54 protein-coding genes, 2 tRNA genes and 2 pseudogenes are annotated in these 57244 nt (G+C 55.4%); 9 read left to right on the forward strand and 49 right to left on the reverse strand.

Annotated elements, in window-relative coordinates; genetic code table 11:
- Positions 1–402: 402 nt before the first annotated feature.
- The 11 genes from NFS31_RS11835 to NFS31_RS11885 form a co-directional block, all read right to left on the reverse strand.
- Complete coding sequence (locus NFS31_RS11835) at positions 403–1092, reverse strand: transcription termination/antitermination NusG family protein (protein ID WP_251495201.1); 690 nt, start codon at positions 1090–1092, stop codon at positions 403–405.
- A gap of 451 nt (positions 1093–1543) precedes the next feature.
- The gene (locus NFS31_RS11840; RefSeq protein ID WP_251495203.1) at positions 1544–2065 is read right to left on the reverse strand and encodes a transcription termination/antitermination NusG family protein; all 522 of its coding nucleotides are present in this window, start codon (positions 2063–2065) and stop codon (positions 1544–1546) included.
- A gap of 635 nt (positions 2066–2700) precedes the next feature.
- Positions 2701–2952, reverse strand: coding sequence for a hypothetical protein (locus tag NFS31_RS27085; protein WP_331482601.1), 252 nt, complete (start codon positions 2950–2952; stop codon positions 2701–2703).
- Between the two features lie 465 nt (positions 2953–3417).
- Positions 3418–7500 (reverse strand): NACHT domain-containing protein, encoded by a 4083-nt coding sequence (locus NFS31_RS11850; protein WP_251495205.1) that lies wholly within the window; start codon positions 7498–7500, stop codon positions 3418–3420.
- A gap of 135 nt (positions 7501–7635) precedes the next feature.
- Complete coding sequence (locus tag NFS31_RS11855; protein WP_251495207.1) at positions 7636–7971, reverse strand: hypothetical protein; 336 nt, start codon at positions 7969–7971, stop codon at positions 7636–7638.
- The gene (locus NFS31_RS11860) at positions 7971–8306 is read right to left on the reverse strand and encodes a hypothetical protein (RefSeq protein WP_251495208.1); all 336 of its coding nucleotides are present in this window, start codon (positions 8304–8306) and stop codon (positions 7971–7973) included. The genes NFS31_RS11855 and NFS31_RS11860 overlap by 1 nt, the downstream gene beginning before the upstream one ends.
- A 177-nt stretch (positions 8307–8483) precedes the next feature.
- Positions 8484–9896, reverse strand: coding sequence for an oxaloacetate decarboxylase subunit alpha (locus tag NFS31_RS11865; protein WP_251495210.1), 1413 nt, complete (start codon positions 9894–9896; stop codon positions 8484–8486).
- A 36-nt stretch (positions 9897–9932) separates the two neighbouring features.
- Positions 9933–11084: a sodium ion-translocating decarboxylase subunit beta gene (locus tag NFS31_RS11870; protein ID WP_251495212.1), complete on the reverse strand. Its 1152-nt coding sequence runs from the start codon at positions 11082–11084 to the stop codon at positions 9933–9935.
- A gap of 48 nt (positions 11085–11132) precedes the next feature.
- Complete coding sequence (locus tag NFS31_RS11875; protein ID WP_251495215.1) at positions 11133–11555, reverse strand: biotin/lipoyl-containing protein; 423 nt, start codon at positions 11553–11555, stop codon at positions 11133–11135.
- 21 nt (positions 11556–11576) lie between these two features.
- Entirely contained in the window at positions 11577–12455 is an 879-nt protein-coding gene (locus NFS31_RS11880) for an OadG family protein (protein WP_251495218.1), read from the reverse strand.
- A 19-nt stretch (positions 12456–12474) separates the two neighbouring features.
- The gene (locus NFS31_RS11885) at positions 12475–13923 is read right to left on the reverse strand and encodes an acyl-CoA carboxylase subunit beta (protein ID WP_251495221.1); all 1449 of its coding nucleotides are present in this window, start codon (positions 13921–13923) and stop codon (positions 12475–12477) included.
- Positions 13924–14295: 372 nt separating this feature from the next.
- On the opposite strand from NFS31_RS11885, the gene NFS31_RS11890 reads away from it, so the two are divergent.
- The 3 genes from NFS31_RS11890 to NFS31_RS11900 are packed head-to-tail and all read left to right on the forward strand — an operon-like array spanning position 14296 to position 15352.
- Positions 14296–14478 carry a spore coat associated protein CotJA gene (locus tag NFS31_RS11890; RefSeq protein ID WP_251495224.1) on the forward strand — a complete coding sequence of 61 codons (183 nt, stop codon included), beginning with the start codon at positions 14296–14298 and terminating at the stop codon, positions 14476–14478.
- Positions 14475–14741: a spore coat protein CotJB gene (locus tag NFS31_RS11895; RefSeq protein ID WP_251495227.1), complete on the forward strand. Its 267-nt coding sequence runs from the start codon at positions 14475–14477 to the stop codon at positions 14739–14741. The genes NFS31_RS11890 and NFS31_RS11895 overlap by 4 nt, the downstream gene beginning before the upstream one ends.
- Complete coding sequence (locus NFS31_RS11900; protein ID WP_251495229.1) at positions 14741–15352, forward strand: manganese catalase family protein; 612 nt, start codon at positions 14741–14743, stop codon at positions 15350–15352. The genes NFS31_RS11895 and NFS31_RS11900 overlap by 1 nt, the downstream gene beginning before the upstream one ends.
- Before the next feature lie 140 nt (positions 15353–15492).
- Here NFS31_RS11900 and NFS31_RS11905 read toward each other — a convergent pair whose 3' ends face one another.
- From NFS31_RS11905 to NFS31_RS11980, 16 genes are all read right to left on the reverse strand, one after another.
- Entirely contained in the window at positions 15493–17463 is a 1971-nt protein-coding gene (locus NFS31_RS11905; RefSeq protein ID WP_251495232.1) for a methyl-accepting chemotaxis protein, read from the reverse strand.
- A gap of 269 nt (positions 17464–17732) precedes the next feature.
- The gene (locus NFS31_RS11910) at positions 17733–18137 is read right to left on the reverse strand and encodes a type II toxin-antitoxin system VapC family toxin (RefSeq protein WP_251495235.1); all 405 of its coding nucleotides are present in this window, start codon (positions 18135–18137) and stop codon (positions 17733–17735) included.
- A 2-nt stretch (positions 18138–18139) separates the two neighbouring features.
- Positions 18140–18409, reverse strand: coding sequence for a type II toxin-antitoxin system RelB/DinJ family antitoxin (locus NFS31_RS11915; RefSeq protein ID WP_251495238.1), 270 nt, complete (start codon positions 18407–18409; stop codon positions 18140–18142).
- 555 nt (positions 18410–18964) lie between these two features.
- Positions 18965–19675, reverse strand: coding sequence for a Bax inhibitor-1/YccA family protein (locus NFS31_RS11920; protein WP_251495241.1), 711 nt, complete (start codon positions 19673–19675; stop codon positions 18965–18967).
- Between the two features lie 160 nt (positions 19676–19835).
- Positions 19836–21254, reverse strand: a complete 1419-nt coding sequence (locus NFS31_RS11925; RefSeq protein ID WP_251495244.1) for an MATE family efflux transporter — start codon at positions 21252–21254, stop codon at positions 19836–19838.
- A gap of 42 nt (positions 21255–21296) precedes the next feature.
- Complete coding sequence (locus NFS31_RS11930; protein WP_251495246.1) at positions 21297–22592, reverse strand: peptidoglycan-binding protein; 1296 nt, start codon at positions 22590–22592, stop codon at positions 21297–21299.
- Between the two features lie 218 nt (positions 22593–22810).
- A complete protein-coding gene (locus NFS31_RS11935) occupies positions 22811–24622 on the reverse strand; it encodes an aminopeptidase P family protein (protein ID WP_251495249.1) in 1812 nt (603 codons plus the stop codon).
- Entirely contained in the window at positions 24623–26047 is a 1425-nt protein-coding gene (gene lpdA / locus NFS31_RS11940; RefSeq protein WP_251495252.1) for a dihydrolipoyl dehydrogenase, read from the reverse strand.
- 110 nt (positions 26048–26157) lie between these two features.
- The gene (gene asnA, locus NFS31_RS11945) at positions 26158–27168 is read right to left on the reverse strand and encodes an aspartate--ammonia ligase (protein ID WP_251495255.1); all 1011 of its coding nucleotides are present in this window, start codon (positions 27166–27168) and stop codon (positions 26158–26160) included.
- A 268-nt stretch (positions 27169–27436) separates the two neighbouring features.
- On the reverse strand, positions 27437–28453 hold the full coding sequence (locus NFS31_RS11950) for a LacI family DNA-binding transcriptional regulator (protein ID WP_251495258.1): 1017 nt from the start codon (positions 28451–28453) through the stop codon (positions 27437–27439).
- A 105-nt stretch (positions 28454–28558) separates the two neighbouring features.
- Complete coding sequence (locus tag NFS31_RS11955) at positions 28559–29575, reverse strand: Fic family protein (protein ID WP_251495261.1); 1017 nt, start codon at positions 29573–29575, stop codon at positions 28559–28561.
- Positions 29576–29685: 110 nt separating this feature from the next.
- Positions 29686–32316 carry a pyruvate, phosphate dikinase gene (gene ppdK / locus NFS31_RS11960; RefSeq protein ID WP_251495264.1) on the reverse strand — a complete coding sequence of 877 codons (2631 nt, stop codon included), beginning with the start codon at positions 32314–32316 and terminating at the stop codon, positions 29686–29688.
- A gap of 167 nt (positions 32317–32483) precedes the next feature.
- On the reverse strand, positions 32484–33017 hold the full coding sequence (locus NFS31_RS11965) for a Holliday junction resolvase RecU (RefSeq protein WP_251495267.1): 534 nt from the start codon (positions 33015–33017) through the stop codon (positions 32484–32486).
- 107 nt (positions 33018–33124) lie between these two features.
- Positions 33125–34666 carry a cardiolipin synthase gene (gene cls / locus NFS31_RS11970; protein ID WP_251495270.1) on the reverse strand — a complete coding sequence of 514 codons (1542 nt, stop codon included), beginning with the start codon at positions 34664–34666 and terminating at the stop codon, positions 33125–33127.
- 98 nt (positions 34667–34764) lie between these two features.
- A complete protein-coding gene (locus NFS31_RS11975; protein ID WP_251495273.1) occupies positions 34765–36048 on the reverse strand; it encodes an O-acetylhomoserine aminocarboxypropyltransferase/cysteine synthase family protein in 1284 nt (427 codons plus the stop codon).
- 115 nt (positions 36049–36163) lie between these two features.
- A tRNA-Pro gene (locus NFS31_RS11980) sits at positions 36164–36237 on the reverse strand.
- Positions 36238–36361: 124 nt separating this feature from the next.
- Here NFS31_RS11980 and NFS31_RS11985 point away from each other — a divergent pair.
- A tRNA-Gly gene (locus NFS31_RS11985) sits at positions 36362–36432 on the forward strand.
- Positions 36433–36538: 106 nt separating this feature from the next.
- Here the strand turns inward: NFS31_RS11985 and NFS31_RS11990 are convergent.
- Positions 36539–37255 (reverse strand): hypothetical protein, encoded by a 717-nt coding sequence (locus tag NFS31_RS11990; protein ID WP_251495276.1) that lies wholly within the window; start codon positions 37253–37255, stop codon positions 36539–36541.
- Positions 37256–37314: 59 nt separating this feature from the next.
- Positions 37315–37737 (reverse strand): annotated as a pseudogene (locus NFS31_RS11995) (manganese catalase family protein); the annotation flags it as partial.
- A gap of 205 nt (positions 37738–37942) precedes the next feature.
- Here NFS31_RS11995 and NFS31_RS27680 point away from each other — a divergent pair.
- The 4 genes from NFS31_RS27680 (at position 37943) to NFS31_RS12010 (ending at position 40506) form a co-directional block, all read left to right on the forward strand.
- Positions 37943–38275: a DUF6783 domain-containing protein gene (locus tag NFS31_RS27680; RefSeq protein ID WP_416389458.1), complete on the forward strand. Its 333-nt coding sequence runs from the start codon at positions 37943–37945 to the stop codon at positions 38273–38275.
- Positions 38272–38670 (forward strand): bacteriohemerythrin, encoded by a 399-nt coding sequence (locus NFS31_RS12000; RefSeq protein WP_251495279.1) that lies wholly within the window; start codon positions 38272–38274, stop codon positions 38668–38670. Before NFS31_RS27680 ends, NFS31_RS12000 begins: the two co-directional genes overlap by 4 nt.
- Positions 38671–38737: 67 nt before the next feature.
- A complete protein-coding gene (locus tag NFS31_RS12005) occupies positions 38738–38926 on the forward strand; it encodes a hypothetical protein (protein ID WP_251495282.1) in 189 nt (62 codons plus the stop codon).
- Positions 38923–40506 (forward strand): recombinase family protein, encoded by a 1584-nt coding sequence (locus tag NFS31_RS12010; RefSeq protein WP_251495285.1) that lies wholly within the window; start codon positions 38923–38925, stop codon positions 40504–40506. The genes NFS31_RS12005 and NFS31_RS12010 overlap by 4 nt, the downstream gene beginning before the upstream one ends.
- A gap of 34 nt (positions 40507–40540) precedes the next feature.
- Here the strand turns inward: NFS31_RS12010 and NFS31_RS12015 are convergent.
- The 6 genes and pseudogenes from NFS31_RS12015 to NFS31_RS27685 form a co-directional block, all read right to left on the reverse strand.
- A pseudogene (locus NFS31_RS12015) lies at positions 40541–40735 on the reverse strand (manganese catalase family protein); the annotation flags it as partial.
- Positions 40736–40738: 3 nt separating this feature from the next.
- Positions 40739–40987 carry a spore coat protein CotJB gene (locus NFS31_RS12020; RefSeq protein ID WP_251495288.1) on the reverse strand — a complete coding sequence of 83 codons (249 nt, stop codon included), beginning with the start codon at positions 40985–40987 and terminating at the stop codon, positions 40739–40741.
- Complete coding sequence (locus NFS31_RS12025; protein ID WP_251495291.1) at positions 40987–41640, reverse strand: spore coat associated protein CotJA; 654 nt, start codon at positions 41638–41640, stop codon at positions 40987–40989. The genes NFS31_RS12020 and NFS31_RS12025 overlap by 1 nt, the downstream gene beginning before the upstream one ends.
- A 155-nt stretch (positions 41641–41795) precedes the next feature.
- Positions 41796–42218 carry a CBS domain-containing protein gene (locus tag NFS31_RS12030; protein ID WP_251495293.1) on the reverse strand — a complete coding sequence of 141 codons (423 nt, stop codon included), beginning with the start codon at positions 42216–42218 and terminating at the stop codon, positions 41796–41798.
- Positions 42219–42282: 64 nt separating this feature from the next.
- Complete coding sequence (locus NFS31_RS12035) at positions 42283–42879, reverse strand: lactate utilization protein (protein ID WP_251495295.1); 597 nt, start codon at positions 42877–42879, stop codon at positions 42283–42285.
- Entirely contained in the window at positions 42861–43157 is a 297-nt protein-coding gene (locus NFS31_RS27685; RefSeq protein ID WP_416389459.1) for a DUF6783 domain-containing protein, read from the reverse strand. Before NFS31_RS27685 ends, NFS31_RS12035 begins: the two co-directional genes overlap by 19 nt.
- Between NFS31_RS27685 and NFS31_RS27690 the strand changes: the two genes are divergently transcribed.
- Positions 43101–43283: a DUF6783 domain-containing protein gene (locus NFS31_RS27690; RefSeq protein ID WP_334303084.1), complete on the forward strand. Its 183-nt coding sequence runs from the start codon at positions 43101–43103 to the stop codon at positions 43281–43283. The two genes, NFS31_RS27685 and NFS31_RS27690, sit on opposite strands and share 57 nt — an antisense overlap.
- Here the strand turns inward: NFS31_RS27690 and NFS31_RS12040 are convergent.
- The 14 genes from NFS31_RS12040 to NFS31_RS12105 form a co-directional block, all read right to left on the reverse strand.
- A complete protein-coding gene (locus NFS31_RS12040; protein ID WP_251495298.1) occupies positions 43263–43943 on the reverse strand; it encodes an MgtC/SapB family protein in 681 nt (226 codons plus the stop codon). The genes NFS31_RS27690 and NFS31_RS12040 overlap by 21 nt on opposite strands.
- 3 nt (positions 43944–43946) lie before the next feature.
- Entirely contained in the window at positions 43947–44606 is a 660-nt protein-coding gene (locus tag NFS31_RS12045; RefSeq protein ID WP_251495300.1) for a 5-formyltetrahydrofolate cyclo-ligase, read from the reverse strand.
- Complete coding sequence (locus NFS31_RS12050; protein WP_331482605.1) at positions 44584–44811, reverse strand: DUF896 domain-containing protein; 228 nt, start codon at positions 44809–44811, stop codon at positions 44584–44586. Before NFS31_RS12050 ends, NFS31_RS12045 begins: the two co-directional genes overlap by 23 nt.
- A 93-nt stretch (positions 44812–44904) precedes the next feature.
- Positions 44905–46518, reverse strand: a complete 1614-nt coding sequence (locus NFS31_RS12055) for an NAD(P)/FAD-dependent oxidoreductase (protein ID WP_251495302.1) — start codon at positions 46516–46518, stop codon at positions 44905–44907.
- Between the two features lie 18 nt (positions 46519–46536).
- Positions 46537–47070: a Uma2 family endonuclease gene (locus NFS31_RS12060; protein WP_251495304.1), complete on the reverse strand. Its 534-nt coding sequence runs from the start codon at positions 47068–47070 to the stop codon at positions 46537–46539.
- Entirely contained in the window at positions 47067–48320 is a 1254-nt protein-coding gene (locus tag NFS31_RS12065) for a BaiN/RdsA family NAD(P)/FAD-dependent oxidoreductase (protein ID WP_251495306.1), read from the reverse strand. The genes NFS31_RS12060 and NFS31_RS12065 overlap by 4 nt, the downstream gene beginning before the upstream one ends.
- 80 nt (positions 48321–48400) lie before the next feature.
- Positions 48401–48781, reverse strand: coding sequence for a hypothetical protein (locus NFS31_RS12070; RefSeq protein WP_251495308.1), 381 nt, complete (start codon positions 48779–48781; stop codon positions 48401–48403).
- A 173-nt stretch (positions 48782–48954) separates the two neighbouring features.
- Positions 48955–50877 (reverse strand): putative polysaccharide biosynthesis protein, encoded by a 1923-nt coding sequence (locus tag NFS31_RS12075; protein WP_251495310.1) that lies wholly within the window; start codon positions 50875–50877, stop codon positions 48955–48957.
- Positions 50861–52015: a DUF3048 domain-containing protein gene (locus NFS31_RS12080; RefSeq protein WP_251495313.1), complete on the reverse strand. Its 1155-nt coding sequence runs from the start codon at positions 52013–52015 to the stop codon at positions 50861–50863. Before NFS31_RS12080 ends, NFS31_RS12075 begins: the two co-directional genes overlap by 17 nt.
- Positions 52012–52509, reverse strand: a complete 498-nt coding sequence (ybeY, locus tag NFS31_RS12085) for an rRNA maturation RNase YbeY (RefSeq protein WP_251495317.1) — start codon at positions 52507–52509, stop codon at positions 52012–52014. The genes NFS31_RS12080 and ybeY overlap by 4 nt, the downstream gene beginning before the upstream one ends.
- On the reverse strand, positions 52506–53537 hold the full coding sequence (locus tag NFS31_RS12090; RefSeq protein WP_251495320.1) for a PhoH family protein: 1032 nt from the start codon (positions 53535–53537) through the stop codon (positions 52506–52508). Before NFS31_RS12090 ends, ybeY begins: the two co-directional genes overlap by 4 nt.
- 17 nt (positions 53538–53554) lie before the next feature.
- Complete coding sequence (locus tag NFS31_RS12095) at positions 53555–54766, reverse strand: sporulation protein YqfD (RefSeq protein WP_251495323.1); 1212 nt, start codon at positions 54764–54766, stop codon at positions 53555–53557.
- Complete coding sequence (locus NFS31_RS12100; protein WP_331482606.1) at positions 54763–55050, reverse strand: YabP/YqfC family sporulation protein; 288 nt, start codon at positions 55048–55050, stop codon at positions 54763–54765. The genes NFS31_RS12095 and NFS31_RS12100 overlap by 4 nt, the downstream gene beginning before the upstream one ends.
- Positions 55051–55141: 91 nt before the next feature.
- Entirely contained in the window at positions 55142–57076 is a 1935-nt protein-coding gene (locus NFS31_RS12105; RefSeq protein ID WP_251495329.1) for a DUF6020 family protein, read from the reverse strand.
- Between the last annotated feature and the right edge of the window lie 168 nt (positions 57077–57244).

A 57244-nucleotide genomic window follows, 5' to 3' on the forward strand; every position in this document is an offset into this window, starting at 1 on the left:
AACGGCCGGATGCCTTTAAACCGCGGATCGGAGCTCAAACCGCGCCCCCCTGCCTTCCTGTTTATATCCATGTTCATTTCCCCCTTTTTCCTTCGGTGTGCCTGTACTCCCGGATTCCCGCCACGCCTGCCTTTGCGGCCGATATTTCGCGGGATGTACACAAAATCAGGCCCGGCGAGGTTCCGGGAATGCATTTCGTTCCAACCCATTTTCATTCCAACCCGTTTTCATTCCAGCCTGTTTTCATTCCAGCCTGTTTTCATTCCAGCCTGTTTTCATTCCAGCCTGTTTTCATTCCAGCCTGTTTTCATTCCAGCCTGTTTTCAGATAAAATTCCCAACAAAAAAGAGCCCGTCTGTCCCGGCTCCCCTGTGTTTTCGCGCAATCCGTGCTTTTTGCCTGTTATATGATATGCCCCTGATCCTTTTTTAAACGGATCCCAAGCATCAGTGTCCTCTCCTTCCCAAGGAGGCGGATGTCTGCGACCGCATACCGTTTGTGAAGGACCGCCCGGATTTTTCCCCCGCCTGCCTGCCCGGATTTTGCGGGCTTCCCGTCTGTCTGTTCTGTTCCTTTTATTTCGTTTATTTCTTCTATTTCCTTTTTCAATTCTGTGAAATCTTTCAGCTCGGTAAGCGGCCCTTTTCCAAAGGTCACTGTGCCGTCTTCCTCCACCGACGCTTCGGTGAGCCTCACCACCCACCTCTGCCCTGCCTCCCGGTTCTCCGGATTCCCGCGGCTTCCCTGCTTTCCCTTCCCCTCTTTTTCGTTCCCCATCCCGCAAAGCCGCTCCAGGAGCCGCCGTTCCTCTTCCTCCACGGCTGTAAATTCAAACGCGCCGTTTCCAAGGATTTTTGAAAATTTCGGCACCTGCTTTAACCCCTGGAATATGCGCCCCGGATCGTCTGTTTCCATAAATACATACCCCGGGAAGAGCGGGCATACCTTAAGCCGCCACGTCCCTCCCAGCCGTTTCAGCCATTCCGCCCGGATCACGAAACAATCCCGGTAACCTTTTCCTGCCAGAACCGCATGGATCCCTGCTACCAGCTCCTCCTCTTTCCCGGTTGTCGTCTGAATCACATACCACATCGTATCCTCCTGTGTCACAGCCAGTATGGCGATTGCCTGAATGGCCTGGTTGGCGTTTCTTTCCGCCGGGGAGCTTTTTTTATGCCCTGCCCCAGCGTATATTATCTCCGGCCTCTTTACAGACACCTTTACATAAAAAAACGCAGGCTCCGCCATCCCCGCAGAATTTCTGTCCCCAGGGCCGCCGCCTTTTTGGATTCCGGCAGATTTTTCCTTCCCAGGGCGTATTTTATCCCATGGGCAGTCCCCGGCACCGGGCCGGCCTGCCCCCCGGATCGTTGCCTCCACGGGAATCAGCCATGCTTAAGTACATAAACCCGCCGACTATCCAAAAATCCATATGCAGATACAGCCAGCCTGCATGCCTCCATAGCTGTACAGCCTGTCTTATACCGTTGTGTCTGTATTGTATTGTTATACTTCGGTTATATCTCCCGGGCCCTTTTCCCCGTCACACGGAAAGCGCTTCTTCGTCCAGCCCGATCCCGGCCCAGATAACCGCCTTCCGGCGCGCCAGCGAAACCTCGATCTGCGCAAACCTGCGGTGCCAGTCGAGCCGCAGGAGACGCTTTTCCCGCCCCTTTAAGGGGCCCCGCGTGATACAGTCCCTCCCGGCCTCCCGATCCCGGTAGCCGTACGATACGGGAAGGACATGCCGCGCCCCGCAGAGTTCGCGCAGGGAGGCTTCCTCCTCCTCATAAACCGGAATCATATACCCCGGTTCCGCCAATATGTGGAAGACTTCCCGGTACTGATCCAGCTCTTCCAGCAACATGTCCGGCCTGGCGCTCTGCAAAAAGACGTAGCCGGGGAACATGTCCCGTTCCACCCGCCTCCACGCCCCGTCCGAACGCCAGAAGCGCTCGCAGCGGAATACAAAGGCATCTTCCAGCGCCTCATGGGATAACTGCCTGCGGCAGGCGTCGAGCATCCGCTCTTCCCGCCCGCGCCGGCATTCCAGCACATACCACATAGAAACCTCCCGGATTTCGTAGAATAACGTAATCTACGAAAGGGAACTGTGTCAAAATTTGTACAATTATCTGATTTATTTTTTGATAAGTATTAATTAAGAAATTCACAAAGAATATTTATAGAATTTTAAAACATTTTTGAGAGAAACTGCTATTGAAATCAGGGGAAAACCGTAGTATAATGAATGATATTTCTTAGATTACGTTATTCTACGAAGCGCCTGTGATATGGTTTGCTGTATTTATTCCCATATTTCGGAACTGTGCATAAAAGACAGCCGTTCATGTTATCGAAACTGTTATCAGAAAATCCAGACCTACAAATCTTCTAACATAAGTCCGATTTCATTATCTTTTAAAATCCCGGACGATCATATAAGCCATTCAAAAGATTCCGGCAGATATAATGCCGCATCTTCTTTTACCTCTATCAGACGCATCACCCTGTCCATTTCGGGGCCAAATGCAGCGCCATCCGCGATCACAAGAATACTTTCATTTTGATTCGTATTCAGACAGTGAAATATATTCGATTTCCCATTTGCCGCATCACATTTCAGATGATGCTCCTTACATACAGAAGCGAAAAACTGATAACCTGAGTTGCTGTCTTCTGTAAGTATCCTGTCTGGTTTTATTTCACGCTTCGCTCATCAGTCCCGTAAATCCTGTAAAATTCACGGTAACTCTGTCTCAGCGTCCCGTATTTTCCGGAAGTCCGGATCCCATATATCTCATCCACACTATAGGGCAGCGAAGGGAGGCTTTCCCTGGATATAATCACATAATAATCATCGGTTTTCTGAATCTCCCTGGCAAAATCATCGGATCGGACAAACTCATTTCCCTCATCAATAAACACGATACTGTCCCGCATGCCGGACAACTGCTCCCTCCACAACGCAGAGCCCACAAGCCCTTATAAATACTGGATTCTTTGATGTTTCCAGAGGGCAAAAATCTACCATGGAGCAAAGTTCAAAGACACAAAATTAATTACACACTCACAGCTCTTCTAAAATATTTAGATTGTTGATCCAGCCAGGCAGAGCGTTCTGACTTATGACATGGAGCAGGCCGCTGCGCCGGTCATTTATTCCTTTGCCGATACAGTCAAAGCAACTGTTTTTGATGATCTGGCAATTAATTTTTCCAAACTGAAATAGCAAAGCCTTACATTCGCTTCAACAATCACCATAAAACTATAAATAAATATCCGGATCATAAGAGGAGAGCCGCCTCTCCCCTTATTTTACACAAATCCCCCTCGGGTACAGCATTGCGTAAATGACGGTAAATTCAGCGCCCTTTATTTATGAAACACTGTACTGGAGCGTATTTGAAACATGCCCTAAACCATATACCTCTTCACCTCATCCACTGACCATTTCCGCTGAACGCTCTGCCTGTAGCTTCCTTCCGCCTCCGTCATCCAGTGCCTCAACTGCGCCTTCTTATAAAATTCCGGCTCCTCCTTCATCCGCTCCCCAAGCATAGCCTTTACCGCCTCATATCCACGCGCTCCGCTCCCCGCTATCCTGGAGCATGCGAGCCCCAATACACGGGCAAGCCCTCCAAACTCCGCATCCTCAAAATCCGGCTGACACCACAGCTCAACCAGTTGAAACACCTCCTCCCACAATTCCTCCTTCCGGATCGCCGCAATGCCGTTCAAAAGCCCGTTGCCTGTCAAATCCTTTTCGATTCTCCGCCTCTCTTCCAGCATTTCGCGGTAAGCCCTCAATCCCCGCTTATCCTGCAATTGGATCAGGTATTTATAACAAACCTCCCTGGCGTCCTCCTTCCTCTGCGCATACTCCCAGAGCAAATCCGCAAGCCCCTCCGGCTCATACTCCGCTGTCTTGGAAACCGTATCCACAAACAGCCTGCCGTCCAGGAAGGGAAGGATCGCCTGGCACGTTTCCTCCGCCCCAATAACCCGATAAAAATATTCAATTGCCCTTCTCCTCACCCATTCCGACCGCGAATCATCCACCGCAATTTCCCGTATGCGCTCCGCGCATTCACGGATCCTGAACTCCTTGCAATACCGCAGGTGCAGGCTCAGGTCATCCCCTTTCAGCGCATGATGGAGCATGTTCTCCCGCACAAGAACGATTAACTCCTCTTTGGTAAAATACCGTTCCAGCAGCGTCCGTATCCGCTCTTCCTCCAGAAACCATGCGCAGGCCAGTATCCCTTCCGCCCTTTGTTTCTCCATTGGGAAATCAAATGCCCACGCAAAATAGAGAATCCTCTGCGCCCGCCGCTCCGTGATCCGGCGCGTCTCATCCGTCTCCCATCTGACTGCCCGGGAAAGATCCACATCGGTTATATTTCTGTCAAAATACGCCCTGGCCGCCGCCCCGATCGCAGCGGGAACATCCGTTTTTTCATTTTCATGCGCATAAAGCCAGTCGAGCAGCAGATATCCCTGAACATCCTCCCACTCCCGCTCCACGCACATTTTCCACTCCTGCACCGTCCCCGCGCCGCTGCGGCGTACATAGTCAAACCGTATATCCATTAAATCATATCGGTTCTGATCCTCCTCAATATGTCCTTCCTCCAGATCCTTCTCCGTCAGATCTTCCTTCCCGTATAAACCGATCAGCTCGTCCAGCAGAGAAAGGTACATCTCCTTACACGTGATCGCGCTCTGATACTTCGCTTTTCCCTGCCTTAAAAGCGCATTATAATCAATCCATGGCCTGTCCTCTAGCTGAATGCCCGTCTTTTCACTGTATAATGCCCTCAGCTCGCGAAACACCTCATTGTCCCTGCCCATAAAATACAGGCATTCCCTTATCTGCGCATCCTCCAGCCCCCCGTTTTTATACCGTTCAAGCGCCCATCCGGCGGCCGCGCCATCCATCAGCCGCCTTATGTAAATCCAGGAGCGCCGGCCCTCTGCGATACGCTTCAGTTCATACTCACATAACGCGGCCCTCTGCCCCGCAGACGAAAAATAATTTAAAACCACATCCTCCAGCTTGTGCAGGCCGCGGGAAGAGACTGCCTCATAAAACGCTGCCAGCAGGTTCCATTCATCGCCTGTAAACCGCTCCTCCCTGTCCGTAAATCCTGAAAAAATATGTTCCACCACCTGATCTATGTGATAGATATGGAAATACTCCCTGTGCTCTGTCAATACCCGGAGGATCTCCAGGGACGCGGACGGTTCCTCCACCTCCATCAGCGCATAGTGAAGCTCAAATGATTCATTCCCCAATCTCCCTTTACCGCCGCAGACATATCCCAGCCCGCCGGTCAAAAAACCGATATACGCATCCGCCTTTCCCATGACCTGTATGCTTCGGTACAATGCATAGCGGACCTCCGCGGAATCCGTATCCTGAAAAATGGCCATCAACGTTTCCAGCCCGTCCTCCCCCATCAAATCCAGTTCCAGAAGCGCAAGGATCGCGCGCTCATGCGCATACGCCTCTTCCTGCGGGCTGCGGCATACCTCCATCAGCGTATCCCGCGCCTCGTCATCCCGTCCGAACAGATTCGGGCAGTAGCTCAGCGCAAGAATCGCATTCTGCATTGCGATGACATCCGCGGGGTTCCTGATTTCCTCAAGAAACATCCCGATTTCCAGATAATTCACGCCAAACCGCATCAAGTCTCCGGGCCTGTAGCGCTGCATGGTGATCCATTCATAACCGCTCTTTAGCCGCTCCCACTCCCTGCGCAGGATCTTAGAACGCCTGGAGGCCGGAATCCGGTTTATGTCCACATCCAAAAATAAGGTAAAATCCTCTTCCAGGAGCCATTCCCCGATCTCTGTATGATCCGTCAAAAGTAAATAGGACAGCACATGATGCCAGTTCCCGCAAATCCCCAGCTCCGGACAGCCCGCTGATACAAGCTTTTTCACCTCGCCGGCCGGGCGCTGCGAAAGATACTCCGCCGCAAGGTATTCAGCGAAATTATTATGGGTAAACTGCCAGCCGCCCTCCTGCAGCTTCCAAATCCCGCTGTAGCTTAAAAGCTTCCGATCCTTCTCATCAGGAATAAGCGCCCGGTAATCCTTCTCCGGCAGACAGCGGCAGTCCATCGCATGCATCGCCGCCGCTATCCTTTCGAGCCCGGAAAACAGGGTGAATTTCTGTTCCGACAGATCCCCGGCCATTGTCATCCGAAATTTTTTTGAATCCTCAGCAAACTTATGTTCTATCAATTCCCGCATCAACTGATTCCGGTCCGGCAGGCTCCCTTTTTCCTGATACATCACGCACAGCTCCGTCAGGTAAAACGGGATCCGCAGCAGCTCCCTCAGATGATGTTGATCGATCTCATCTAAAAAAATCCCGTCATCGATCCCGCATTCCCTGACAAAGGCAATGGCATCCTCAAATCCGAGAGGTTCCATCCATACCGTTTCAAAAAAATCCCCTAACATACCCTGGCGGTAAAAATGATTTCTCGCCGATACCAGAAACCTCGCCTTTGGCCTCTGCTCATGGTAAACGGTCAACTGCTTTAAAAAGTTTTGTCTGTTCCCGCCTGAAATCTCATCAAACCCGTCGATCAGAAAAAACAGCTCCTGCTCTTCTTCAATGAAGCATCCCTGTTTTTCAGCCAGTTTTTCGATCGTTTCGTCCATATATGTTTTTAATGTCAGCAAAACCGGCCTCGGCAGAGCGGGATCCGCGCCAAAGCGCGCGGCGACCCACAAAAGCTCCGTAGACTTCCCGTTTCCGGCTTCCCCCAATAGGACGACAAACGGATGGTTCCGGCAAATGTCCGCCAACTGAAAACCATCCGCGCGCCCGCCTTCCCCGGCCAGCGGTTTTTCGAGGCTCTGGCAGTAACGTCTGATATGCGGAACGGGATATGCGTAATGTTTCTCTGAAAAAGCGGTTTTTCTGCCCTGGGCCATGCGCTCCGTTCCGGCATTGTGCGCTTCATTTGCCTGCCGGATGTCCTGTCTTATCTCATTCAGGCCAAACCTCAGCGCCAAATCCATCTGCCCGTTTAACGTATCCCGAATCGTATCCGCCAATAACTGGTACAATTCCCTCACAACCGACTTGTCCATGGAGCCAAGCCGCCGCCCCGTCTCTGCCGCTGCTCTTTCCGTATCGCACACAAGCCTGTCCATCACGCGTTCCGGAGAAAGAGCGGTATCCTTGCTGACATCGCCTGTGATCGATTCCATGATCGCATTCAACGGATTCTGGTACTTCAGGAAATTGCAGAACCAGTCTGAATCTAAAAAGAGGTATTCCTCATGGCGCTTCATGAACGAATCCAGCTTCAAATTCAGTTCATGCCCCAGTTCGTCCATCACCTCCTGCCGGGCATTCCTGTTCTTCTCCAGGGGGCTCTTTGCCGTAAACCGATCCCATCCGCCGCGCCCGGCATCATAGATTGCTGAGGAAATCAGGCTCATCATGATATTAAACGCTTCTTGTCCAAAGCTCATCTTGTTTTCTCCTCCATTCCATCAACGCCTACTTTTGGGCTTAATGTACTCTCGAAATCTCGCTGTGCCTGATTTTGTGAATACATCTAAAAAAAATCACCACCTTTTAGTTAGTGGCGAAATTCTTCCTTGTTTTTATAAAGTTTCCGGCTCTGGTACGGCTTCCTCAAATAGATGCATCAAATCATGGTTTGCACCTATATTTGTGACTTCAAAATGGTTCAAGCAGGCAGAAAGCCATGACAGTTCCCTGCTCATTTCCCGGATCAAGTCAAAAATCTCCAAATCCGTCGTCTTATATTTGGAATGATAACCTGAATACTGCTCATGCGAAAAGTCCTTTCCAAGAAGGTAATCCCGTATCTTTCCATATGCGCCGTTTGGATTGGTTTCTGAAAAATGCTCCTTTAAATCCTTTACCCGAAGGTCAAAGTACAATGCTTTATAATGTTTTGCTTCTCTCTTTGCCATTATGCCACACTTAATCTCTTTGTATAATGGTACAGGACATCTTCTACAACATAATCATCTTCATTTTCCCCGTCATCGCTGTTGTACCACATCCATTTTGTCACATAATCCATAAACCATGCTTTTTCCCGCAAAGATGTAATAATACTGCCAAAAGCCCCATAATCTTTTGGGTTCCCATTGCCAGTAAAGCACATCGTTCCGTCAGCGCCCCGCAACTGGTTCAGTTCATATCTGGAAAAAGCCTGCCCCAATGCCTGATAGATGCTCTCAACACGGTATTTCTTTTCCTCACGTATCTTTTCTTCATCCATTTTTATTTCTAATTTCAGCAAAAAAGCCTCCTTCCAGAAACGATTCCACTTTCCTGTGCTTTTATTCTATCTGACCTCATTGAAAAAATCTGCTTCTCTCTCACAATCACAGAGCGCCCCGCCGCAGCGGGCGGCGCACAGGAAGCAAACTCCCCATACGCCCGCCCACCCGCGGGAAAAGCCATAAACGATCGCTCCTTACACCGGATAAGCCTTATTCAGCCGATCCGCCTTTCCGAGATCGATCCCCGTCCTCTGCGCCTGGCGGTACTCGAAGAATTCCTTCGCCACCTGCGGGAACAGGGCATAGGACAGCACATCCTCATCCTGCTGCTTCCACTGGGACATCTCCGCCTCCAGCTTCTGAAGCTGCGGCTCGATCAGATCCGCCGGACGGCAGGTGATCGGCGTCGCGTTCCCGATCGCCTTTTTCTGCACCTCGGGATCAAAGGGCTTAACGGTCTGCCCGAATTCGCCCATCAGGAGCTTTTTGGACTCCTTGGTAAACATCTTATACCGCTGTCCCATGAGAACGTTCAGCACGGCCTGCGTGCCAACGATCTGGGAGGACGGGGTAACTAACGGCGGCTCGCCGAAATCCTTGCGGACTCTCGGGATCTCGCGCAGCACATCGTAATACTTATCCTCCGCGTGCGCCTCCTTGAGCTGGGAAACCAGGTTGGACAGCATGCCGCCCGGCACCTGGTAGCGCAGCGTGTTGATATCCACGCCCAGCACCTTGGTATTCATGAGGCCGCTCTTTAACGCCTCCTCGCGCAGGGGACGGAAATAGTCGGCGATCTCAGCCAGGACGTCCTTATCCAGACCCGTGTCAAACGGCGTTCCGCTGAACGTCTCCGCCATCACCTCTGTCGCCGGCTGGCTGGTGCCAAGGGCAAAGGGGGACATGGCGGTATCGATGATATCGCAGCCCGCCTCCACGGCCTTTAAATACGTCATGGAACCCACGCCGGAGGTGTAGTGCGTATGGATGTCAATCGGAAGCTTCACGGAAGCCTTAAGCGCCTCCACCAGCTCCTGCGCGTGATACGGGGTCAGAAGGCCGGCCATATCCTTGATACATAAGGAATCCGCGCCCATCTCCTCGATCTTCTTCGCAATATCCTTCCAGTAATCCAGCGTATACGCATCGCCCAGCGTATAGCTTAATGCTATCTGTGCGTGGCCTTTCTCCTTATTCGCCGCCTTCACCGCTGTCTGTAAATTGCGGATATCGTTCAGGCAGTCAAAAATACGGATGATGTCAATGCCGTTCGCGATGGATTTCTGGACAAAATACTCCACCACATCGTCCGCATAGTGGTTATATCCCAGAATATTCTGGCCGCGGAACAGCATCTGCAGCTTTGTATTCTTAAAGCCGGCCCTCAGCTTTCTCAGCCTCTCCCACGGATCTTCCTTTAAGAAACGCAGGGAAGCGTCAAACGTAGCGCCGCCCCAGCACTCCACCGCATAATACCCGGCCTTATCCATCTTGTCAATGATCGGCAGCATCTGATCCGTTGTCATCCTTGTCGCGATTAAGGACTGATGGGCGTCGCGCAGGACGGTTTCCACAATCTTAACCGGCTTTTTCTCTATATTTGCCATTCTAACATAACCTCCTGATATTTTGAAGTAAAACGTTTATTTCACGCCGAAAATCGCCATGAAGGTTCCGGCCGCCACAGCCGTGCCAATCACGCCGGCCACGTTCGGGCCCATGGCATGCATCAGCAGGAAGTTGGTCGGATCCGCCTGCGCGCCCACCTTCTGGGATACGCGGGCCGCCATGGGAACCGCCGACACGCCGGCAGAGCCGATAAGCGGGTTCACCTTGCCATGGGTCGCCACACACATCATCTTTCCAAAGACCACGCCCATCGCTGTCCCAAGGCCAAACGCAACCAGGCCGAGGATGACGATCTTAATCGTATCCCAGTTTAAGAATGCCTCTGCGCTGGTGGTCGCGCCCACAGACGTACCCAGCAGGATAACCACAATGTACATCAGGGCATTGGAAGCCGTCTCTGTGAGCTGCTTTACCACGCCTGACTCGCGGAACAGGTTGCCTAACATCAGCATACCCACAAGCGGAGCCGTCGTGGGAAGAATCAGGCAGACCACAATCGTCACAATAATGGGGAACAGGATCTTCTCCAGCTTGGACACCGGACGGAGCTGTTCCATCTTAATCTTGCGCTCTTCCTCTGTGGTGAGCAGCTTCATAATCGGCGGCTGGATAATCGGAACCAGCGCCATATAGGAGTATGCCGCCACCGCGATGGGCCCCATCAGGGTCGTCTGCCCCAGCTTTCCGGCCAGGAAAATGGAGGTCGGGCCGTCCGCGCCGCCGATAATGGAGATTGCCGCCGCCGCCTTATCATTAAATCCCATAAAAATCGCAAAGAAGTACGCGCCATAAATACCGAACTGAGCCGCCGCGCCGAGCAGGAAGCTCTTGGGGTTCGCGATCAGGGGACCGAAGTCTGTCATCGCGCCAACGCCCATGAAAATCAGGGATGGCAGGATACTCCACTCATCCATCAGGTAAAAATAGTGCAGCAGACCGCCAACGCCGTTGGACGAGTCCTCAATCGACCTCATGATATCCGGATAGATATTCACAAGCAGCATGCCGAACGCGATCGGAACCAGCAGAAGCGGCTCAAATTCTTTGTGGATTGCAAGATACAAAAAGATCAGAGCTACTAATATCATCACCAGGTTGCCGAATGTCAGATTTAAAAATGCTGTCTGCTGAAGAAGATTGGCTAAGGTTGTCGTTATATATTCCATATTAATCCCTCCAAACGGAATCCTTTATCCCGTATTCAGCCAGTTTGATTAGTTTAATGTCGCGAGCGTTGCGCCTGGCTCTACCATGTCGCCCACCGCTACATTAATGCTGGCAATGGTTCCGTCCTGAGGCGCCACAATCTCGTTCTCCATCTTCATGGCCTCGAGAATCAGGATCACCTGGCCCCGTTTAACAGCCGCGCCTGCCTGGAGCTTAACGCCCAGAATCTTGCCCGGCATGGGAGCCGTAACCGGTACGGAGCCGGCGGCGGGGGCGGCGGGAGCCGGGGCCGGGGCGGGAGCTGCAGGGGCGGGAGCCGGAGCCGCCGCGGGAGCTGCAGGGGCCGGCGCCGACTTCGGAGCCGGAGCCGCCGCTCTGGGCGCCGGGGCTGCGGATGCCGCGCCTGTAAAGCCTTCCTCAACCGTTACTTCATATGCAGTGCCATTTACAGTAATTGTATAATTTTTCATCTGATTTTCCTCCTGAACTTATTAAGCATTTTTCCATTTTGAACCAGGCCGGCGCCTGATAGAACGAACGACAAGCCCCTCTACGGGAACTCTTGTAGCCGCTGCGATCGCGGCTGTGATAACTGCTACCAGCTCCGTATCGTCTGCTGCATTCTCCTCTTCGCCGGGAAGAGGGATATCCCAGACCGGCTCAGACGGCGCAAGCATATCGGCCGGCTCCGGTTTGATCGCCGCCACAGCCGCCGGGGCGGGGGCAGGTACAGGCGCGGGAGCAGGAACTGCCGCCTGCTTCTTTGCGGCCATGGATGCTTCCCATTTATTGATGTTTTTAAAGCTGCCGATGATCAGGCTGATAAAGATCAGGACCAGGAACACGGTTCCCATGCCCATCAGGGTATTCATGCCGGCCTTTGCCAGCTTCTCTCCCGTCGTAAAATACGGGACAAATAACAGATCCGTCGGCGCCAGCATAGTAGTGGAAGCTATGCCATTCCCAACCAGCTGTTCCTCTGCTGTCAGGGTAAAAGTCAGAGGACGCTTCTCAAACTGGGCTTCCATAGTCACTTCATAGCTGTGCTTATCCAGACGCGTTACTACCGCGTTCTCGGTATCAATCGATACAAGCCCGCCTAATTCCGTCATGGAGCTCTGCCAAGCGGTAAGGGCTGTCTCCATCACCGTGTTCTTCTGCCACTGTGCATCCTCCAGCTTACTCTGCAGCGTTGTTTCATCAAAAGCTGCAAACTCCCTTAAATACTCTTCCGCGCCGCTTATCATCGTATTGGAAACATCCGGCGGGATCGGCTCCGGATTGCCCGAACCCGCGCTGCAGCCGGAAAGAGCCAGGAAGCAGACTGCCATACACAATACAAGCAATGCCTTTTTCATTTTCTGTTTCATATATGCGTCACCTCATCTATTAGACCGTACCATGCTTTTTAGACGGACGTCCCTCTCTCTTTGTGAACAGCATCTCGAACGCCGCGATCACGCGCTTTCTCGTCTCCGCCGCCTCAATAATATCATCCACATAACCCCTCTTTGCAGCCGCCTCGGCCGACGACTGGAGCTTCTCATATTCCGCCGCCTTTTCCGCAATCAGCGCGCCTGCATTCTCCGAAGCGCCAATCTCGTCCGCGTACATGATCTTTACCGCGCTCTGGGCGTCCATCATGCCGATCTTCGCCTGCGGCCACGCATATACAATATCCGCGCCGATGGATTTGCTGTTCATGGTCACATACGCGCTGCCGAACGCCTCGCCGATCACCACCGTCACCTTCGGCACGCCCGCATTCGCAAATGCATACGTAAGACGGCCGGCGGCCTTTGCAATCTTCTTCTCCGTGCAGGCAGACTTCTTATAGCCCTTGACATTCACAAGCGTCAGAACCGGGATGCCAAACGCGTCGCAAAAGCTCACGAAATCCGCCGCCTTCTCGCAGCCCCTTGCGCTTATGACAGCCTCAAGCTCCTTCGCCTCCCCGTCTTCGCCCGGAACCTGCGAGCGGTTGGCGACGCAGCCCACGGTCGTTCCGTTTAAACGGATAAATCCAGTCACCATGGACGGATCGTACTCCTTCTTAAACTCCATGAAGAAGGAATCATCTGAAATCTCCGCCAGCGCTCCGGCCGTATCACCGGCAAAGCCTTCGAGTCCCCCGCAAACGCGGTTTAAATCATCCTGGCACTCGCCGTATGACATATCATCCTCATTGTTGGCCGGGAGAATGGAAACCAGCGCCCGGATCTGCTCCAGGACCTCTTCCTCTGTTCCCGCCGCGTCCACAAGCCCGGCTTCCCCGCTCTGGAACGCCGCGGCGGACGTATCGCACTTGGCCTCATCATTGCCGGCCAGCGCATTCGGCGCGTTTACAAACAGCTTCGCATCCTTTTCCATGAATACGAAATCCGCAATCGCCGAGGAAACGGCCATACCGCCGCCGCAGCCGCCGAAAATTCCGCAGATCTGCGGGATCACACCAGATGCCAGCGTCTGGTTCAGATACATCTGGCCAAACGCGTCCAGAGCGTCCGTCGCCTCCTGCAGACGAAGCCCGGAACAGTCGAGAAGGCCTATCACCGGCGCGCCCATCTTCATGGCCATTTTGTAAATGTTGGAAATCTTCTTTGCATGCATCTCGCCCATGGAACCGCCCATAACCGAGGCATCCTGGCTGTACACATACACAAGGCTGCCTTCAATGGTGCCGTAGCCGGTCACAACACCATCAGCCGCAGTCTCCTGTGCCGTCATGTTAAAGCTGGTGCTTCTCGCCGTAATGTAAGAACCCACTTCAACAAAACTGTTCTCATCAAGCAGAGCTTGTATTCTCTTGCAGGATGATGTCTGTGCTGAATTACTCATTTTGCTGTCCTCCATCTGAAATTATTCGACAACTGCCACTACTGTAAAAATATAGCTGCCGCGGCCGGGCCTGACGGCGGAACTGCGACATATATCTCCAGTAAGTCCAAATTTTGCCTAGTGTAATTGTATAATGGCTTTTCCGAAAATGCAAGCCCTTTTCAGATAAATAAACGCGTTCTTTGCACTTAAAGAAACCTGTTCTTTTCAGCTAAACCATTTATTATACAGCGTAGTATGCCTGCTTTTATCAAATACTATGAGAGAAGTTAAAATGCTGTAACAGTTCCGGTTATCCGGGCTGTTACAAGTACCGCAAAAAACGACGGGCGGAACGCGCGTTCCGCTTAAAAAACAGAAAGGAGGCAGACCATGAGCCCTGTAAGAAAAGAAACCGAACCGCCCTCGGCCTGCGGCTGCGCTCAGACCCTGGCAATGGCGTCCGTCCCAATCCAGCCATATGTAACGCCGGCTGAGCCCGCTATAAGCTTAAAAAGGGGAACCATCTTTGAAAATCTCTGTTTTCCATTTCACATAGGAGGCGACGAGACATGAAGGATCGCACATCACTGTTAAAAGAAATCGACGAGATCAGCTTTACGCTCAATGATCTCACGCTGTACCTGGACACCCATCCGGACTGCCCGGAGGCAATCTCCTACTTTAACGCCATGGCCCCCAGGCGCGCCGCGCTTTTAAAAGAGTACGCAGCGGCCTTCGGCCCTCTGACCATTGACTGCATCCAGCAAAACGGCGGTCTGACAGACCGCTTTGCCTGGACGGACGGGCCGGCCCCGTGGGAAGGGGGAACTCTGTAATGTGGAACTATGAAAAACGCCTGCAGTTTCCGGTGCAGATCAAAACGTGCTGCCCGAAAACGGCTTCGCTCATCATCAGCCAGTTCGGAGGGCCCGACGGAGAGCTCTCAGCCTCCATGCGCTACCTCTCCCAGCGCTACTCCATGCCCTGCAAAAAAATCAGCGGCCTGCTGACCGACATCGGGACTGAGGAGCTGGCCCATATGGAGATCGTCTGCGCCATGATTTACCAGCTAACCAAAAACATGACCACAGAGGATGCCCGCGCCGCCGGCTTTGACGCCTACTACGTGGATCACACAAGCGCCCTCTGGCCCGCCGCGGCGGCAGGCATCCCCTTTAACGCCTGCGAATTCCAGAGCAAGGGGGACGCCATCGCGGATCTCACGGAGGATCTGGCCGCAGAGCAAAAGGCCCGCGTCACCTATGAAAACCTCCTGCGCATCATCACCGATCCCGACGTGCGCGCCCCGCTCACCTTCCTGCGCGCCAGGGAGCTCGTACACTTCCAGCGCTTCGGAGAAGCCCTGGAGCGCTTAAAGACAGACCTGGACTCCAAAAATTTCTACTATTTTAATCCGGAATTTGACAAAGAAATGAAAAAAGCGTAAGGATTCGTAATTATTCAGAATATCTGAACTGTTGCATCCATTTGAAGGTATCTGAACTGCTGCAAACAAGCGCGGTGTCAGCAACAGCCAAAACAGACGCAGACGGTTAATATAAAACACGCCTGCGCCTGTTTTCATCATTAAGGGAGCTTGAACTGCCCGACCAGGTCTTTCAGCATATGCGCCTGGGAGGCCAGCTCCTCGCTGGCAGCGGCAGACTGCTCGCTGGTGGCGGAGTTTGTCTGCACCACGCTCGAAATCTGATCCAGGCCCTTCGTCACCTCTGAGATCGCGCTGGTCTGACGATCTACCGCCTCAGCCACCTTTTCCATATCGCCCACTGCCAATACAGCCAGCTCTGTCGTCTTATGGAGTGAATCCGTGACCTCAGACACAAGCCGGCTGCCGTTTTCAACCGCCTTTATCGAGCTCTCAATCAGCTCCTTGGTCGCCTTCGCCGCGCCGTCCGATTTCGCGGCCAGATTGCGCACCTCGTCAGCCACCACCGCAAAACCTTTACCTGCGCTGCCGGCCCTGGCCGCCTCCACCGCAGCGTTCAGCGCCAGAATATTGGTCTGGAACGCAATGTCCTCAATGGTGGCAATAATCTGCCCAATCTGCCGGGATGACTGCGTGATCTCCTGCATCGCAAGGTCCATCTGCTCCATCTGCCCATTGCTGCGCTCCACCTGCTGTCCGGCCAGCTCCGCGTGAGCTCTCGACTCCTGCGTAATGGAGGCCGTCTGTTTGGAGTCATCCGCAATCTCAATCACATTCGCAGTCAGCTCCTGCACTGAGCTGGCCTGCTCTGTCGCGCCCTGCGCAAGGGCCTGCGCGCCGTCCGACACCTGCGAGGCCCCGGCCGAAATCTGTTCCGCGCTCATATGGATCTGCCGCAGCGCGTTGCTTAAACGCTCCTTAATCCGGCGGATCGAAACGAGAAGAGGGTTAAAATCCCCGACATACAGTTCGCCCGCCTGTGAATCCACCACAAAATTCCCGTCTCCCATGTTGTCCAGGACGTAATCGATATCCTTTAAAATCGTGCTGAGCGCATTCACAATCACATTAGTGGACGCAACCAGATCGCCCACCTCATCCTTTCTCGAAAATGAGGGAACCGGCGTCTCCAGATCGCCCTCGGACAGCAGGCGCAGCCGATCCGCGCACGCCTTGACCGGCGCCCCAATCCCGATCGCCAGACGCGCCGCAATCCCGGAGGCGGCAACCGAGGACACAAGAAGCAGCGCAACTGTGATAATGATTCCCAGAACCGCCGTACCGGTAAAATCCGAAATCGGCGCATTAATGGCAATACTCCAGCCATTCGTGTGTGAAATCGGCGCATAGGCGACAAACTTTGTCACGCCGCCGTATGTATACTGCCCGAATCCCGACGCGCCGGAAATCATTTTCGACTCGATCGCCGCCAGCCCGGCCAGGGACGCATCCGTCCTGGCCTCCTCGATCGTATTCTCCTTATTCCGGACATTCTCCAGGTTCTCATGCGCGATCGTCGTTCCCGTTGCGTCCACCATATAGGCAGAACCGCCCTTGCTGATCTGCAGCGTGCTGATGATATCGTTGAGGAATGTCTCCTTCGGCACAAAATAAACGACTCCCGCGATCGTCCCGCCCACATTTCCGTCCTTCCAGACCGGGGCGGACACAATAATCGTCACCTTCCCGGTCACTGACGAGATCAGCGGCTCGGACACATATGTCTCCCCTTTCACGGACGCCTTAAAATAAGCGCGATCGCCGTAATACTCTCCGTCTATCAGGCTTACCCCGCTCGTGTCCAGCAGATTGTACCTCTGAAACCCGTAGGTATCCACCTTCTGCTGCAGCAGATCCTGCTTACCCTCAAGCGATAAATCCCGGCTCGACAGACGCGCGATGCTGCCCGTCTCCCCTGCGATATTCCTGTAAGCCTGAAGCTCATAGGAAACACGATCCGCGGCGACCAGCGCCGTCTGCTTCATACTGTCCTCCAGAGTGGACTTCGTGCCGTTGTAGCTTAAAAAACACGAAACGCCTCCCACCAGCGCCAGTGAAATCACTACCGTCAGAATCATGGATACCAGTATTTTTGCTTTGATGCTTTTCATTCGCTTTCCCCCTCCTGCAGCCCGCAGCGGCAGTCCTTTGCCTTGCCGGGGGCTGACAATTGATACTGGCTGATTTGCTTCCATGGGGTAATTATAGCACATTTTCGGGAAAAAGGGGATTTTTTCTTGCGGACGCATTTAGAAGGAACGGGGCGCAAAGGAAAGTGAGGGGGCCGCCAGCGTCAGGTTCTATATCCATAAGCAACCCCGCTTCCGCTCGAAAAGATCTCGTTAAGCGCCGGCAGTTTCCTACGGGTTCCTTACTATAGTTACACACTCATTACACATTTTTCTCCATAATATGGAAATTGGGAATCATGTGTAAGTAATACTAAATTCTCATATTTAGCCTGCGATATCAGAAGCCTGTCAAATGGATCATGATGTTTTGGCGCATCGTTCGGTCGTGATAAAGTCTTTAACAGGAAAACATGTCCCGCCTCTATAGATAACCTGGTAAATCCTGTATCCTCACACAGCCGGACAAATTCCTCATCTGATACAGGCATATTTTCCGGCTTGATTATATGCTTGATTGCAACTTCCCATACAGAGGCCATACTATAAAATACTTCATTACTTTCATTTTCGAGAAGTTTTGTCACTTCATCCGACAGCTTTGACGTATCTGCAATGGCCCATAGCGCTATATGCGTATCCAGCAAAATCCTCATGTCTATTTCACCCCAAACATTTCTGCTATCTCATCATTATTCTCATCAATATTATCCGGAATCTTATATTTTCCATTTGCAATCCCCAATGTTCTTTTCCGCCCGGCTGCTGATAAATGCATGGAAAAAGGCATTCCTTGATCCTCCACACTTTGCCTTGCAAATATTCTTACCGCTTCTGCAAAAGATGTCCCCAGTTGTTTATACAATAATTCAACCTGTTCCTTTAACTCTGAATCCATTCTTACTTGCAGGGTTGCCTCTTTAGACATAACAAACGCCTCCTTTTTTGTAATACAATTGTACAACAACCGTATTATATTTTCAATTGTATTATCGTACTTAATATCTCCACTATTATTCATAGTGTTACTGTTCACGGCTGCGCCGTTCACAGCAACATGATGCACACAAAATGGGCAGCGGCTCCCTTTCCCCTCCCGGCAACTGGTACGGATTTTCGTCTATGATACCACTGGCGCATAGTTTTCCACTCGTAAAGACAGAAATGGAGCCCTGATGGATCCCATCTGACAAATAACGCAGAATGAATTTTCAGCCTGCACGGCGGAGGAATGAGGCGATGCCGAAGGCATCGTCGATTGAAGCCAACGCAGCAGATGGAAATTCAGGCAAGTTATCTGTCTTAAAATGAAGGTGTCAGCACACCAGTTAAGAGAGAACTGGTTATGTCTGATATATTAAAGAAATCCGAAAAAGGCAGCGTAATATATCCCGTATATTACGCTGCCTGTCATTTTTCTATATACTTTGCACAGCAGACCTCCCTGCCACGCTGTGAAACGCTGTTCCTTGTTCGAGGTTTATCAGTTACGGCTCCTGTTCAGAAGGCGCAGGATGTAAAGGAACAGATTGATGAAATCCAGATACAGCTCCAGCGCGGAGAAAACCGCGGCTTTTTCGAGAAGCTCCGGATTTCCGGAAAAGGTCATGTAGTTTTCGCGGATCTTGGATGTATCGTACGCCGTGAAGCCCAGGAAAACGACGATTCCCAGATAGCAGAAAGCTGTCTCCAGGCCGCTCAGATCCATGAACATGGAAACAAGGCCAAAGATAATCAGGAGGAACAGGCCGCCGATTAAAACAGGACGGATGCCGCTGATATCCAGCTTAAAGATCATGCTGACGGCTGCCATCACTCCGAAGAATACAGACGTAGCGGCAAATACCAGCACCATGCCCACAACTCCGAAAATCAGGAAATACGCGGAAAACACCACGCCGTTCAACGCGGAATAGAACAGGAACATGCCCCTGGCCGCGCCCACGGAGATCTTGTTTGCCCTGGCGGACATAACAATCACCGTCAAAAGCTCCAGCCCTGTCAGGATAAAGAGCATATAGGGAATCTCAAATACATAAAAAACAGCTCCCGTCGCATAGCCGCCCATCGCGATCCCAAAGGTCAGCATAAGTCCTGCAAACATCCACAGATACGTCTTGGCAACATAGGAACCCAGCGTCTGCTGCCCATACGCCCCAGCCCCATAGGACTGATTCATCGGCTCATAATCCATACCAATCAACCTCTCTTTCTTCAGATTATGTGCAATATTGCTGCAGCCCAGCCCTGAGGCTGAGCGGTAACACTATGTTATGACTTCAATAAATAGATTACCACAATCGCCGGGAAATGTCTATCCTTTTCGCCGAATCTTTTATTTGTGAGGCTGTTCCCTACCCCCGTCTCCTCCTCTTCCGCTTCCACGGCAGCCTCACCGAAAACCGCTTCAGCGAACTGAACCAGAAATAATACACATTAAACAGCGCCGTCGTCGTCGCCCACGACATGGGGTAGCTGATGATGATCGTTGACATCGCCGGCCGGAACGGCACTACTGCCACTACCCACAGAATCCGCAGCACGCACACGCCCATGGCGGTTATAATCATGGGAATCCAGCAGTCCCCCACGCCGCGCAGCGCGCCGGAATAAATCTCGATACAGACATAGAGGATGAATGCCGGCGCCAGGAAATGCAGGATCTCCATTCCCCTTGCGAGCACTGCCGCATCGTTTGTAAACAGCCGGTAGATCCCGCCTCCCCATGTATAGAGGACGGCGCTTAAGCCAATGGTTATCAAAGCCGACAGCCCCAGGCACTCCAGCACGCCGCGCCGGACGCGGTCCATTCTGCCCGCGCCGTAGTTCTGGCCCACAAAGGTGGTGATGGAAATGCCCAGCGCGCTTAAAACCATCCAGTACACGCTGTCAATCTTGCTGTACGCGCTCCACGCGGCGATCGTATCCGTACCCAGCGCGTTGACGCTTCTCTGGATGATGATATTGGAAACTGAGTACATCACGGACTGCAGCCCGGCCGGGAAGCCGATCTGGACGATACGCTTTACCATAAAGGGGTTAAGCCGCATGTTCCTTAAAATCAGCTTGTAGGACTTGTCCGCCCTCATGAGCGCCGCGCTCACCAGGACAGCGCTTACGATCTGCGAGCCGACCGTGGCCAGGGCCGCTCCGCGCACGCCCATGTTAAGGACTACCACAAAGGCGAGATCGAGCATGATGTTTGTGAAGCAGCTCGCAATCAGGTAGTAGAGCGGCCGCCTGGAATCCCCGATCGCCCGGAGGATTCCGGAGCCCATGTTGTAAATGAGGTTTGTGATAACGCCAAAAAAGTATATCTGCATATACGCCATGGAGTCTTCCATGATATCTTCCGGATTTCCCATGGCGGTCAGGATCGGGCGTGCAAAGAGCACCCCGCCCGCGGTCATAACCAGGCCGCAGACAAGGGAAAAGGCCATGGCCGTATGCACGGCCTCGCTGACTCTTTTTTCGTTCTGAGCCCCGAAAAACTGGGAGATGATCACAGTAGCGCCGGAGGAAAGCCCCACGAAAAAACCCACCATCAGGTTGATGATCATCGCGGTGCTTCCCCCCACGGCCGCCAGGGCCTCCTTGCCCACGTAACGGCCTACAATCACGGCGTCCGCCGTATTATAAAGCTGCTGAAAAAACGTCCCAAACAGAATGGGAAAGAAAAACAGCAGAAGCTGCTTCCATATCACGCCCTCTGTGATGGCGGCGGCGCGCCTCCTTGCCGCCTTCGCATCCCCAGAGGAAACCTGGCTCTTCATCGAAACCGTTCCTCGCTTTTCCTTTGTTATAAGTTATACCGTTCAGCCATTCAGCTCTGCAATCCGCGTGATGCCCACATAGATATGGGAAATCCGGTACCAGGTGGCAAAGTCAACCACTCCTGTCTCGGGAAGCCCGAAGACAGACTGGAACATCCGCACCGCCCGCGCTGTGGCCGGCCCGTAAATTCCGTCCGCCGCAATCTGCGGAAGCGCCGTGTACACAGTGGCAATGGCGTTAAGCTGTTCCTGGAGCTGGCGCACCTTGCTCCCGCTCGCGCCGATCGTTAAGTTGGTCCCCGGGAATGAGGCCGGAATCCCGGATATCATTTCCGCGGTATTGATATACATGTTGTTTCCGTAAAATTCCCGGATGATCTCAATCGGGCTGTAGCCCTGCTCGCCGAGCGAGCACGAGCCCCACTGCGTCATCCAGCCCGGGCAGCTCACCATCCGGCCGTCGCAGTATTGGGTGAGGATCGGCTGCCTGACGCCGGGCCTTGATAAATAGCTGTCGAAAATGTCGTCCACCACATTGGAAATCGTGTTAAAAATATCGCGGCCGTAGATCCATTTGTGATCATACGCCGTGGAGGACGTGATTGTAAAATCATAGCCCTGGTTGCGGTACCACTCCGTGTAAACGCGGTTTAAGGTAAAGGACATAATAGCCAGCACGTTCGCCACGATCGTGGCCTGGGGCCAGGTGGCGTAGATCTCGCTGGAGGCCACATTTTTAATGTAATCGCGGTAGGGGACGTAATAGTTCTTTGCCGAGGCGTCAGAAGGCGCGCCGTCGTGGACCACGATCGTCTGCGGGACCACCACGCGGCTCAGCACAATCTCCCCGCTCTCTGTGACAGGTTTGATCTCATCCTCCGCAATCTTGGGCGGGTAAGAGCCGTACAGCGTGTGATCCGGAATATAGATCGAGTCCTCTGCCCCCTGCGCCTCTGAAAGGGGAATCATCCGGATCGGCTGGATGGCCGTAACGCCGGCCAGAACCTCTGTCCCGTCCACATTCACGGGTTCAAAGCCCGGCGCGGTCACATTTACGCGGTACTCCGAATACGGCCGCGTCTCATTTTCCTTTTCAAGGCTGAGCGCCGCCGGCGGGGCTGAAACGGTCAGGACATCCGTCTGCCCTGACTGGTTCGTCGTGACGATCTCCTCCGGCTTTTCATCGCTCTCATATGTGATCGCCACCTTTGCGCCCGAAATCGGGAAGTTATTTTCAATATTGACCACATTAATCTGCAGGAATCCGCGCTCTGCGGCCGCCGCTTCACAGATATGGACCTTCCCCGGCCCGCGCCTGTGCGTCTTTAAATCAGGCATCCTCTGGTAACCTCTCATAATCCGATGGTTACTTTATCATATAGAGCAGCGCCGTCTGTTATGCCAGTCCCGGGAATCTTTCTTTAACGGCAGCCGTTTCAGAAACCGGATCCAAAGAACCGGCGTATCCGGCTCATCCCGGGAATGGCCCAAAATCATCGATCCATCGGATCGGTCTTAAAAATGGCCCATCATAACCCGCCCATCCGCCGTCCTGCCTAAATCTCCCTCGTAACCTCCTTAAGCCACGCGGCCTCTTCCTCCGGCAGCCAGGGGCTGATATGCTCAAAAACCTTTTGGTGGTACTCGTTTAAGAGCCTCCTGTCCCGCTCTTCAAGCCACCGCGCATCGATCGCGTCGAGATCAATCGGGGCCCAGGTCAGATTTTCAAAGCGCAGGAACTGGCCGTATTCATTCTTTTCCGCCTTTACGCAGAGCATCATGTTTTCTGTGCGGACGCCGAAGCGCCCTTCCAGGTACAGGCCCGGTTCATTGGAGGTGATCATGCCCTCCTCAAATACCGCCGTATCCGGCCGGCCGGGCGTCATGCGCCAGCGTATCCCGTTCGGCCGCTCGTGCACCGGCCCCAAAAAGGCCACGCCGTGCCCGGTGCCGTGGTTGTAATCAAGCCCGTTCCTCCACAGCAGCTCCCTGGCGGCAAAATCAAGATTGACGCCCCGGCAGCCTGATAAAAACTTCACATTCAGGAGGCGCAGCATGCCTGCCGCCACTAAGGTAAAGCACTTCTTTTCCTCCTCTGTGAGAGGGCCGAGGGCGACGGTGCGGGTGATATCCGTGGTTCCTTCCTCGTAATGGCCGCCGGAATCCACCAGATAAAGGCCCTTTGGCTCCAGCCTGCGGCCGCTCCCCTCCTGCGCCCTGTAATGGCACATGGCCGCATTGGGGCCGTACGCAGAAATCGTCTCAAAGCTCGGCCCAAGGCTCCCCTCCTGCTCCGCCCGGAAGTCTGAAAGGCGCGCGGCCGCCGCGCATTCGTCGATCTCCTGCGCGCCGACGGCGTGCTTTAGCCAGTACAGAAAACGCGTCACCGCCACGCCGTCCCTGATATGGGCCTTTCTCATGTGCTCCATTTCCACCGGGTTTTTAACCGCCTTCCTGCGCGCCGCGGGATTTACGCTGTCTAAAATGGTATTCCGGCCGCATAAGATCTCCCCGATCCGGGCGTTGACCCGCGCCTTTTCAAGGAGGACTGTCTCGCCGGAAAGTTCGGAAAGCGCTTCATAAAAGCCGGCGTATGCGGCTGTCTCCACGCCCAGCCTATCCAAATACGCGCGGACCGGGCCGCTTAAGGACTCCTCCTGTACAAACAGGCGCATGCGCTCCCCGGTTATCAGGAAGTACGCGAGAAACAGAGGCGTGCAGTCAATATCGCCTCCCCTGAGATTCAAAAGCCACGCAATCTCGTCCAAAGCTGTCAGCACATGCGCCGTGGCGTTTTTTTCCCGGATCGCCGCCTTTAAGGCCGCCAGCTTCTCCCCCGCCGCCTCTCCGGCCAGGCGCTCCGGCACGATCCACAGCGGCTTGTGTGAAAGCGGCGGGCGGTCTGTCCAGATATCCCCCGCCAAATCGGCATGAAACGAGAGGGAAATGCGCTTTGGCGCCAGCTTTTCCACAAGCCTTTCCACGGTCAGCATGTCTGCCATACGGCCGTCGAGGCCGAGGACGCCGCCCTCGGGAAGCTGCTCTGCCAAGTAGTCCTCTAAGTCCGGCACGCCCTCCTGCCCCATTTTAAACAGGGAAATCCCGCTCCCCAAAAGCTGCGCCTCCGCCTGGACGAAATACCGCCCGTCCGTCCAGAGGCCGGCGCTCTCCGGCAGGATGGCCGCCGTCCCCGCAGAGCCTGTAAAACCCGTTATGTACGCACGGCACTGAAAATATTCCCCCATATTTTCAGAACCGTGAAAATCTCCGGACGGCACAAGATAGGCGTCCATCCCGCTGGCGCGCATCCTCTCCCGAAGCGCCGCCAGACGGGCGGGAACGCCGCCGTCCTCCCTGTCCCGCGTCATTTACACCACCTCCCCTTTCAGAGCATCCTCAATCGCATTGGTTATGGCCTCGCTGTAGGTCGGATGGGCCCTCATGGCCATGGAGAGCTGGCCGGCGGTCAGGCTGTTGGCAATCGCCGTCGCCATTTCCCCAATCATATCCGTCGCGCGGTTGCACATGATCTGCGCGCCCACCAGCGTATTCGTATACGCCTCAAAAATCAGGCGGATAAAGCCCTCCTGCTTTCTGGTGAGGATCGCTTTTCCGTTTACACTCATATCCGCGTGGCCGCATTTTACCTTCATATTGTAAATGCGGGCCTCGTCCTCAGTGAAGCCCACGGCCGCGATCTCAGGATCCGTATAGATGCACGTGGGTACCACGGGAAGCACCACATACATCCCGTTCGGCACCACCGTGAGCTGCATCGTGTGCCCCGCTCCGGCCAGGCGCTCTACCACATAAGCCGCGTGGGCGGCCGCCACATGGGCCAGGCGCATCTTAGACACCGTATCCCCGATCGCAAACACATTTTCCTGCGTGGTGCGGTATGTGCCCTTTACAAGCGGCCTTCCGTTCTCAAGCTTCACCCCGCAGTCGTCCGCCAGGACCCCGGACATGTCCGGCCGCCTGCCGACCGCCACGAGGACGCGGTCAGCCAGCGTCTCCAGCCAGCTTCCGTGCTCGCGGAAATTCACTGACACCCGGCCGTCGGACCGCTCCTTTATTGCCATCACCTCCACGCCGCAGCGGACATCAATTTCCCTGTGCCGCAGGCTCTCCTCCAGCTCGTCGGAGATCATGGGATCCATGGTTTCAAGGAGCCTTGGCGCGCGCTCTAACAGCGTCACCTTTGAGCCGAGGGCGGCAAAAATCGTCGCCACCTCCACGCCGATCACGCCGCCGCCGATCACGACCAGCCGGTCAAAGTTCCACTCGCCGGCTTTTAAAAGCTGCCGGCTCGTCATCACCTGCGGAAGATGGATGCCCGGGATATCCGGGATCACCGGCTGCGCGCCCGTGGCCAGAATCACGTTTGTCCCTTTCAGGAAACGCGTCCCGTCCCCGCCGGAAACCTCGACCACATTTTCCCTGTGAAGCTTCGCCTCGCCCCGAATCAGATCCACTTTGCTTGAATCAATCAGATCCCGGATCATGGAGCGGAATTCCTTTACCGATGCATTCTTGTATTCCTGCATCCTCTTTAAATCAAAGCCCACCCGGTCCACCGTAATCCCAAACCGGGCCGCCTGCTTTAAGTCCTTATATACAGCCGTTGCCTGCAGCATGGCCTTTGCCGGGATGCAGCCCGTGTTGACGCACGCGCCGCCCAGCTCCCCCTTCTCGATCAGCGCGGTCTTCATGCCAAACCCCGCCGCGCGGGCCGCCGCCGTATATCCGCCCGGCCCCGCGCCAATGATGATCAAATCGTATTGATCCGTCATCCTTCTCCCCCTTCCTGTCCCCAATATCCCCTGTTTTCGGCCCAGGGGCGCCGTCTTTCGGCAGCCGTTCGCAACTGCTCAGATGAGCCCGAACGGTTACGTCTTTTCCCTTACAGCAGATGGATATGGTTCGCCTCCGCCTCCGCGCGGATCCCGTCCGGCCAGATCGAAGCCTGCACCTCGCCGATGTGCGCCTTGCGCAGGAAAAACATACAGATGCGCGACTGCCCGATGCCGCCTCCCACCGTGCAGGGAAGCTCCCCGTTTAACAGCGCCTTCTGGAACGGAAGCTCTGCCCTCTCCTCGCAGCCGGCCTTTTTAAGCTGGCTTTTCAGCGCCTCCTCATCCACCCGGATCCCCATGGACGAGAGCTCCAGCGCGATATCCAGCACCGGGTAATAGACGATGATATCTCCGTTTAAGCTCCAGTCGTCATAGTCCGGCGCGCGGCCGTCGTGCTTTTCCCCGGATTTAAGCGTATCGCCGATCTGCTCGATGAACACCGCCCCGTGAAGCTTTGCAATCCGGTATTCCCTCTCCTTGGGCGCGCAGTCCGGATAGCGGTCCTCCAGCTCCTGCGTGGTGATAAACTCAATGTGATCCGGAAGGCAGCGCCCTATGTACTCATATTCGTACGCCATGTAGTCCTCGGTCACCTTCAGGGCCTTGTAAACCGCCTTCACAATCAGCTCCAGCGTACCGCGGTTTCTCTCTTCCCTTTTGATTACCTTCTCCCAGTCCCACTGATCCACATAGATGGAGTGGATGTTGTCCGTATCTTCATCCCGCCGGATCGCGCTCATATCTGTATAAAGCCCCTCGCCGGGCGCAAAACCGTACTCCTTTAACGCCTTTCTCTTCCATTTGGCCAGGGAATGCACGATCTCCGCCTCGCGGTCCCCCTGCTCCCGGATACCGAACTTCACCGGGCGCTCCACGCCGTTTAAATTATCATTCAGCCCCGTCTCCGGAAGGACGATCAGAGGCGCGGAAACGCGCGTCAGATGAAGCTGCTTTGCCAGCTCCCTCTGGAAAAAGTCCTTGATGATTTTGATCGCGATCTGCGTCTCCCTCAGATCAATCGCCGGCTCGTAACCCGTTGGCACTTTAAGATGCTCCATTGTTTTCACACTCTTTCTTTAAAATATAGTTCATGTATAGCGATAGCGGCAGTTTTTATGACCGTATATGCCCTGTCGAGATTATAGCATAATTTTAACGGATTGCAACCCCTTGCAGGGGCAGGTTCTGTAATCTTACCCGCAGGGTTACTGTTCACGGCCGTTCACAGCAGCATGATGCGCACAAAATGGGCAGATTGCCCATTTTGGCGCCTGCTGCCCTCGGGTTTTCTGTGACCTTCGCTCACAAAAAACGCCTCGCGGAATACTACCCGTGAACAGTAACCCCGCAGTTACTGTCCCGCATGCCCACCGGGATGTTGGCGATGTAGCAGCCCAGCTTTACCTCCCTCAGCGCGGCCCGTTCTCCTGACAGACGTTCCATCAGCATCTGGACCGCAAGCGTTCCGGCCTTTTCATAGGAGTAATGGACGGTAAGCAGGGGGGGAGCTGTGACCCGCGAGAGCTCCGAGTCGCCGTGCCCGGCTACGATGATCTGATCCGGAATGCGGATATGGCGCTCGCGAAGATACTGCATGCAGCCCACAGCCATGGTATCTGTGGCGCAGATAATGCCGTCCAGGGCTTCGCAGCGCCCCAGAAGCTCCCCGGTCTTTTCGTAGCCGGAGGCGACGGAGAACGCGGCTGTCACCGTGTTATCCGCGAGATCCCCGCGGCCCAGATCGCGCGCGGCATCCTGAAAGCCGCGGCAGCGCTCCGCGCCGGCCGCCTGATCCTCCCGGATGGCGCTGATGTAGCCCAGCCTCCGTCTCCCATGCTCCAGGAGGAATTTTGTGAGATCGTAGCAGGCATGGTAATCGTCATGGTATACGCAGCAGGAGCCGCTTAAATGCTGTCCCACGATCACGAGCGGTACAGGCAGCTTTTTTAAGATCCGCTTATGCTCCGGCGTCAGGATCGTCGCGCTGAAGATTACGCCGTCCACCTGTTTTTCATGAAATGCCTGCAGATATTCGAGCTCCCTCTTCGGATCATTCTGCGTGACTGCCAAAAGCATCTGGTAGCCGTTTTCGTTCAGCGCCGCGATCAGCCCTTCCACCATCCTCCCGATGGAGGCGGAAGCCACCTTGGGCGCGATGACGCCGATCATCTTCGTCTTCCTGGTCCTCAGCGTCTGGGCCTGGACCGAGGGGCGGTAGCCGGTCTTTTCCACTACTTTGCGGATCGCCTCGCTCTTTTCCTCTGAGATGTATCCATGATTGAAATAACGTGAAACGGCCGCCCTGGACACGCCCGCCATCTCTGCGATCTCTGCTATGTTCATGCATATTTCTCCTTTAAAATCCGTAATGAAATCCATTTCACATTATAGCACAGAGACGGGAGGATGGAAATGTTTTTTTCATTGTGTGAAATCCATATTTATATGCTATGAAATAAGAATCCGCAATTTATAAATGCTCTTATGCTTCCCTTTAGATTCTGTCTTAAACAAATATTGTTTTTGTGCCAATTCATTTAGTATTGTCTCCGCCTTTTCCGGACTGACAGCCATTAAAGAGGCGGCATTGACTGCCGTTATTTCCGCCCCTATCCCCCGCTTTGACATTCTGGCCAGCAGCTTTTTCTCCGGCTCACTTAAATCATACTGTTTTTTTTCTGACCGATTACAGGCTTCCATAATTCTGTCAAACATATAATCAATAAACAATGTCAAATCAAGCATCAGGCGATCCTCTGAAACAACCGGCTTTTCCACGTTTTCCAGAGCCTTATAATAGCCGCCTAAATGCATGTTGACAGCCTGTGAAATGCGGATTTTTCTGACGCCCTCATATCCTCCTGTATAGAAACAATAATTCTGCAGAATTCTGGCAAGTCTTCCGTTTCCGTCGCAAAAGGGATGAATATATACAAGATAAAAATGTGCGATGATACCTTTATATAAGCCGTCCAGCACAGCCTTATCTATAAATTGAAATAAACTTGACATATAAGAACCGATTTCCGTATGAACCGGCGGCGTATGGACCACTCTTTCCAGAGAGGAAACAGAAACCTCCCCACTGCGGTATTTACTGCCGATTACGCGTTTATTTTCACATACCTGATCGACCACAACATCCCACAGCTCCCGAATGCTGCCGTCACTGATACAAAAGCCGGAATACACTTTATCAAGAGCTTTCATATTATTTACCACCATCCTATCGCTCTTGTTCTTCGGGGCATGGATCGCAAGTTTCACATTTTCAATCGTTGTCCTGGCCCCTTCGATTGTGGCGGAGTGAAAGGAATCTAAAAGAACCGTATCCGCATTCAAATCATAGCCTGCGCTGTTTTCCAGACAATTCTTGCAGCGTACAAATTTTTCATTCAGCTTCCTGTCATCAAAATATAAGGGAATGCCATTCATTCCCTTTAAGTCAGATATATGTCTCATCATTTATCCTCTTAATTTGTCTTCAAAAGATGCGCAAAAGGGAAGTAATTTCTCACTTCCCTTTTGGCTTATACAGGCTTAAATGTTTTGACCTTAAACCCTTTTATTCTGTTTTATGCGTTGTTAAGCGCCGCCTGCGCCGCCGCCAGCCGTGCGATCGGCACGCGGAACGGTGAGCAGGATACGTAGTTAAGGCCCACCTTATGGCAGAACTCCACGGAAGACGGATCGCCGCCGTGCTCGCCGCAGATACCGCACTTTAAGTCAGCGCGGGTCGCGCGTCCGTTCTTAACCGCCATCTCTACCAACTGGCCTACGCCGGTCTGGTCAAGCCTTGCGAACGGATCAGACTCGTAGATCTTGGCCTTGTAGTAGGAATCCAGGAACTTGCCGGAGTCGTCGCGGGAGAAGCCAAAGGTCATCTGAGTTAAGTCATTGGTACCAAAGGAGAAGAATTCCGCCTCCTCTGCGATCGCGCCTGCGGTCAGGGCCGCGCGCGGGATCTCGATCATGGTGCCGATATGGTACTGCATATCAGAGTTCTTTTCCTTCTTAACCTGCTCTGCAACCTCTACCACAACATCTTTCACGTACTTGAGCTCTTTCTTCTCGCCTACCAGCGGGATCATGATCTCAGGAATGATGTCGTAGCCGCACTCTTCCTTCACCTCGATGGCGGCTTCCATAACGGCTCTTGTCTGCATCTTGGCAATCTCCGGATAAGTGACAGCCAGACGGCAGCCGCGGTGTCCCATCATGGGGTTAAACTCGTGTAAGTCGTCGCATTTCTTCTTTACATCCTCTAACTTGAGGCCCATGTCGGAGGCCAGCTCCGCCATCTCCTCTTCCGTGTGGGGCACGAACTCGTGCAGCGGCGGATCTAAGTAGCGGACGGTCATCGGCCGGCCCTCAAGCGCCTTGTACATGGCCTTGAAATCGCCTTTCTGGAAGGGGATCAGCTCGTTTAATGCCTCTTCTCTCTGCTCTACCGTGTCGGAAAGGATCATCTTGCGGATCTTCGGGATACGGTCTGCGTCAAAGAACATATGCTCTGTACGGCAAAGGCCGATGCCCTCTGCGCCCAGCTTGACCGCGTTGGCCGTGTCAGCCGGCGTGTCGGCATTGGTGCGCACCTTTAAGGTCCTGAAGCTGTCCGCCCAGTCCATGATTCTCTTGAAGTTTCCGCCTACGGAAGCTTCCTGGGTGCGGATGTCGCCCTTGTAAATCTTACCGGTCGTGCCGTCTAAGGAAATGTAGTCGCCCTCGTGGAAGGTGTATCCGCCCAGTGAGAACTCCTTTGCCTCCTCGTCAATCTTGATATCGCCGCAGCCGGATACACAGCAGGTGCCCATGCCGCGCGCTACAACGGCCGCGTGGGAAGTCATGCCGCCGCGTACAGTTAAGATACCCTGGGATGCGTGCATGCCCTCGATATCCTCCGGGGAGGTCTCCAGACGAACCAGGATCACTCTCTCGCCCTTGCCGCCGATACCAGCCTCTTTGGCTTCCTCTGCTGTGAAGCAGACTTTTCCTGCGGCCGCGCCCGGGGAAGCCGGAAGGGCCTGTCCAATCACTTCGCCGGCCTTTAAGGCTTCGGGATCAAAGGTCGGGTGCAGAAGCTGATCCAGAGACTTCGCCTCGATCCTGCATACGGCCTCCTGCGGCGTGATCTTTCCTTCGTCTACCAGATCGCAGGCAATCTGAATCGCGGCCGGAGCCGTTCTCTTGCCGTTACGGGTCTGTAAGAAATAGAGCTTTCCTTCCTCAATCGTAAACTCCATGTCCTGCATGTCGCGGAAATGGTTCTCCAGCTTCATGGCCAGATCCATGAACTGTGCGTAGCACTCCGGAAGATCCTTCTCAAGCTGGCTGATCGGCTGCGGTGTGCGCACGCCGGCAACCACGTCCTCGCCCTGTGCATTGATTAAGTATTCGCCGAAGATTCCCTTCGCGCCGGTGGAGGGGTTGCGCGTGAAGGCAACGCCTGTGCCGGAGGTCTCGCCCTTATTGCCGAATACCATGGTCTGAACATTTACAGCAGTACCCCAGTCGCCCGGAATATCGTTCATACGGCGGTAAACAATGGCGCGCGGGTTGTCCCAGGAACGGAACACGGCCTTCACAGCGCCCATCAGCTGATCCTTCGGCTCCTGCGGGAAATCCTCGCCGTTCATGGCTTCCTTATATACAGCCTTGAACTTCTGCGCAAGCTCCTTCAAATCCTCCGCTGTCAGCTCCGTGTCGAAATGTACACCCTTGGCCTCTTTCATCTCATCGATGATCTTCTCAAAATAGGACTTCGGAACTTCCATTACCACGTCGGAGTACATCTGGATAAATCTTCTGTAGGAATCATATGCAAATCTCGGATTTCCCGTCTTCTTTGCAAAGCCTTCCACAGCAACGTCGTTTAAGCCAAGGTTTAAGATCGTGTCCATCATGCCGGGCATGGATGCGCGCGCGCCGGAGCGGACAGATACCAGAAGCGGATCCTCGGTATCGCCGAATTTCTTTCCGTTTACACCCTCTAACCAGGTCAATGCCTCAAAAATCTGGCTCTGAATCTCCTCTGTGATCTGCTTGCCGCTGTTGTAGTATTCCGTGCAGGCTTCTGTCGTCACTGTAAAGCCCTGCGGAATCGGCATGCCCAGGTTCGTCATCTCAGCCAGGTTGCAGCCCTTGCCGCCGAGAAGGTTTCTCATCGCCGCGCTGCCTTCCTCGAACTTATAAACCCATTTTGCCATACGTTTTCTTCCTCCTAATGTTCATTATGTTTCCGTTTGCAAACTTTGACGGACAGCTTTCAATGTATGTTGGGCGGAAGCTGTTCATCGTGAATATTATAACATAAACTGTTGGGGAGTAAAGGGGTTTTATTGAATTATTTCCAAATTTTTACGGGACATGTGAATCATGGCCTCCGCTCCAAATCCCTCTGAATCATCTCCAGGTAATGAACCAGCACATCCCGCTGCCGCCCAATCCTCCAAGAGCGGTCCATCTCGTCGTATGTAAAGCTCTTCCTCCCCCCGCTCTCCATGCGCTCCCAGAAGCCGCAGAGCTCATCAAACGGGATATAGTAGATCTCGTCCTTTGCCGTCCAGTGCAGCACGATAAAGGCGATCCCCCCCTGCTCTTCAAATTCCTTCATAAAACGCACCTGATGTGCGTGGACGTTCTGGAGCGGGAAGGTGGCTGCGGCGCATTCCTTTGCGTCAAAGCACACCGGGATCCCCTGGACGGCCCCGATGTAGTCCACCGTGCTCTTCTGGTCAAAGTAGGCCAGCGTGATGTGCCTTGTCTCTTTGTCAATCGCAATCGGGGTGATCGGGGTGGGAACCTTCTGGATCAGGGCCAGCTTCCGCTCCCGGTAGACCTCGTTGCTGTGGTTGATCATATCCTCCAGCGTGGAGCCGCGCAGGCCCCGGCTGTTCCATGTGCCCATGTGTCATCCATCCTCCCGGCGCGCATCTGAAAATCAGCGCCCCTGCGCCAAATATACAGGCAGGCCGCCGCTGCATGCATCCGCCCGCCATCTGTACGCCGCGCCCCCTACATCAGCGGCGCAAACAGCCGCAGCGCCTTTCCGGCAAAGCGTTTCACGAACGGGTAGCTTCTGCAGGCGGCCAGCGTGATCTCCTCACATTTTAAAAGCGTCTCCTGCATATCGCGCTCCACCTCCGGGACCACAGGGCTCTGGCAGAAATAGGCGGCGCACTCAAAGTGCAGGTATAAGCTCCTGAAATCCAGGTTTATGGTTCCCACCACGGCTTCCTCGTCGTCGCACACAAACATCTTGGCATGCACAAAGCCCGGCGTATACTCAAAGATCCGCACCCCGGCCTTTAAAAGCTCTTCGTAATAGCTCCTCGCCAGCAGATAGGCATAGAGCTTGTCCGGGATATGGGGCATGATGATCACCGTCTCCACCCCGCGCTTGGCCGCATATTTCAGGGCCGCCAGCGTGATATCGTCCAGAATCAGATAAGGCGTCATGATATGGACATACCGCCTCGCATGGCCCAGGATATCTAAGTACACCTGCTCCCCCACATTTTCCCCGTCCAGGGGGCTGTCCGCGTAGGGCATCACAAATCCCGGAGCAGGCGCTTCGTCCGGTAAAGGCATTTCCCCGGGATAGAGGAAGCGGCTGTAATCCTCTTTTTCTTTTTCCGTCACGCCCCAGAGCTGCAAAAACATCATCGTAAAGCTCTGGGCCGCGGGGCCCTTTAACATCACCGCCGTATCCTTCCAGTGGCCGAAGCGGGGCCGGCGGTTGATGTACTCGTCCGCCAGGTTCACGCCGCCCGTAAAGGCCGTATGTCCGTCAATCACACAGATTTTGCGGTGATCGCGGTTGTTCTGATGGCTGGACAGAGCCGGCTTTATGGGCGAAAACATCTTGCAGCGGATCCCTTTTTTCTCAAGCTCCTGCGGATAGGAATACGGCAGCAGCATCAGGCTGCACATTCCGTCGTACATAAAACGGACCTCCACGCCCGCTCTGGCCTTTTCCTCCAGGACCGCCAGGATCGAATCCCACATCACGCCCCGCTCCACAATAAAATATTCCATGAAAATAAATGCTTCCGCTTTTTGGAGCTCCGAAAGGAGCGCCGGATAAAAGTCATCCCCCAGCGGGAAATACCGCGCCTTCGTCCCGCTGTAAATCGGGTACTTCCCATAGCGGTTCATATAGCGGACCAGATTGCCGCCGCCCGCATGTAAACGGTTATATGACGCCTCTGTCTCCGGATCCTGCTGCAGAAGGGGGGCCGTCTCCTCCTGAAGCTCCCCGATCCGGCGGTTAATCAGCCAGGTTCCGGGCTGCAGCTTCAAAAACAGGTAAAACAGCGTGCCAAACACGGGGATAACAAGGATCGGAACCACCCACGACAGCTTGATGCTGCTGTTTTCCTCATCGCTGATAATATAGACCAGCACAGCCACGCTGAGCGCGGCCGAACCCCCGAACAGATAAACCATATACTCCTTCAGCCAGTCAAACGCAGTCAGAAGAAACAGGATCTGCAGCAGCAGAAACAAAGCGCCGAACATGGTCCGGCCAAACAGGAAGCGCAGCGCTCCCCTCATCTTTTTAAACAGATCTCCTTTAATCGTCCTTCCCTCCCTGCCGGGCCATCCTCAAACGGGGCGGAAGCGCCAGCGGCCCTCCCGCCCCGGATCATATCTCAAACACGCTCCAGCGCCTGGCGGATGTCCTCTACAATATCCTCCGCGTTCTCAATACCCACGCTCAGCCGGATCATCGCCGGATCCACGCCGGCCTCCACGAGCTGTTCGTCCGTGAGCTGGCGGTGCGTATGGCTGGCCGGGTGGAGCACGCAGGTGCGTGCGTCGGCCACATGGGTCACGATCGCGGCCAGCCCAAGCTTATCCATAAACGCGGCCGCCGCCTCCCTGCCGCCCTTTAAGCCAAAGGAAATCACGCCGCAGGTTCCGTTTGGCATATATTTGCGGGCCAGCTCATAGTAGGGATCGCCCTCCAGCCCGGGATATTTCACCCACGCCACGTCCTCCCTGCCCTTTAAAAACCCTGCGACCCTCAGCGCGTTCTCACAGTGGCGCGGCATGCGCAGGTGCAGCGTCTCAAGGCCGATATTTAAGAGAAATGCATTCTGCGGCGCCTGGATCGAGCCCAGGTCGCGCATCACCTGCGCCGTGGCCTTTGTGATATACGCCGCCTTTCCGAATTTCTTCGTATAAATCACCCCGTGATAGGAGTCGTCCGGCGTGGTCAGGCCCGGAAACTTCTCCGCGTGGGCCTCCCAGTCAAAATTTCCGCTGTCCACGATACAGCCGCCCACAGTCATGGCGTGCCCGTCCATATATTTCGTCGTCGAATGCGTCACGATATCCGCGCCCCACTCAAACGGCCTCAAATTGACCGGCGTGGCAAACGTATTGTCCATGATCAGCGGGACGCCGTGCCGGTGGGCCAGATCCGCGAATTTCTCGATATCCAGCACAACCAGGGCCGGGTTCGCGATCGACTCGCCGAACACGCACTTCGTATTCGGGCGGAACGCCTTCTCAATCTCCTCTGACGGCGCGTCCGGATCCACCAGCGTCACGTCTATCCCCATCTTTTTCATGGTTACCGCAAAGAGATTCGAGGTGCCGCCGTACAGTGTCGAGGCGCACACAAAATGGTCGCCCGCGTTGCAGATGTTAAACACCGCGTAAAAATTCGCCGCCTGGCCCGAGGAGGTCAGCATCGCCGCCGCGCCTCCCTCCAGCTCGCGGATCTTATCCGCCACCGTATCGTTCGTCGGGTTGGCCAGCCTGGTGTAAAAATACCCGTTCTCCTCCAGATCAAACAGACGGCCCATCTGCTCGCTGGTCGAATATTTAAACGTCGTGCTCTGATAAATCGGCAGTATCCTCGGCTCCCCGTTCCCCGGCTGCCAGCCGCCCTGGATACAGATCGTCTCAATAGAACGCTTTTTGCTCATGGTAAACCTCCTCGTAGACCATAGTGTGCGCCGCATCAGCGCATCTTTTTGCTGAACGGACGCCCGTGTGCATAAAAAAATCCCCTGATTCACGATCAAATCAAGGGATTCTCCATCGGGGTAACAGGATTTGAACCTGCGACCTCTCGGCCCCCAGCCGAGCGCGCTACCAAACTACGCCATACCCCGTGTTCACTACCATATTATAACAGAAAAAACGAAAAATGCAACCTGTTTTTTAATATAATTTTTCTGGAAAAACTTTTCAAAAAGCATTGACTTTTTTCCGATTAGTGATATAATGTATTTCAGTGCAGATATGGTTCATCGGTAGAACGCTAGCTTCCCAAGCTGGAAAGGCGGGTTCGACTCCCGTTATCTGCTTTTTTTATTTTTAAATTTAAACAATATTCTTTTTTTGAGGGAAAACTGCCATGGGCTGCTTTCCCTTACGTTTTCTCTTAGTTTTCTTTTAAGTTTCCTTAAAAGTTCATGATATTTGTCCCCCCTGCCCGGCGGCCCTGGAGCGTATATAACAGATATTGCTGAAAAGCGGGCAGCTATAGCGCCGCACATACTCCTCATATTCAGAGATCCGGATATAATACATCCTCCCCCACGAGGAAATCCGCATCCATTCGCCGGCCATGCCGGTCACGATGACATAGTGGGCCCTGGTTTTCGCCGCGGGCAGCATGGTCTTGTCCGCGGCCTCGCGGTACAGGGTCAGGCCCTCTTTTCCCCAGAACCTGGGAAAATGGGGGCCCGCCGACAGGATGACCGGGATATCCTGCCTCAGCATTTCCGCAATGGAGCTGAAAAGCCGCCTGTGCGGAATCCCCCATCTCGCCCGGTACGGGCTCTTCTGCCGTCTGAAGATGATGTTAAAGCCCACAGACAAAAACCATCCCGGCATCCCAAATCCCGGGATGATGGGAAAATGCCGCTTAAGCGCCGCCACATGCCGGCCATACTCTTCATATGGGATTTCCGGCGTCCCCTCTTCCCCGGACGCCGCATTCCGGCTCTCCTCTCCCGCCTGCGCGGGGCGGCTTACATATAATAATACGTCTGCCGCCCCTATAAGCCCGCACCCGAAGTCGCGGATCGTCTTCTCCTCAAACCATTCCTGGCTCCCGCCAAAGGAGATCCCATCCGGACGGCGGATGCGGATATACGGGCGGGACAGTTTCACATTGTATTCCATATACTTATTCTCCTGTGTTTTACGCCGCTGCAGCTCCCGGCGCCTAAAGCGGCGGCCGGTCAGCGGCTCATCTTGTCAAATTCCACGTTAAAGGCATAGAAGTTCTTGCGGTCGAGCTGATCCTGAAGATTGCGCATCGCTTCCCCAAAGCGCTGGAAATGGACAATCTCCCGCTCTCTCAGATAGCGGATCGGATCGCAGACATCCGGATCCTTTACGACGCGGAGGATATTTTCGTATGTGCTTCTTGCTTTCTGCTCTGCTGCCATATCCTCATACAGATCCGTTATCGCATCTCCCTTGGACTGGAATTCACACGCATTAAAGGGGATCCCTCCCGCCGCCTGCGGCCAGATCCCGGCCGTGTGGTCAATATAGTACGGGCCCAGGCCGGATTCTGCGATCTGCTCCGCGGTCAGCCCCCGCGTGAGCTGCTGGATAATCGCCGCCACGATTTCCATGTGGGCCAGCTCCTCCGTACCTGCAGACGGACCAAAATGGCCCTCGCGGAATACTGCCTGTCAGTGGCAACAAATCCTAGTACAGCGTTGCATTAATTCGCGAGTAAAAAGCGCTTGATATTCGTGTCATCTGTGCGTCTGCGAAGCGACGGCGTAGTGGAGCCTACGGCTAGCTTCGCAGGCGTGCAGAGGGCGCGGATAGCGAGTGCTGTTTACTCGCGAATTAATGCAATGCTGTACTAGAGCGTGTTTGAAAATTCATTCCTGGCATCTGCACGCGCCACTTCGCGGTATATTTGGGCCAAATTCACTTAACGCAGCCCGCTGCGCCGCGTTCATTTGGCCCAAATCTCCCACAAAGTGGCACGCACAGCTGCCAGAAAGCAATTTTCAAACACGCTCTGGCAAAACCACCGCAATCCCTCTGGACATTATACCATATTTTGTGTATAATCACCTTAATGATTCCCAAATAAAGGAAATTGTGAACCACCGTCAGAGTTCTGCCCTGCCGGCCGGGCTCTGGCAGAATTATCCTACAGGAGGCAACAAATCATGAGATATGAATTAACAAAGGATCTCGAAACAGGGAACGCGATCATTGACAAGGAGCACCGCGATCTTCTCAAGGCCGTCAACCAGCTTCTTGACGCCTGCAGCAAGGGGCAGGGCCGCGCTTCGATGGAGCCCACAATCAAATTCCTCAACAACTACGTGGAGCAGCACTTTTCACACGAGGAGCAGCTCCAGCAACAGAGCCGTTATCCCGGCATTGTCCCGCACAGGGCGTTCCACACGCAGTATAAGAAGACGCTGCGCGACATCACATCGAGTATATCGCCGGCCGGCCCCACTGTGGCGGAGCTGGGCAGGCTCAACGGCCATATCGGCGTCCTTATCACTCACATCCGCACAGAAGACAAGAAGCTGGGCGCTTTCTTAAAACAGGCGTAGGCGCTTTGCTGCATACATGTATAATCAACAAGCCTCCCGAAATACACTGTTTTGGGAGGTTTTATCAATGCAGACACAGAGCTTTGTAGCGGATTTTACCGAAATGCCGGCGCTTAAAGAGGCGCAGCGCGGGGCGTTTATATCCCATTTCCAGCGCAGTATCCTTATTTCCCTGCTGTCGCACGCCATGCTGACGCAGGAGCAGTACGGCGCCTGCTTGGGCGAACTGAGCAGGCGGGAACGGGGCGGCCTGTGAAACGCGTTGCTGCTTATTGCCGGGTGTCCACGGATAAGGAGGATCAGGCCAATTCCTTTGAGAGCCAGAAACGCTATTTCAGGGAATGCATTGAGCGCAATCCGGATTGGGAATTGTTTGACGTATACGCGGACGAGGGGATCTCCGGCACCAGCACGCGGGGCCGGGACGCCTTTAACCGTATGATAGAGGATGCCAGGGCCGCCTCCTTTGATTTTATCATCACAAAGGAGGTCAGCCGCTTCGCGCGCAATACGGTAGACACGCTCCAGTACACCAGAGAGCTCAAGCGTCTTGGCATCGGGGTTCTTTTTGTGAATGACCATATCAATACCCTGGAGCCGGACGCGGAGCTGAGGCTTACCATCATGTCCTCCATCGCGCAGGAGGAAAGCCGGAAAACCTCCGAGCGGGTTAAATGGGGCCAGCGCCGCCGCATGGAGCAGGGGGTCGTCTTCGGACACAGCCTGCTGGGCTATGACGTACATAACGGACGCCTGCGCATCGATGAGGACGGCGCTGCGGTGGTCCGCTCGGTGTTTTACAAGTTCCTGGATGAGGGAAAGGGATCCTCTGTCATCGCCAGGGAGCTTGAGGAGGCCGGCATCCCTGCGCCGTCGCGTGCGGCCCGCTGGAGCCATACCGCGATCCTGCGCATTCTGCGCAATGAAAAATACTGCGGCGATCTCGTCCAGAAAAAGACCTTTACCCCTGATTACCTGTCCCACAAAAAGGAATACAACCGCGGCAGGGAGGCGTTCGTCGCGCTGCAGGATCACCACGAGCCGATCGTCAGCCGCGAGGTCTTTAACGCGGCGCAGAGCGAGCTGGCGCGCCGCAGCCGCTCCTGCGGCCAAAAGGCCCGGTACAGCGGCTGCCACGCCTTTTCCGGAAAAATCGAATGCGGCCTGTGCGGCTCCCGTTTTGTGGCGCGCGTGAGAAAAAGCCGGGACGGGACCAAAAAACGGGTGTGGCGCTGCCGCGAGGCGGTCCGCCACGGCACGCGAAAGCCCTCTCCCGACGGGGAATACTCCGGCTGCGATATCCATCTCCAGCTAAAGGAAGAGGCCATCCTCTCCATGATACAACAGATACTGGCTTACCTGGGCATGGACACGGATCCCGCGGTCGCGGAGCTGATCTCGGTCGTAAACGCCTCGCTGAACACGGCAGCGCCCGCGCCCGCCTGTCCCCCGGCCGGCTTCTGTCCCGATGACGCCGGACGGCTGCTTCACATCCTGGCGCAAAAAAAGGCCCGGCTGCTTGAGCTTTATCTGGAACAGGCCATCGAAAAAAGCGAATATCTTCAGAAGGCAGAGGAATTTGAGCAGGAGCGGGAACGGCTTGAATACCGGTTACAGAGCGGACACAGGCGCAGCCGCTTGCAGGAGGATGAAAGCGCGCGCATACCGTCTTTCATTCAGAGCCTGATCGCCGGCGGGGAGCAGGATGATCCGTTTTACCGAAACCTCATCGAGCAAATCGTGGTCCGGGATCCGGGGCATATTGAAATCGTGCTGAAGAACCTTGCGGTCAGATGGTCTTTCCGCAGAGAAGACGCCTCGCCCGCAGGCGCGTAATGCGTAACAAAGCGCCGCCCGGCGGCCGCACCGGCTCCTCTGTACCGATATCTGTCAGGAGGCCCTTCTGCACCTTAAACGGCATGGTATACCGCTGGGAGAGATAGCGCATCGAAGCGCCTATCTCCCCATCCGGGCCGCCGTACTGGCTCATGATGAACTGTGCCATCTTCGGATTCGGCTGGGTAATATTGACCGGATACTGTAAGCGTTTTTCATATCTCCACATAGATTATGCCTCCCCTTCCCACGGCCACCGATCGGTCAGCCATGTCCATTCATCCAAGCTCTTCACCGCATCCACCATCAGAGGGCCGCACAGGGCCTCATACGCGTCCATTGCCTCCCGCCTCATGGCGGCCGCCTGATGGTAATAATTCAGCGCATCCCTGTCGTTCGGATGGGTATCCAGGTATAAAAGGACATCATCCATTGCGAAGCTGGCCTCGTTAAGCTGTTTCATAATCATGCTTTCATTCATCAAATGCACCTCCCCATCATGAACGGCAGATCAAGCTCCGGGAAAATGGTTCCGCGCCGGAATCCGTCTTCCATAGAGTAGGTGGACTGCCATCTCTGCATCGGAACATACCCCATTCCTACCGGAAACTGCTCTGCCAGGCCGCAAAACGGCATATCCCCGTCCCCGCAGCAGCCCTCCGGCATCCCCCCCGGCTCCGGGCACATCCGCTCTCCCATACCAAGGCACATTCCCTCCATCTGTGAGGGCTGCGCTGCGAATGACCGCATCTGCGGATCCGGCATCGCGGTCGGCTGCTGCTGCGCTTCGGCCGCCTGCTGCTGCGGGGGCTGAATTCCCGTCATCTGCACCTGCCCTGACTGGAATCCGGCCGTCCAGGGCCGCGGCGCTTTCGCTGCCTGCGCCTGTTCCGGCCGGATTCCTGTCATCTGCGCCTGTTCCGGCTGAGTCCCTGCCATCTGCGCCTGCTCCGGCTGAATCCCCGTCATCTGCACCTGTGACGGCTCCAGCCATGGACGGATCCCGGCCGGCGGCATATCACAGCGCATTTCGCGGCGGCACGGCGCGGCCTGCGCACCAAAGGGCCCGCGCAGCGTCTGTTCCGGAACCGCGCATCCCATCCTGTTGAAATACATGTAATTTGAAGCATTCATAATTACATTTACCTTTCCTTTCTGACTTATACTCTATACTATGTCAGAACGCCCTGCCGCGTGATCCGGCCGGAGCAGGCAAAAAAGCAGTCGGGCAGGGAGAAACGCTATTCTCCTGCCCGGCTGCGGCAAATCAAAAACAGAACCGTACTCTTTTACAGTTTTTCCGCCAATGTATACGGCTGCTGTTTTTTACAGAGATACCGAATGACATCCTTTCTTGTAATGATTCCGATAAAGCATCTGTGATCGTCAAGCACCGGCACGAAATTCTGGTTTATCACCTTTTCGAGCAGATCTTCCATCGCCGCATCTGCCAAAACCGGCTGGTTATCCTGCCGCCTGGGAATCTCCGTGATCCGGATGCGCCTTGTATCCTTCTGGGAATCATACAGGCTCTTAAGCCCCCACAGCAAATCGCCCTCTGTCAGAGTCCCCATATATTTTCCCTGATGATTCAAAAGCGGCACCGCCGCATAGTGATGGCTCTCCATCTTTTCCAGAGCCTCGCTTAAGGTATCATCGCAATTTATGTACGCCACCTCGCTCTTGGGCGTAAGAAAAAACAAAATATTCATGCGCTGCCATCCTCCGCTGCCTGTGAATCCCTCATCTGCGCGCGCCCTGCCAAAAGCGCGCGCATCAATAGCCCAGATCCTCGTCCACAAAGACCACTTCCACCTCCATCCCCTTTGAAGGTCTCTCAATGATCACTGTGGAACGGCAGATCCGTTCCGGGCTGCTGCAGTCATAGCATTTGTCCCCATTCGCAGCGGCACAGGGCGTCGCAACTTGAAGGCGCGCTGCATTCTTCGGCGCTGCGACGTTCTTCGCCCGCCACAGAGCCGTTCCAAACCCGGTGCAGATCTTATTCTTTCCGATAATAAAATACGTCTTCTCCGGCCCAAACACGGTCTGCGAAACACGGTTTCCCGTCCCGTCTATATTGACCAGCTCCCCTGTCTCAGAGGCGGCATTGGCGCTCGTCAGATAAATCTGCGCCTCCCTGGCCTTTTTGAGCGCCGCTTCCCCAGGCGTAACCCAATGCCAGATCACCTCATTTTTCTTCTCCAAAAGCTCATAAATCCCCATCTCCTTTAAGGTCATGCTGCCGCCCATCGCGACCCGCTTTCCCTCAATCCCGGAGGCTAAGTATTCGGCCGCCGCTTCCTTTGTGCGGAAAAATGAGGTCTTAAATCCATGGCCTTCAAAGTTCTTCTTCAGTAATTCCTGATCCATCTTTCTCTCCCTGCCGGACGCTGCGGTACACAGTCCGGCTTCCTTTCCCCAAAATTTTTTATGACGCCGGACTGGCCCGCTGGTGAAGCGGGCCGCCTGTCCGGGGTGAACATTTCATCTGCTCTAGAGCGTGTTTGAAAATTGCTTTCTGGTAGCTGTGCGTGCCACTTTGTGGGAGATTTGTGCCAAATGAACGCGGCGTAGTGGGCTACGTTAAGTGAATTTGGCACAAATATACCGCGAAGTGGGGCGTGCAGATGCCAGGAATGAATTTTCAAACACGCTCTAGTACGCCATATGCGGACGATCCTGACTGTGCTTATCTTACCATAAATCTTCCTGGGTGGCAAGGCCCGTCTCCCTGCCTCAGCAGGCTCGCCGCTTTAAAGCGCATCCACAAATAAAACCCCTTCCAGATGCTCCAGCTCTTTTAAGTATTCCCCTTTCTTCATCCGCGCCGGAATCCGGACCGTAATAAGGATCGTGAAGGACTGCCCTTCCGCCCTGGATTTGTCCACATCATACATATCCACCGTGCAGCCGTCCGAGCGCAGTTTATGTAAGAGCATAGCCGCGGTCCGGTTCCGGTCCGACTCGATGTACAGCGTCACATACCTCGACCACTGATAGATCCGTTTCTCTATCATGGGAAGGATATGGAGCACCATTAGGAGGATCCCTGTAATGATCACCGCCCCGTCGATAAATCCGATGCCCACCGCAAGCCCGATACAGGCGCAGGTCCATATGCTGGCCGCAGAGGTCAGTCCCTTGATCTGATGCCCGGAGACAATGATGGATCCCGCTCCCAGAAAGCCGATGCCGCTGATCACCTGAGCGGCCATCCTTGACAGATCCACAGCCCCCGGAAACGCGCGGTACATATACTGGGCGGTCAGCATCACCGTCGCCGCGCCCAGGCACACGGCCGCATCCATCCTCGCGCCCCCGCCCCGCTTCTTTGCGCCCCGGTCGATCCCAATCACCGAGCCCAGCACAAGGGCAAGCACGATCCGAAGTATCACATTCCTAAGCGTCCATTCCGTTAATGACAGAAAAAACATCCTCTATCCCCCCTGCGCAGCCGCTTCCTCACCCAAACGGTTCCCCAAAATCCAGCGCTCCGGCGCCGCCACTCTGTCCATCCTCCTGTCATGCGCGTTTTTCTCCATGGCCCTCACCACCTGAAAGCCATAGCACACGCCAATCCGCTGATGGCGCGGTTCGCTCTCAAAAAAGCGGTCATAAAATCCGCCTCCATAACCCAGACGGGAGCCGTCCTCCGAAAACGCCAGACCCGGCGTCAGAACCGGAGCGGCCCGATCCTCTGCCCGCTCGCTCCCCGGCGGCGGCTCCGGGATATGAAACCGCCCCGCCACCAGCTCTGCGCGCGAGCGGATATAGTAAAACCGGATCCGCTTCTCCTCCCCCTGTATCTCTGTCCGGGGAAGGGCGACCCGCACGCCCTCTGATAAATACCAGTCAATCAAAGCCCCGGTCCCCGCCTCGCCCCGCACGCTCGCGTAGCAGTATACGGTTCCCGCCCCGTGCAGGCCAAGCGCCCGGATCCGCTCAAACAGCGCCGCATCCCATTTCCTCTTCTCCGTCTCTGACAGGCCGCCCCGCTTTCGGAGAATCCATCTGCGAAGCTCCTCCTTAGAGCATGTCTGGACTTTCGTTCCCGTAAGCCGCGCCTCCTGCTCTTTAAGGAGCGCTTGTTTTTCCATACTTCTCCCCCAGATCCGTGACGCTCCCGTCCTTTTCCTGAATGGAAATATTGTTCAAAGTTCCCCGCAGGCTCGCGCGGATCGCCTGGATATAGTCCTTCCTGAGCCTTTCCTGCTCCTGCTTCTCCTCCGGCGTAAGTCCCTCCGGCGACTTGCTCTTATGATAAAGCGCATTGATCCGATCGATCTGATCGTTGGTAATCATGTTCTTCTCCCTTCTGCAAAACAGGAACCGTTCAGACCTTCTGAACGGTTGCGCAAAACAAACTTGTAACCGCAAAAACGAGGCGCAGCGCCGCTACACATAGGCCGGATAATACCTGGAAACAAGCGCCTCCGCCGCCCGCATCCCGTCCATGGCGGCGGACATGATTCCGCCCGCATAGCCGGCCCCCTCGCCGCAGGGGTACAGGCCGTTTATTTTACTCTCCATTCCGCGGTCGCGCAGGATGCGCAGCGGAGAGGATGTACGGCTCTCCACTCCCGCCAGGATTGCGTCCTCCCGGTCAAAGCCCTGTATCACGCTTCCAAAATAATCAACGGCCTCGATAAGCGCGCCGCTTATCTCCTCCGGAAGCGTCTCCCGCAAATTTCCGAAAGAAAAGCCGCCCAGAATCGCCGGCTTAACATCCCCAAACGCCCCGGATACACGGCCTGCCCGGAAATCGCCGTAAAGCTGGACCGGGATCTTTCCCGCGCCGCAGCGAAACGCCGCTTCCTCCAGACGCTGCTGGAAACGCACGCCCCCGAGCGCCGTCTGATCCGGAAAGTCCTTTGGCGTCACGGTCACAATCAGGGCGCTGTTCGCATTCTCCCCGGCCCGGTCATGGTTGCTCATGCCATTTACCGCCACACGGCCCTGCTCCGAGGAAGCGTTTACCACAAAGCCTCCGGGACACATGCAGAAGGAATACACGCCGCGCCCGGACTGCACGGTCCTCGTCAGCTTATAGCTTGCGGCCCCCAGCCCGTCCACAGCCTCCCGGCCGTACTGCGAGAGGTTGATCTGGCTCTGGGGATGCTGGATGCGCAGCCCCACGGCAAACGCCTTTGGCTGTATATCCAGATCCTTTTGGGCCAGCATGGCAAACGTATCGCGCGCGCTGTGGCCAATCGCCAGAATCAGCACGCCGGTCTGTATGCGCTCGCGCCCGGATATCCCCTCTGTGCAAACTTCCACAGACACCAGACGCCCGGCCTCCTCGTGGATATCCTCCAACCTGGCGCGAAAGCGGATCTCCCCGCCCAGGCGCAGGATCTCCTCCCGGATCTGCTTCACCGCCCCGCGCAGCACATCCGTTCCCACATGCGGCTTGCTCATATAGAGAATCGCCGGATCCGCTCCGGCCCAGGCCAGCGTCTCCAGAATCTTGCGGTTCCGGCCGCCCGGATCCCTGACCAGCGTATTCAGCTTCCCGTCCGAAAAGGTTCCCGCGCCGCCCTCGCCGAACTGCACATTCGATTCCGGCGCCAGAGGACCGCCTTCCCAAAACGCGCGCACCCGCTTCGTCCGCTCATCCACATCCTCGCCGCGCTCTAAAATCAGCGGGCAGTACCCGGCCCGCGCCAGCATCAGCCCGCAGAACATCCCCGCCGGCCCAAAGCCCGCGATCACCGGGCGGTGGAAAAGCGCCTCCTTCCCCCGCTCCGGGAAACGGTACTCCGTCTCCTTATGGATCATGACATTCATATTCCGGGCCCGCTTTATGATCTCCGTCTCTGCGCCGGCCACTGCCGCATCCACTGTATAAATGTAATACAGATCCGGCTTTTTGCGCGCGTCCAGAGACTGGCGCACCGGCGTCAGAGAAACGATGCCGCTTAACGGGACTCTCATCATCTTCGCCGCTTTTTTCCGAAATTCCGCTTCCGTATGCCCGACCGGAAGCTTAAGCTGATTAATCCGTATCATACTCCACTCTTTCTGCTGTTAATGTATTTTTATAGAAAAATCCTGAAAGATTCCCGCTGGAATATCTTCCCCGAACGAATATTGCTCCATTGTCTCCTGCTCAAACCAATACGCCATGATAAGCTCCTTCGCCGGATCCACAATCCAATACTCCCGGACTCCGGCGGCACGGTATTTAAAAAGCTTTGTAAAATAGTCCCTCGGTTTACTGCCGGGTGAAACAATCTCGATCACCCAGTCCGGGGCCCCATGGCAGCCTCTTTCGTCTAATTTAGAGCGATCGCAGATGACGGAGAGATCGGGTTCTATGTACGTATGCTCGTCATCATCTAAAAATACGGCAAAAGGCGCCGCATAAATCTCACACGCCCCGCCCTGCGCCCTGATATAGTTATAAATTTCATTGTGCAGATAACCGGAAATCCGCTGATGCGTTCTGCCTGGGGGCGCCATGTAATACATCTGTCCGTCAATCAGTTCCGCGCGCACTCCGTCCGGCAGGGCATAAATCGCTTCAATTGTATATCCGGCCTCTTTTTTCAGCGCATTCATGTTTTCACCCCTCTCCCCCACACACCCGCATGCATCCCGGCGATCGCCCCGCTGCTCCAGGCAAACTGTAAGTTATATCCCCCGCAGATCCCGTCCACATCCAGCAGCTCCCCCGCCAGATACAGCCCCTTTTGCTTTTTGGATTCCATGGACCGGGATGAAACCTCCCGCACATCCACGCCCCCGCAGCACACCTGCGCATGATCAAAGGAGTTCACGGCCGCGATCTCGGTTTCAAACGCCCTGATGACCCCCGCCAGGGCCTTAAGCTCCCGCTTTGACAGCGAAGAGGCCGGCCGTTCCCCCCTGATGCCCAGATATTTTAAAAAGAACCTCGAAAGCTTATCCGGCAGCCATCCTGTAAAAAATTCCTCCATGGCCCCCTGCGGACGGCGCGCGGCGCGCTCCCGCAGCATATCGCGGACCCGGCTTTCCGGCATGCCCGGGAAAAAATCAATCCGGGCCGTGACTTTTTTCTTTTCATCCAGCGCCCGCGCCGCAAAGCGGCTGATCTGAAAGACCGGGATCCCGGAAATCCCGTAATCCGTAAGCTGCACCTCCCCCTGATCCTCAGCGAGCCGCTCTCCCCCGCTCCAGAGGGAAACCCCCGCCTCGATGCGGATCCCTGCGATCTGCTTATAAAAGTTCTCCCTGCAGCGAAGCTGGACCAGGGCCGGCAGCGGCTTTATGATCGTATGCCCCAGGCTCTCTGCCAGGCCATATCCGCTCCCGTCTGACCCCGTCGCCGGAGCCGCCTTCGACCCGCATGCCAGGATGACCGCGTCGGCTTCAAGCATCCCGGCGTCTGTCAAAACCGCAAAATGCCCCGCCGCGGCCTCCCCGGATGTCCGCACTCCACGGACATTACAATTCGTCTCCAGACAGACCCCGCTGTCCCGGAGACCGCGCCTTAACACCTCCGCAACCGAGGACGCCTGTCCGGACCGGGGATAGAGATACCCGTCCCGGTCCTTAACCACGACGCCCAGGCCCTCAAAGAAATCCAGCGTACGTTTCAGCGGAAATCCCCGGATCACCTCCATCGGAAACCCGGGATCGCCGCTCCTGTAGCATTGGGCCTCCAGCCGGCGGTTCGACAGATTGCATTTTCCGTTCCCGGTGGACAGAAGCTTCTTGCCCGGCCGGTCCCTGTGCTCCAAAAGCGTCGTCTCAGCCCCGGCCCGCGCCGCAAAGATCGCCGCCGTCATCCCCGACGCGCCGGCCCCGATCACCACTACCTGTTTTTTCATCCCCTGTTACTCCTCCCGGGATCCTCCGGACAGCCCGGACCATCCCCTCCCGTATATTCCCGCGCGCCAGAGCGCCGGTTTTAGCTCGTATACGATTCCAGATAATTCAGGACCTCCATCATGGTCGGAAACCAGATGCCCTCCATCAGCTTTTCCTGCTCTTCCACCGGAAATTCCGACAGCGGCATATGGGTATCCAGGCATACATTACTTCTCTCATCGACAAACACCAGCAGAAAGCCGTCCTCCGCCGCCAGACAGTATGTCCCCTCTTCCTCCCGCTTCTCCACCTGCTCCTGATTGATAACCGCGTTGTCCTCCGGCACAAATTCCGTCTCCAGAATCTCGCTGGGAACCGGATTCGCCTGTTTGGGCTGATACCAGCAGATATACGCTCCCGTGAGGGCCGAAGCCGTCAAAAGAACTGCCAGAATAAAAAAGCAGATATAATACTTTTTCATGGAATTACCTCCTGAGCATAGTATCTGCTTTTTTTCCAGATTTTAAACAGGGAACCGCTTCTCAGGAAGGGTTCAAAACAGGGAACGCCGGCATACATCCGTCATTCGCCAAAAGTCTTGTAATATGTTTGTCTGGCATAGACGGACAGGAATATCCTCTATTGGATGCTCCCCTACATCAGCCGCAGCTTCCTGCACACCTTGAGGATCTTCTTCCCTTTTGGCATGGCATAAAGCTCCTCTTCCTCCACGCACTTAAGCCTCACCAGCAGCACCCCGTACGCCAGCACAGCCGCCGCCACGGCGACTGCGGTCGCCGCAAGGCTGTTCTTAAGAACCAGCGCCATCCCGCGGTACACTCCGTACGCGCATGCGCCCATCAGGGCCGACGATACGGCGGGCAGGAAAAACGTTTTCTTAATCTCCTGCCGGTACCCCAGATAGCCGCGGATGGACATCGCATTCAGAAAGCACATCAGGAACGCAAACAACATATTCGCATACACCACGCTGTAAATGCCAAGCTTAAACACCATCAGGAACACGTACAGCGCCGCCACATGGATCACCAGGGCGATAAAGGCGTTCCGGACCGGCACCGCCATATGGTTAATGCCCTGTAAGATCGCGTTGCTGACCGTGGAAAGCGACAGGAACACCACAGCCGACGAGCCCACGGCCAGCATGCGGACTGCCTCCGTGTGATCCCCGCTGTGAAACAAAAGCTGGTTGATCGGCGCTGCCAGGACCGCCAGGCCCACGGCTGACGGAATAGCGATCAGCATTGCGACGCGGATCACCATGCCCGCCTTATTCAAAACCGCCTCATAATCCGAGCGCGCCATGGCCGCTGACAGGGACGGAATCAGGGACGAGGCGAGCGAATTCGCCATCGCCAGGGGGACATGCACCAAAAGCATATATTTGTTGTTGTAAATCCCCCACAGGGAGAGGAACTCCTCCCCCTGCCCCATGGCCTCCATCCCGTGGGCCATAATGCTGTTGTCAACCACGGCGTTAATATTGTACACCGCGGAGCTTAATATAACCGGGGCCACGGTCATAAAGAACGTTATTGTGATGGAACCGTAGGAATCCAGTCTCCGCCTGCGCTCCCTCTTAGCCTTCTTCCTCGACATGGGGATATACATGAGAAACAGGATCAGGCTGAAAAACAGCGCGGTCAGCGCGCCCGCCCCGGTGCCGATCGTGCCTCCCGCCGCGCCGAACGCCTCGGGATAACCGGTTGTATGGTAAACGAGGTTCGAGTCATGTCCGATCTTAAACAGCACGCCCGCCGCCACGACGCTGATCACTGCATTTGCGATCTGCTCAAAAATCTGTGACAGCGCGGTCGGGATCATCGTGCCGTGCCCCTGGAAAAAACCGCGCAGCACGCCTAAATACGCCATGATCCAGATCGTGGGGGCCAGCGTCTTTAAGGCATAGATGCAGAACGGGGTATTAAACACGCTGTCCGCAAAAAAGTCCGCAAAATGCCACGTAATGAAACAGGCCAGCCCGCCTGCCACAGTGGCATACAAAAGGGCCGCCTTAAACACGCGCAGCGCATTCCGGTACTGCCCTCTGGCCATGCGCCCCGCCACCATCTTCGACACAGCCAGGGGAAGGCTGTACGAGGAAAGAATCAGCATAATATTGTATACATTAAACGCCGTCGAGTAATAGCCCATCCCTTCGTCCCCGATGATGTTCGTCATGGGAACCCGGTACAGGATGCCGATCAGGCGGACAATAATGCCTGCCACGGCGAGAATACTGCCCTGTACTACAAAATCCGTCTCCTTTTTGCGCCTCTTTTTCGCCCGTCCCGCATCGCTCCCGCCGAAACGCTCCTGCGCCGGAACGCTCCTTCCTGACGAAGCGCCCCTGCCCGACGGGACGCCCGCTCCTGACGAAGCGCCCCTGCCCGACGGGACGCCCGCTCCTGACGAAGCGCCCCTGCCCGACGGGACGCCCGCTCCTGACGAAGCGCCTCTGCCTGACGGGACGTCCGCCCCCGGCGAAGCGCCTCTGCCTGCAGGACGCCTCCTCTCCAGCGGCGCGCCCCGGTTCCTGCTATGTCTGTTCTCCATAAAATTCCGCCTTATCCATTTGGTCAGCCTGTATGATGCACACCCAGGTTTTCCCCGGGTTTAAACGGATCTCCTCGCCGTTTCCGTCATAATACCTTGTCACGCCGCCCTCGCCCTCCTTCTCCCAGGTAATCGCCTCGCCCCTGCCATTGGTGAAATAGTAGCCCGAGCAGGGCGTATGTACGTCGATATCCAGATATTCTGACGGGGCGTAATACTTCCATCTGCAATACTGGAAAATGATATTTTTCACCGCTATCTGCCCCTCGTCCCCGTTGTGGGCCCCGCCATACTGAAAGCGGTAATACAGCCCGTCCTCCGGGTTATATTCAAACCAGGGCTGGTTGATCGGGTACCCGCCGGGCCGCACGTAAGACGCCGCAAAGCCGTTCTCCAGAAGCTCAGGGCTTTGCTCCCCGGCAAAACGGTAATGCCCCTTGTAGGAATCCGGGTATTCCCTTGCATAGCCCGAGGCGTCGATCGCTTTTTCGATCTGGGCCGCGCCTGCGTAGGCATTGTGCGGCGCTTTCTTATCCGAGCTGCGGTAAAAGGCAATGGCGCCCTTTCCCCCGATGCCGTTCAAGTGCTCCATCCGCTCCAGGTACGGCAGGGCAAACGCGCTCTGCCCGAAATGGGCGTACATCCCCTCAAATTCCCGGGCAAAATACGTATAATACGTACGGCAGCTCCGCACCGAGCCGATGCGCTCCAGATCGTCATACTCCTCAATCAGCGCCATATACCGGATCATGCCGCCCTCTACCGGGGCCTCATAGACCACGCCGGCGCGGTTGATCCCATACTGGGGAAGCGCCGCCTTGTCATTGCTCATCATAATGGCCAGGGGCCTTCGGTTTGCGGCCCTCACATCCACCATCTCCCCGGTCAGATAGCTCTCAATCTTCCCGTCCTTCTCTTCGCGCGGCGCGCCTTCCTCCGGCGCGCCCTCCATCCTCCCTGTCTCTTCCAAAAGATCCGGAAAGGGGAAGGACGGCAAAAACTCCCTGAATGCCCCGCCGGGCCTGTCCCCCGCCGTCTGCGCCTCCAGAAGCGGCTCTACGGACACTTCCTCATACCTCCCGCAGCCATTCGCCGTCAGAAGCACAGCCGCTGCCAGCAGTATCCCCCGTTTTCTCATCTCGTATACCCCTTGCGCTCAAGGATCGCCGCCTGCCTCTTCTCCATCTCAAGGCGCTCCTCTTCCTCCATGTGATCATAGCCGCACAGATGAAGCATGCTGTGCGCTGTCAGAAACGCCAGCTCCCGCTCTGCGCTGTGCCCGTATTTTGCCGCCTGCTCCTCCACCTTGTCCATGGAAATGATAATATCCCCCAGGAGCAGCTCCCCGGTCTCCGGGTTAAAGTAATCCTCCGCCTGCTCCTCGAGACGTTCAAAATCAGACGGCGTCCCGTAATCCCCCATGGGAAATGAAAGCACGTCCGTCGCGCGATCCGTATCTCTGAACTCCCGGTTGATGCGCCGTATCTCCTCATCGCCTGTCAAAACCACGCTCACCTCCGCCTCATACGGGCAGCCCTCATAGTCAAGCGCGGCCAGGATCACGTCCCGGACGATGGTTTCCCATGCAGGGCACGGGCATTTCTCTGCTTCGTATTCGATATTGATTGTCATCCGTGTGTTCTCCCTGTCACAGCGCCCCGCGCTTTTCCGGAGCGCCGGTCCTGGCCGCCCCTGACGCGGGCTTCTTTGTTCTCATAGCGCTCATACGCCTCCACGATTTTCTGTACCAGCGGATGGCGCACGACGTCGCTGCTTGTCAGATAACAGAAGCCGATGTCGTCGATCCCCTTCAGCACCCGGATCGCCGTATCAAGGCCCGAGGCGCTGCCGGGGGCTAAGTCCTTCTGCGACTGATCGCCTGTGACGATCACCTTGGATCCAAAGCCGATGCGCGTTAAAAACATCTTCATCTGCGCCGGCGTCGTATTCTGCGCCTCGTCCAGGATAATAAAGGCATTGTCCAGAGTCCTGCCCCTCATATACGCCAGGGGGGCCACCTCAATCAGGCCCTTTTCCGAATTGTGCAGGTAGCTCTCCGCGCCCATGATCTGATACAGCGCGTCATACAGCGGCCGCAGATAGGGGTCGATCTTGCTCTGCAGATCGCCGGGCAGAAAACCCAGCTTCTCCCCCGCCTCGATCGCCGGACGGGTCAGGATAATCCGGCTCACCTCCCCGCTCTTGAACGCCTGGATCGCCATGGACATGGCCAGATACGTCTTTCCCGTGCCCGCCGGCCCGATCCCAAACACGATCATCTTCTGCCGGATCAGATCCACATACTGCTTCTGGCCCATGGTCTTTGGCTTGACCGGCCGCCCGCTTATTGTACGGCAGATAATATCCCTGTCAATCTCCAGAATCTTATCGTCCTCCTCCGTAAAGGAAAGCGACAGGGCGTAATCCACATTTTGCTCCGTAATCTGGTTTCCCCGCTTCGACAGCTCCAGAAGGTTATAAAACACATGTCCGGCCTGCCGGCAGGCCCGCTCCGGGCCTATAAGCTTCAGCGCGCCGTCCCTCGCGACCATCGTGACGCCAAGCGCGCGCTCCAGCTTCTTTAAATACGCGTCAAACTGGCCGTACACATTCTGCATGTGCTCCATCGGGATGTCAATCGTCGTCTCAATTATGCTCATTCAACCGTTTCTCTCCTTCACTCATCCATCGCCGGATCCGCTTCCACTGCGATCGCCTCCTCGGTCAGAAGCTCCGCCTCAAACCGGCAGACCGATCCATTAACTAATATTTTAACATTATTTTCAATAATGTGTACCCCTTTTTCCATTAAATTTTCCGTAAGCCTGTTTTTATATGCATCCGCCAGCGCAAGAAGCTGCTCCTGCGTATATTTTTCCTCATGGGGAGAGATTTCGGCAGAATCAATGAACCCCACATGGACGGGCAGATAGAAATCGCCGAATATGCGCGCCTTCCTGTAGCTCGTCACGGTCTTCCAGTCCGTCTTCCAGATATTGGGAAAGAGCCATACAAAATGCGCGCCGTTCTTCCCGTTTCCCAGGACGACGCACAGTCCTTTCCTCCGCCTGCCCGTTTCCGGCTTAACCATATGCCACACCGGGATCTCCTCGGCCTCGGACCGCGCGCAGACGGCCTTCACATCCGCGTCGGCGTGGACGTAACGCGCCTCGGCCACGCTGCCGCTGTCGTCCGTGATGGGAATACAGCCCGTCACAAGGAGCTGCCCTGCCGTCACCGTATCGCCCGCTTTGACCATTGGAAGGCCGCTGCGCACCACCACGGACGTGATAACCCCGTCCGAGGAGGCCCTCAGATCACAGGGCGTATGGCTCTGCTCCGGAAAGGACAGCGGCACCTCGTTTTCCTTGATATGGATGTAGAGCCGCGTCCCGGACAGCCGCGCCGATACCCATGTGATCCCCTCAAACCGCGCCCGGAGCGCCTCCTCCAGCGCCTCGCACGAGACCTCGCTCTTGCGGATCCCGCTCACGATCCCCGTCTCCTCAAGGAAATGCGACAGCACATCCTCCGTGTACCTCACATTGCCCTCATACCCAATATCCCACACAAAAAAAGACATCGCGTACAGGCACAGAAAAAAAGCCGCAAATCCCGCGCCCCAGGCCGCCCGCGCCCTGCTGCGGTGTAAAAAAAAAGGAAGTCCCCTTTTTTCCTGAATCCGCACCCGGACCCCCGCCTTCCTCACAAAAGGCCGGCAGGCCAGGAAATCCCGGATTTTCATAGAAAAAAGGTAACTCCCCCGCTCAAACGAAGCATCCCATATCTCCAGCCCCGACGCGCCGCAGAGATTAAAAAAACGTTCCGGCGACCGCCCGGTCAGGCGAAGCCTTATGTACCCGCTCAGAAGCTTAAACAAATGATTCATCTTTGAACCTCCGGATATGATTCAAATTCCACGGCGCAGATCTGCCCGGTCACCTTGAGCTGCTCCCGGTCATAATACGCGATCGAGAGCCCCCGCCCCGTCACCGTCATCCTGGCGTTCTTTCCCTGAAGCTTTAAAACCGTATCGGAAAAAAAGACAATGCTCCTGTAATTCTCCACCACCGCCGAGGCGTTCCCCGTCATCGACAAAAGCATCTCCCCCAGGAATACGTCCTCCGGCAGGCCAAGGGCTGTCACAACCGCTTTTTTCTGTCTGCCAAACACGGGCATTCCGCCTTTAATGCATCCTTTATTAAAACTATATGGGTTCTTTTGTCCGATTATTCGCAGCAGTTTTCCCGGCCTGGGCAGCGGTTCATCCGCGATCGGAAGGGAAAGCATCCCCCGGCTCCGCCTGCAGGCCGATCGCCCTTTCAGCCATCGACGGCACACAGTATATCAGCGGCAGCGCATAGCGCAGGTTCGTCACAGGGCCGAGCAGCAGCGTCCCCCAGTAGCCGATCACGAGCAGCAGGGGCAGCGCCTCCTGCTGCCGCCTCCGGTAAACGGCCGCTGTCAGAGAAAGGAGCGCCAGCCAGAACGGAAATGCCTGGTTCAAGAGAAAGCGGAGAACCGGGACGGACTCAAACGCCGGCGTCAGCGTCCCCCGGCGGAGCAGTTCTTCCAGGCCCGGCAGCCGGCTGTCCCGCCTGATGCCCAGTATATTCGCATCCGGCTCCATAAACGCCCCGTCAAACAGGATATACAAAATCCAGTATTGGCTCGCGCCCGGGTACCAGTACCCCCAGTTTCCCATAAAAAAGGAGTCCAGGTAAACGCGGGGCGCCCGAAGCCCGACCGAAGCCCAGACCCTCAGGAAACGGCCCGGATCCTCCTTAAGAACCTCGGTCCTAAACCCGCTTTTCACCGGATCCGCATTGACCCGCACATAAGAATTCAGCGCATTCACATCGATCAGTTTTTCCAGGTAAGCGCGCTCCTCCCCGCGAAGCTTATCCGGCGCTTCATGATAGACGCGGGCAAGCTGCTGCATGGGAACCGAAAGCATTTCCCTCATATCCCCTTTTTCCGCCCCCAGCAGGGCCGGAACCGGGCCGGACAGCACATACCAGGCCGCGGCCGCCGTGAGCGTAAAAACAGCCAGCCGCTTCACCTCCCGCCCCTTTACTGCCGGGGACGCCGCCTCTCCTTTCTTCCGGCCGCGCCCCTGAAAGCCCCAGTAAAGGCCGGTCAGGCAGAAAAAAAACAGCGCCACATAGATCCCCTGGTTCCTGAAAAGGCACATAAAAAGCACGCATACCCACATCAGGGCCGTCCTCCTGCGATCCGCAAAGAATCCCTCCGGACAGGCCGTCATGTCATAGGCCATGTCAAACGTCAGGAGAAAAAACGCCCCGAACAGCACATCCTTGGTCGTGACAAACGAAAACACGGCCAGATACGGGTTCACGGCCAGAAACACCCAGGACAGCAAAAGAAACGGCCATGGCGCGCCGCGCCGCCTCATCCGGCACAGCACGGCCGAAAAAACGCCGCCCATAAAAGCCGACTGCACAACCGAATGCAGGGCCAGGCCCGCCTGCGCGCTGTCAAACAGAACCAGCCCCGCCTTTAAGCACCCGCACAGAAACCATGTGTGCAGCAGCGAGTGGTGCGTGCTGAGAGGCAGGCTGCCAAAGCACTGGAGCACCTGAACCGACGCGTCGTATGAATACACGCCCGGATAAACGGCCAGAAATACCGGAACATAGACACAGCCCGTCAGAAACGTCAAAAAAAGCCACAGCCGCAGGCCGGAGCCGGACGCGCCGGAGCGTCCCGGGCGTTTTGCCCCGCTTCCCGCTTCCCACGGCCGCCTGCTTCCCGGCCGTCCCCTGAACCCTGCTCTGCCCGACGCCCGGTCCCTGGCCGTCAGGCGCAAAAACGCGCCCGCTGACGCCGCGTATATCGCGCTCACAGCCAAAAGCGCCGCCGCATACCGCCAGGGAGTGACAAGCAGAGGGAGATTCAGGCTGTACCCAAGCCCCAGAAGCGTCATAATCCCCATTAAAAGCCCGCACGCCGCCCCGCATATGGCTCTTCTGGCCTCAAACGGCGCAAGCGCCAGCCGCAGGCAAAACGCGGTCCAAAGCACAAGCCCCGCGGTCCGCAGGGAGAAAAACGCCCCGAACACCGGAACCGCCAGAAAACGCCCGCTGTCCGCCACTGCAAAGAGCGCCGCGGCCAGAGCCAGAAAACAAAGCTGCCGCAGGCCGGAAATTCCGCCCCTGTATTTGACATTCTTTCCCATATGTTCCATCTCTTTCCCATCCCCAGCCATTCCCGGCTTCGTACCCCGTTACTGAATAACCGCGCAGGGGGAAACGTTTCCCTGGCCGCCGCGCGGCCCGAGCGGCATATTTTTCGCCGCACGGGTCTGTGCATCAAAAAATCCCCGGTTTTTCCTCTAACCAGGGAT

This window comes from Otoolea muris (assembly GCF_943193115.1).
Lineage (GTDB): Bacteria > Bacillota > Clostridia > Lachnospirales > Lachnospiraceae > Otoolea > Otoolea muris.

Coding starts and splice junctions, on each gene's coding strand:
- NFS31_RS11990 (WP_251495276.1), bottom strand. CDS start 37,255: ATGGAATACAATGTGAAACTGTCCCGCCCGTATATCCGCATCCGCCGT.
- NFS31_RS11890 (WP_251495224.1), top strand. CDS start 14,296: ATGAGCCCTGTAAGAAAAGAAACCGAACCGCCCTCGGCCTGCGGCTGC.
- NFS31_RS12030 (WP_251495293.1), bottom strand. CDS start 42,218: ATGAATATTTTGTTTTTTCTTACGCCCAAGAGCGAGGTGGCGTACATA.
- NFS31_RS12000 (WP_251495279.1), top strand. CDS start 38,272: ATGAGATATGAATTAACAAAGGATCTCGAAACAGGGAACGCGATCATT.
- NFS31_RS11955 (WP_251495261.1), bottom strand. CDS start 29,575: ATGATGAGACATATATCTGACTTAAAGGGAATGAATGGCATTCCCTTA.
- ppdK (WP_251495264.1), bottom strand. CDS start 32,316: ATGGCAAAATGGGTTTATAAGTTCGAGGAAGGCAGCGCGGCGATGAGA.
- NFS31_RS12035 (WP_251495295.1), bottom strand. CDS start 42,879: ATGGATCAGGAATTACTGAAGAAGAACTTTGAAGGCCATGGATTTAAG.
- NFS31_RS12005 (WP_251495282.1), top strand. CDS start 38,738: ATGCAGACACAGAGCTTTGTAGCGGATTTTACCGAAATGCCGGCGCTT.
- NFS31_RS12075 (WP_251495310.1), bottom strand. CDS start 50,877: ATGGAGAACAGACATAGCAGGAACCGGGGCGCGCCGCTGGAGAGGAGG.
- NFS31_RS11975 (WP_251495273.1), bottom strand. CDS start 36,048: ATGAGCAAAAAGCGTTCTATTGAGACGATCTGTATCCAGGGCGGCTGG.
- NFS31_RS11935 (WP_251495249.1), bottom strand. CDS start 24,622: ATGACGCGGGACAGGGAGGACGGCGGCGTTCCCGCCCGTCTGGCGGCG.
- NFS31_RS11925 (WP_251495244.1), bottom strand. CDS start 21,254: ATGAAGAGCCAGGTTTCCTCTGGGGATGCGAAGGCGGCAAGGAGGCGC.
- NFS31_RS12065 (WP_251495306.1), bottom strand. CDS start 48,320: ATGAAAAAACAGGTAGTGGTGATCGGGGCCGGCGCGTCGGGGATGACG.
- NFS31_RS11855 (WP_251495207.1), bottom strand. CDS start 7,971: ATGGCAAAGAGAGAAGCAAAACATTATAAAGCATTGTACTTTGACCTT.
- NFS31_RS11915 (WP_251495238.1), bottom strand. CDS start 18,409: ATGTCTAAAGAGGCAACCCTGCAAGTAAGAATGGATTCAGAGTTAAAG.
- NFS31_RS11875 (WP_251495215.1), bottom strand. CDS start 11,555: ATGAAAAATTATACAATTACTGTAAATGGCACTGCATATGAAGTAACG.
- NFS31_RS11900 (WP_251495229.1), top strand. CDS start 14,741: ATGTGGAACTATGAAAAACGCCTGCAGTTTCCGGTGCAGATCAAAACG.
- ybeY (WP_251495317.1), bottom strand. CDS start 52,509: ATGACAATCAATATCGAATACGAAGCAGAGAAATGCCCGTGCCCTGCA.
- NFS31_RS12090 (WP_251495320.1), bottom strand. CDS start 53,537: ATGAGCATAATTGAGACGACGATTGACATCCCGATGGAGCACATGCAG.
- NFS31_RS11880 (WP_251495218.1), bottom strand. CDS start 12,455: ATGAAACAGAAAATGAAAAAGGCATTGCTTGTATTGTGTATGGCAGTC.
- NFS31_RS11920 (WP_251495241.1), bottom strand. CDS start 19,675: ATGGATTATGAGCCGATGAATCAGTCCTATGGGGCTGGGGCGTATGGG.
- NFS31_RS11835 (WP_251495201.1), bottom strand. CDS start 1,092: ATGTGGTATGTGATTCAGACGACAACCGGGAAAGAGGAGGAGCTGGTA.
- NFS31_RS12105 (WP_251495329.1), bottom strand. CDS start 57,076: ATGGGAAAGAATGTCAAATACAGGGGCGGAATTTCCGGCCTGCGGCAG.
- NFS31_RS11950 (WP_251495258.1), bottom strand. CDS start 28,453: ATGAACATAGCAGAGATCGCAGAGATGGCGGGCGTGTCCAGGGCGGCC.
- NFS31_RS11965 (WP_251495267.1), bottom strand. CDS start 33,017: ATGGGCACATGGAACAGCCGGGGCCTGCGCGGCTCCACGCTGGAGGAT.
- NFS31_RS11930 (WP_251495246.1), bottom strand. CDS start 22,592: ATGCCTGATTTAAAGACGCACAGGCGCGGGCCGGGGAAGGTCCATATC.
- lpdA (WP_251495252.1), bottom strand. CDS start 26,047: ATGACGGATCAATACGATTTGATCATCATTGGCGCGGGGCCGGGCGGA.
- NFS31_RS12050 (WP_331482605.1), bottom strand. CDS start 44,811: ATGATTACCAACGATCAGATCGATCGGATCAATGCGCTTTATCATAAG.
- NFS31_RS12040 (WP_251495298.1), bottom strand. CDS start 43,943: ATGTTTTTTCTGTCATTAACGGAATGGACGCTTAGGAATGTGATACTT.
- NFS31_RS12070 (WP_251495308.1), bottom strand. CDS start 48,781: ATGAAAAAGTATTATATCTGCTTTTTTATTCTGGCAGTTCTTTTGACG.
- cls (WP_251495270.1), bottom strand. CDS start 34,666: ATGAGGGGAGCGCTGCGCTTCCTGTTTGGCCGGACCATGTTCGGCGCT.
- NFS31_RS12025 (WP_251495291.1), bottom strand. CDS start 41,640: ATGAATGCTTCAAATTACATGTATTTCAACAGGATGGGATGCGCGGTT.
- NFS31_RS27680 (WP_416389458.1), top strand. CDS start 37,943: ATGCAATGCTGTACTAGAGCGTGTTTGAAAATTCATTCCTGGCATCTG.
- NFS31_RS11850 (WP_251495205.1), bottom strand. CDS start 7,500: ATGAGCTTTGGACAAGAAGCGTTTAATATCATGATGAGCCTGATTTCC.
- NFS31_RS11870 (WP_251495212.1), bottom strand. CDS start 11,084: ATGGAATATATAACGACAACCTTAGCCAATCTTCTTCAGCAGACAGCA.
- NFS31_RS12095 (WP_251495323.1), bottom strand. CDS start 54,766: ATGAATCATTTGTTTAAGCTTCTGAGCGGGTACATAAGGCTTCGCCTG.
- NFS31_RS12020 (WP_251495288.1), bottom strand. CDS start 40,987: ATGAATGAAAGCATGATTATGAAACAGCTTAACGAGGCCAGCTTCGCA.
- NFS31_RS12055 (WP_251495302.1), bottom strand. CDS start 46,518: ATGATACGGATTAATCAGCTTAAGCTTCCGGTCGGGCATACGGAAGCG.
- NFS31_RS11840 (WP_251495203.1), bottom strand. CDS start 2,065: ATGTGGTATGTGCTGGAATGCCGGCGCGGGCGGGAAGAGCGGATGCTC.
- NFS31_RS11910 (WP_251495235.1), bottom strand. CDS start 18,137: ATGAGGATTTTGCTGGATACGCATATAGCGCTATGGGCCATTGCAGAT.
- NFS31_RS11865 (WP_251495210.1), bottom strand. CDS start 9,896: ATGGCAAATATAGAGAAAAAGCCGGTTAAGATTGTGGAAACCGTCCTG.
- NFS31_RS12080 (WP_251495313.1), bottom strand. CDS start 52,015: ATGAGAAAACGGGGGATACTGCTGGCAGCGGCTGTGCTTCTGACGGCG.
- NFS31_RS11895 (WP_251495227.1), top strand. CDS start 14,475: ATGAAGGATCGCACATCACTGTTAAAAGAAATCGACGAGATCAGCTTT.
- NFS31_RS12045 (WP_251495300.1), bottom strand. CDS start 44,606: ATGGAAAAACAAGCGCTCCTTAAAGAGCAGGAGGCGCGGCTTACGGGA.
- asnA (WP_251495255.1), bottom strand. CDS start 27,168: ATGGAGCATCTTAAAGTGCCAACGGGTTACGAGCCGGCGATTGATCTG.
- NFS31_RS12060 (WP_251495304.1), bottom strand. CDS start 47,070: ATGAATGCGCTGAAAAAAGAGGCCGGATATACAATTGAAGCGATTTAT.
- NFS31_RS11885 (WP_251495221.1), bottom strand. CDS start 13,923: ATGAGTAATTCAGCACAGACATCATCCTGCAAGAGAATACAAGCTCTG.
- NFS31_RS11905 (WP_251495232.1), bottom strand. CDS start 17,463: ATGAAAAGCATCAAAGCAAAAATACTGGTATCCATGATTCTGACGGTA.